Source organism: Rhizobium cauense, assembly GCF_019511525.1.
GTDB lineage: Bacteria > Pseudomonadota > Alphaproteobacteria > Rhizobiales > Rhizobiaceae > Rhizobium > Rhizobium cauense.
Genome location: NZ_JAEUAT010000005.1, coordinates 1 through 57,671 on the forward strand (window position 1 = coordinate 1; position 57,671 = coordinate 57,671).

51 protein-coding genes (1 of these 51 running past the window's edge) are annotated in these 57,671 nt (G+C 58.4%); 26 read left to right on the forward strand and 25 right to left on the reverse strand.

Translation table 11 applies throughout. The features are described from left to right. Window positions 1–127: 127 nt before the first annotated feature. Complete coding sequence (locus JNB88_RS10715; protein WP_220355460.1) at window positions 128–1,738, reverse strand: phosphoenolpyruvate carboxykinase; 1,611 nt, start codon at window positions 1,736–1,738, stop codon at window positions 128–130. A gap of 343 nt (window positions 1,739–2,081) precedes the next feature. Here JNB88_RS10715 and JNB88_RS10720 point away from each other — a divergent pair, with 343 nt between their 5' ends. The 12 genes from JNB88_RS10720 to trxA all read left to right on the forward strand — a co-directional run bounded on the left by JNB88_RS10720 (window position 2,082) and on the right by trxA (window position 19,728). Further along, a complete protein-coding gene (locus JNB88_RS10720) occupies window positions 2,082–2,813 on the forward strand; it encodes a response regulator transcription factor (RefSeq protein WP_016556884.1) in 732 nt (243 codons plus the stop codon). Window positions 2,814–2,892: 79 nt separating this feature from the next. After that, window positions 2,893–4,683, forward strand: coding sequence for a stimulus-sensing domain-containing protein (locus tag JNB88_RS10725; protein ID WP_037131512.1), 1,791 nt, complete (start codon window positions 2,893–2,895; stop codon window positions 4,681–4,683). Beyond that, complete coding sequence (locus tag JNB88_RS10730; protein ID WP_220355461.1) at window positions 4,680–5,132, forward strand: HPr kinase/phosphorylase; 453 nt, start codon at window positions 4,680–4,682, stop codon at window positions 5,130–5,132. Before JNB88_RS10725 ends, JNB88_RS10730 begins: the two co-directional genes overlap by 4 nt. A gap of 154 nt (window positions 5,133–5,286) precedes the next feature. Continuing rightward, the gene (locus tag JNB88_RS10735) at window positions 5,287–5,688 is read left to right on the forward strand and encodes a PTS sugar transporter subunit IIA (protein WP_220355462.1); all 402 of its coding nucleotides are present in this window, start codon (window positions 5,287–5,289) and stop codon (window positions 5,686–5,688) included. Window positions 5,689–5,704: 16 nt separating this feature from the next. Further along, entirely contained in the window at window positions 5,705–5,980 is a 276-nt protein-coding gene (locus JNB88_RS10740) for an HPr family phosphocarrier protein (RefSeq protein ID WP_016556881.1), read from the forward strand. Between the two features lie 166 nt (window positions 5,981–6,146). Beyond that, window positions 6,147–7,547: an adenosylhomocysteinase gene (gene ahcY, locus JNB88_RS10745; protein ID WP_037131525.1), complete on the forward strand. Its 1,401-nt coding sequence runs from the start codon at window positions 6,147–6,149 to the stop codon at window positions 7,545–7,547. Window positions 7,548–7,751: 204 nt separating this feature from the next. After that, complete coding sequence (locus JNB88_RS10750) at window positions 7,752–10,334, forward strand: PAS domain-containing sensor histidine kinase (RefSeq protein WP_220355463.1); 2,583 nt, start codon at window positions 7,752–7,754, stop codon at window positions 10,332–10,334. Next, complete coding sequence (tsaE, locus tag JNB88_RS10755; RefSeq protein WP_220355464.1) at window positions 10,334–11,848, forward strand: tRNA (adenosine(37)-N6)-threonylcarbamoyltransferase complex ATPase subunit type 1 TsaE; 1,515 nt, start codon at window positions 10,334–10,336, stop codon at window positions 11,846–11,848. Before JNB88_RS10750 ends, tsaE begins: the two co-directional genes overlap by 1 nt. A gap of 13 nt (window positions 11,849–11,861) precedes the next feature. Next, window positions 11,862–12,593, forward strand: coding sequence for a nucleotidyltransferase family protein (locus JNB88_RS10760; RefSeq protein ID WP_220355465.1), 732 nt, complete (start codon window positions 11,862–11,864; stop codon window positions 12,591–12,593). A gap of 3 nt (window positions 12,594–12,596) precedes the next feature. Further along, window positions 12,597–15,791, forward strand: a complete 3,195-nt coding sequence (addB, locus tag JNB88_RS10765; RefSeq protein ID WP_220355466.1) for a double-strand break repair protein AddB — start codon at window positions 12,597–12,599, stop codon at window positions 15,789–15,791. Then, the gene (gene addA, locus JNB88_RS10770; RefSeq protein ID WP_220355467.1) at window positions 15,784–19,335 is read left to right on the forward strand and encodes a double-strand break repair helicase AddA; all 3,552 of its coding nucleotides are present in this window, start codon (window positions 15,784–15,786) and stop codon (window positions 19,333–19,335) included. Before addB ends, addA begins: the two co-directional genes overlap by 8 nt. A gap of 72 nt (window positions 19,336–19,407) precedes the next feature. After that, window positions 19,408–19,728 (forward strand): thioredoxin, encoded by a 321-nt coding sequence (gene trxA, locus JNB88_RS10775; protein WP_007528746.1) that lies wholly within the window; start codon window positions 19,408–19,410, stop codon window positions 19,726–19,728. A 51-nt stretch (window positions 19,729–19,779) separates the two neighbouring features. Here trxA and JNB88_RS10780 read toward each other — a convergent pair whose 3' ends face one another. The 10 genes from JNB88_RS10780 to JNB88_RS10825 all read right to left on the reverse strand — a co-directional run bounded on the left by JNB88_RS10780 (window position 19,780) and on the right by JNB88_RS10825 (window position 29,715). Then, window positions 19,780–21,132, reverse strand: coding sequence for a bifunctional folylpolyglutamate synthase/dihydrofolate synthase (locus JNB88_RS10780; RefSeq protein ID WP_220355468.1), 1,353 nt, complete (start codon window positions 21,130–21,132; stop codon window positions 19,780–19,782). 21 nt (window positions 21,133–21,153) lie between these two features. Next, complete coding sequence (accD, locus tag JNB88_RS10785) at window positions 21,154–22,056, reverse strand: acetyl-CoA carboxylase, carboxyltransferase subunit beta (RefSeq protein WP_037131536.1); 903 nt, start codon at window positions 22,054–22,056, stop codon at window positions 21,154–21,156. A gap of 39 nt (window positions 22,057–22,095) precedes the next feature. Continuing rightward, window positions 22,096–22,935, reverse strand: a complete 840-nt coding sequence (gene trpA, locus JNB88_RS10790) for a tryptophan synthase subunit alpha (protein ID WP_220355469.1) — start codon at window positions 22,933–22,935, stop codon at window positions 22,096–22,098. A gap of 3 nt (window positions 22,936–22,938) precedes the next feature. After that, on the reverse strand, window positions 22,939–24,159 hold the full coding sequence (trpB, locus tag JNB88_RS10795) for a tryptophan synthase subunit beta (protein ID WP_220355470.1): 1,221 nt from the start codon (window positions 24,157–24,159) through the stop codon (window positions 22,939–22,941). Between the two features lie 2 nt (window positions 24,160–24,161). Continuing rightward, on the reverse strand, window positions 24,162–24,830 hold the full coding sequence (locus JNB88_RS10800; RefSeq protein WP_220355471.1) for a phosphoribosylanthranilate isomerase: 669 nt from the start codon (window positions 24,828–24,830) through the stop codon (window positions 24,162–24,164). A gap of 73 nt (window positions 24,831–24,903) precedes the next feature. Continuing rightward, window positions 24,904–25,665, reverse strand: coding sequence for a M48 family metallopeptidase (locus JNB88_RS10805; RefSeq protein ID WP_220355472.1), 762 nt, complete (start codon window positions 25,663–25,665; stop codon window positions 24,904–24,906). Between the two features lie 93 nt (window positions 25,666–25,758). Next, complete coding sequence (locus tag JNB88_RS10810; protein ID WP_220355473.1) at window positions 25,759–26,193, reverse strand: DUF2852 domain-containing protein; 435 nt, start codon at window positions 26,191–26,193, stop codon at window positions 25,759–25,761. Window positions 26,194–26,339: 146 nt separating this feature from the next. After that, complete coding sequence (locus JNB88_RS10815) at window positions 26,340–27,617, reverse strand: polyhydroxyalkanoate depolymerase (RefSeq protein ID WP_220355474.1); 1,278 nt, start codon at window positions 27,615–27,617, stop codon at window positions 26,340–26,342. A 206-nt stretch (window positions 27,618–27,823) separates the two neighbouring features. Further along, window positions 27,824–28,666 carry a fumarylacetoacetate hydrolase family protein gene (locus tag JNB88_RS10820; protein WP_220355475.1) on the reverse strand — a complete coding sequence of 281 codons (843 nt, stop codon included), beginning with the start codon at window positions 28,664–28,666 and terminating at the stop codon, window positions 27,824–27,826. A gap of 95 nt (window positions 28,667–28,761) precedes the next feature. Beyond that, entirely contained in the window at window positions 28,762–29,715 is a 954-nt protein-coding gene (locus tag JNB88_RS10825; RefSeq protein ID WP_220355476.1) for a glutathione S-transferase family protein, read from the reverse strand. Between the two features lie 159 nt (window positions 29,716–29,874). On the opposite strand from JNB88_RS10825, the gene JNB88_RS10830 reads away from it, so the two are divergent. Beyond that, on the forward strand, window positions 29,875–30,159 hold the full coding sequence (locus tag JNB88_RS10830; protein ID WP_220355477.1) for a DUF2218 domain-containing protein: 285 nt from the start codon (window positions 29,875–29,877) through the stop codon (window positions 30,157–30,159). A 19-nt stretch (window positions 30,160–30,178) separates the two neighbouring features. Continuing rightward, window positions 30,179–30,772 (forward strand): nitroreductase family protein, encoded by a 594-nt coding sequence (locus JNB88_RS10835; protein ID WP_220355478.1) that lies wholly within the window; start codon window positions 30,179–30,181, stop codon window positions 30,770–30,772. A gap of 75 nt (window positions 30,773–30,847) precedes the next feature. On the opposite strand, the gene gyrB is transcribed toward JNB88_RS10835, so the two are convergent. From gyrB to JNB88_RS10860, 5 genes are all read right to left on the reverse strand, one after another. Continuing rightward, the gene (gene gyrB, locus JNB88_RS10840) at window positions 30,848–33,283 is read right to left on the reverse strand and encodes a DNA topoisomerase (ATP-hydrolyzing) subunit B (RefSeq protein WP_220355479.1); all 2,436 of its coding nucleotides are present in this window, start codon (window positions 33,281–33,283) and stop codon (window positions 30,848–30,850) included. Between the two features lie 134 nt (window positions 33,284–33,417). Next, window positions 33,418–33,795 carry a helix-turn-helix domain-containing protein gene (locus JNB88_RS10845; protein ID WP_220355480.1) on the reverse strand — a complete coding sequence of 126 codons (378 nt, stop codon included), beginning with the start codon at window positions 33,793–33,795 and terminating at the stop codon, window positions 33,418–33,420. Beyond that, entirely contained in the window at window positions 33,792–34,355 is a 564-nt protein-coding gene (locus JNB88_RS10850; protein ID WP_220355481.1) for a Smr/MutS family protein, read from the reverse strand. Before JNB88_RS10850 ends, JNB88_RS10845 begins: the two co-directional genes overlap by 4 nt. Beyond that, window positions 34,355–35,473: a murein transglycosylase A gene (gene mltA / locus JNB88_RS10855; RefSeq protein ID WP_220355482.1), complete on the reverse strand. Its 1,119-nt coding sequence runs from the start codon at window positions 35,471–35,473 to the stop codon at window positions 34,355–34,357. Before mltA ends, JNB88_RS10850 begins: the two co-directional genes overlap by 1 nt. Then, window positions 35,466–36,170, reverse strand: coding sequence for a Tim44/TimA family putative adaptor protein (locus JNB88_RS10860; protein ID WP_037131573.1), 705 nt, complete (start codon window positions 36,168–36,170; stop codon window positions 35,466–35,468). Before JNB88_RS10860 ends, mltA begins: the two co-directional genes overlap by 8 nt. Window positions 36,171–36,295: 125 nt before the next feature. On the opposite strand from JNB88_RS10860, the gene JNB88_RS10865 reads away from it, so the two are divergent. Together JNB88_RS10865 and secB are read left to right on the forward strand one after the other, a co-directional pair. Further along, complete coding sequence (locus tag JNB88_RS10865) at window positions 36,296–36,784, forward strand: FxsA family protein (RefSeq protein ID WP_220355483.1); 489 nt, start codon at window positions 36,296–36,298, stop codon at window positions 36,782–36,784. Between the two features lie 89 nt (window positions 36,785–36,873). Continuing rightward, complete coding sequence (secB, locus tag JNB88_RS10870) at window positions 36,874–37,356, forward strand: protein-export chaperone SecB (protein ID WP_016556856.1); 483 nt, start codon at window positions 36,874–36,876, stop codon at window positions 37,354–37,356. Window positions 37,357–37,413: 57 nt separating this feature from the next. On the opposite strand, the gene dnaQ is transcribed toward secB, so the two are convergent. Genes dnaQ through JNB88_RS10895 form a run of 5 tightly spaced genes read right to left on the reverse strand, consistent with a single transcriptional unit; the run spans window position 37,414 to window position 41,030 of the window. Then, entirely contained in the window at window positions 37,414–38,124 is a 711-nt protein-coding gene (dnaQ, locus tag JNB88_RS10875; protein ID WP_220355484.1) for a DNA polymerase III subunit epsilon, read from the reverse strand. Continuing rightward, window positions 38,117–38,728: a dephospho-CoA kinase gene (gene coaE, locus JNB88_RS10880; protein ID WP_220355485.1), complete on the reverse strand. Its 612-nt coding sequence runs from the start codon at window positions 38,726–38,728 to the stop codon at window positions 38,117–38,119. Before coaE ends, dnaQ begins: the two co-directional genes overlap by 8 nt. Beyond that, window positions 38,728–39,585: a shikimate dehydrogenase gene (locus JNB88_RS10885; RefSeq protein ID WP_220355486.1), complete on the reverse strand. Its 858-nt coding sequence runs from the start codon at window positions 39,583–39,585 to the stop codon at window positions 38,728–38,730. Before JNB88_RS10885 ends, coaE begins: the two co-directional genes overlap by 1 nt. Beyond that, window positions 39,578–40,177 (reverse strand): Maf-like protein, encoded by a 600-nt coding sequence (locus JNB88_RS10890; protein WP_220355487.1) that lies wholly within the window; start codon window positions 40,175–40,177, stop codon window positions 39,578–39,580. The genes JNB88_RS10885 and JNB88_RS10890 overlap by 8 nt, the downstream gene beginning before the upstream one ends. Before the next feature lie 31 nt (window positions 40,178–40,208). Then, window positions 40,209–41,030, reverse strand: coding sequence for a pyruvate, phosphate dikinase/phosphoenolpyruvate synthase regulator (locus JNB88_RS10895; protein ID WP_037131586.1), 822 nt, complete (start codon window positions 41,028–41,030; stop codon window positions 40,209–40,211). Between the two features lie 402 nt (window positions 41,031–41,432). Between JNB88_RS10895 and hemE the strand changes: the two genes are divergently transcribed. The 8 genes from hemE to JNB88_RS10935 all read left to right on the forward strand — a co-directional run bounded on the left by hemE (window position 41,433) and on the right by JNB88_RS10935 (window position 50,225). Continuing rightward, entirely contained in the window at window positions 41,433–42,470 is a 1,038-nt protein-coding gene (hemE, locus tag JNB88_RS10900) for a uroporphyrinogen decarboxylase (RefSeq protein ID WP_220355488.1), read from the forward strand. Beyond that, window positions 42,470–43,006 (forward strand): protoporphyrinogen oxidase HemJ, encoded by a 537-nt coding sequence (hemJ, locus tag JNB88_RS10905; protein ID WP_220355489.1) that lies wholly within the window; start codon window positions 42,470–42,472, stop codon window positions 43,004–43,006. The genes hemE and hemJ overlap by 1 nt, the downstream gene beginning before the upstream one ends. A 195-nt stretch (window positions 43,007–43,201) precedes the next feature. Then, the gene (rho, locus tag JNB88_RS10910) at window positions 43,202–44,467 is read left to right on the forward strand and encodes a transcription termination factor Rho (RefSeq protein ID WP_007528691.1); all 1,266 of its coding nucleotides are present in this window, start codon (window positions 43,202–43,204) and stop codon (window positions 44,465–44,467) included. A gap of 97 nt (window positions 44,468–44,564) precedes the next feature. Further along, the gene (gene mnmE / locus JNB88_RS10915) at window positions 44,565–45,878 is read left to right on the forward strand and encodes a tRNA uridine-5-carboxymethylaminomethyl(34) synthesis GTPase MnmE (protein WP_220355490.1); all 1,314 of its coding nucleotides are present in this window, start codon (window positions 44,565–44,567) and stop codon (window positions 45,876–45,878) included. Between the two features lie 106 nt (window positions 45,879–45,984). Then, on the forward strand, window positions 45,985–47,859 hold the full coding sequence (gene mnmG, locus JNB88_RS10920) for a tRNA uridine-5-carboxymethylaminomethyl(34) synthesis enzyme MnmG (RefSeq protein ID WP_220355491.1): 1,875 nt from the start codon (window positions 45,985–45,987) through the stop codon (window positions 47,857–47,859). 20 nt (window positions 47,860–47,879) lie between these two features. Then, on the forward strand, window positions 47,880–48,500 hold the full coding sequence (gene rsmG / locus JNB88_RS10925) for a 16S rRNA (guanine(527)-N(7))-methyltransferase RsmG (protein WP_220355492.1): 621 nt from the start codon (window positions 47,880–47,882) through the stop codon (window positions 48,498–48,500). A 17-nt stretch (window positions 48,501–48,517) separates the two neighbouring features. Further along, window positions 48,518–49,312 (forward strand): ParA family protein, encoded by a 795-nt coding sequence (locus tag JNB88_RS10930; RefSeq protein WP_220355493.1) that lies wholly within the window; start codon window positions 48,518–48,520, stop codon window positions 49,310–49,312. A 28-nt stretch (window positions 49,313–49,340) separates the two neighbouring features. Further along, entirely contained in the window at window positions 49,341–50,225 is an 885-nt protein-coding gene (locus tag JNB88_RS10935) for a ParB/RepB/Spo0J family partition protein (RefSeq protein ID WP_220355494.1), read from the forward strand. A gap of 9 nt (window positions 50,226–50,234) precedes the next feature. On the opposite strand, the gene holA is transcribed toward JNB88_RS10935, so the two are convergent. Genes holA through leuS form a run of 3 tightly spaced genes read right to left on the reverse strand, consistent with a single transcriptional unit; the run spans window position 50,235 to window position 54,422 of the window. Further along, a complete protein-coding gene (holA, locus tag JNB88_RS10940; protein WP_220355495.1) occupies window positions 50,235–51,269 on the reverse strand; it encodes a DNA polymerase III subunit delta in 1,035 nt (344 codons plus the stop codon). Between the two features lie 11 nt (window positions 51,270–51,280). Beyond that, entirely contained in the window at window positions 51,281–51,802 is a 522-nt protein-coding gene (gene lptE / locus JNB88_RS10945) for an LPS assembly lipoprotein LptE (protein WP_037131604.1), read from the reverse strand. Further along, window positions 51,792–54,422 carry a leucine--tRNA ligase gene (leuS, locus tag JNB88_RS10950; protein WP_220355496.1) on the reverse strand — a complete coding sequence of 877 codons (2,631 nt, stop codon included), beginning with the start codon at window positions 54,420–54,422 and terminating at the stop codon, window positions 51,792–51,794. Before leuS ends, lptE begins: the two co-directional genes overlap by 11 nt. 201 nt (window positions 54,423–54,623) lie before the next feature. Between leuS and JNB88_RS10955 the strand changes: the two genes are divergently transcribed. Both JNB88_RS10955 and JNB88_RS10960 read left to right on the forward strand, forming a co-directional pair. Further along, window positions 54,624–55,283 carry a YggS family pyridoxal phosphate-dependent enzyme gene (locus tag JNB88_RS10955; RefSeq protein ID WP_220355497.1) on the forward strand — a complete coding sequence of 220 codons (660 nt, stop codon included), beginning with the start codon at window positions 54,624–54,626 and terminating at the stop codon, window positions 55,281–55,283. A gap of 83 nt (window positions 55,284–55,366) precedes the next feature. Next, the gene (locus JNB88_RS10960; protein WP_220355498.1) at window positions 55,367–57,277 is read left to right on the forward strand and encodes a propionyl-CoA synthetase; all 1,911 of its coding nucleotides are present in this window, start codon (window positions 55,367–55,369) and stop codon (window positions 57,275–57,277) included. 60 nt (window positions 57,278–57,337) lie between these two features. Here JNB88_RS10960 and JNB88_RS10965 read toward each other — a convergent pair whose 3' ends face one another. Beyond that, window positions 57,338–57,671 carry the 3' end of a DUF1013 domain-containing protein gene (locus JNB88_RS10965; protein WP_037131616.1) on the reverse strand. 365 nt of this gene lie beyond the right edge of the window, so the window shows 334 of its 699 coding nt (coding positions 366–699); its start codon lies off the right edge, out of view; the stop codon is at window positions 57,338–57,340.

Here is a 57,671-nt window from a genome sequence, read left to right on the forward strand (position 1 = left end):
CATTGATATAGAGCGGGTCGCTGGCCATGCGATTTCTATCTCACATCGGCTGCCCCTTGGGAACAGACAAAGAAACCCGGCGGAGACCGCCGGGTTTCACGTGAATCATCAATCAGTTGTCGCTGATTTACTCGGCTGCGACGCGAAACCCCGGGGCCGCATCGCGCACCCCGCCGTCGACGTGGCTCTCGAACTTCGCGAAATTCTCGATGAACATCGCCACAAGCTTGCTTGCCTGTGCGTCATAGGCAACCGGATCCTGCCACGTCGAACGCGGATCAAGGATGGTCGTGTCAACGCCGGGCACGGTGACCGGAACCGCGAAGCCGAAGTTCGGGTCGACGCGGAAATCCGCCTTGCCGAGATCACCCGAGAGCGCTGCGGCGAGCAGCGTTCGGGTTGCCTTGATCGGCATGCGCTTGCCGGTGCCGTAAGCACCGCCGGTCCAGCCGGTGTTGACAAGCCAGCACTCGACACCGTGACGGCCGATAAGGTCCTTCAGGAGATTGCCGTATTCCGACGGATGCCGCGGCATGAAGGGCGCACCGAAGCAGGTCGAGAAGGTTGCTTCCGGCTCGGTTACGCCGCGCTCGGTGCCTGCCACCTTGGCGGTGTAGCCGGACAGGAAGTGGTACATGGCCTGGTCCGGCGTCAGCTTGGCGATCGGCGGCATGACGCCAAAAGCATCCGCTGTCAGCATGATGATCGTCTTCGGGTGGCTGGCAAGACCGGTCTTCGAGGCGTTCGGGATGAAGTCCAGCGGGTAGGCGCAACGCGTGTTTTCCGTCAGCGAGCCATCGTTGAAGTCAGGCTCGCGCTGATCGTTCAGGACGACGTTTTCGAGAACGGTGCCGAAGCGCTGCGTCGTGGCGTAGATTTCCGGCTCGGCTTCTGCCGACAGGCGGATGGTCTTGGCGTAGCAGCCGCCTTCGAAGTTGAAGATGCCGTCCTCGCCCCAGCCGTGCTCGTCATCGCCGATCAGCGTGCGGGCCGGATCGGCCGAAAGCGTCGTCTTGCCTGTGCCCGAAAGGCCGAAGAAGACCGCCGCATCACCATCAGGGCCGACATTGGCCGAGCAGTGCATCGGCATGACACCCTTCGCAGGAAGCAGGTAATTCAGCACGGTAAAGACCGACTTCTTCATCTCGCCGGCGTAGAAGGTGCCGGCAATCAGCACTTCGCCGTTCGTCAGGTCGCAGGCAATGACCGTTTCCGTGCGGCAGCTGTAGCGCTCCGGATCAGCCTTGAAGGTCGGTAGGTTGATGATCGTCAGCTTCGGAGCGAAGGTGTCGAGCGCGGCCCGTTCCGGACGGATCAGCAGGTTGCGAATGAAGAGCGAATGCCAGGCAAGCTCGGTGACAACGCGCGTCGGCAACGCATTGTTCTCATCGGCACCACCAACAAGATCCTGAACGAACAGGTCCTTGCCTGCGGCATGGGCGAGCATGTCCTTTTTCAGGAGCGCAAAGTGCTCCGGCGACATCGGCTTGTTGTTATCCCACCAGATCTGATCGTCGGTGTTGGCATCACGCACGACGAACTTGTCCCGCGGCGAGCGGCCAGTGTGCTGGCCGGTCAAGGCGCGCAAGGCACCATGAGCAGTCAGCTGAGCCTCACCCCGGCGAATCGATTCTTCATAGAGGGAGGCGGCATCGAAGTTGTAGCGAACGCTGTTTGCGCTCCCCAAACCGATCGTCGCCAGCTCTATCGCCGGGTTGTGGACTCCGAACAGCTCCATGGTCTTTTCCCTTCCCTGAGGCTTGCGCCGTTAAGAACTGAGGATGAGCGTACGGGTGGTCTTTTTAAAACGCAATAGAGAAAAGTCGATAAAATGTAGCAATATCAAACTATTAATCGATTTAAATTTCGGCGCCTTATTTTAAATCGTTTGAATTCCGAATCGCTGCGTAAACACCACATGCAATCTTTGGTTGCCATCAAAACTTTGCAACAATCCCGCCCTTTATCTTTGCCACAATTTGTTCCACCTTTATCCCCCATAAGCGCATCCGGTTCAGAGAGGCCGCCTGGGGGACCTTCAAAAATCCTGGAGACGCGCATAGATGACGGAGACGAATACCATGCCGACAATCGCGCTCGTTGATGACGACCGCAACATCCTCACCTCGGTATCGATTGCACTTGAGGCAGAAGGATATAAGGTCGAGACTTATACGGATGGCGCCTCGGCCCTCGACGGTCTTCTCGCCCGCCCGCCGCAGCTTGCCATCTTCGACATCAAGATGCCGCGCATGGACGGGATGGAACTCTTGCGTCGCCTGCGACAGAAATCCGACATCCCGGTTATCTTCCTCACATCAAAGGACGAGGAGATCGATGAGCTGTTCGGCCTGAAGATGGGTGCCGACGACTTCATAACCAAGCCGTTCTCGCAGCGCCTGCTGGTCGAGCGCGTGCGCGCAGTGTTGCGCCGCGCATCGAGCCGCGAAGCCGCCGCCGCAGCCGGTGGTGCTGCACCAAAGCCGGGCACCGCTCAGCAGCTCGCCCGCTCGCTGGAGCGCGGTCAGTTGGTCATGGACCAGGAGCGCCACACCTGCACGTGGAAGGGCGAGCCCGTGACGTTGACGGTGACCGAATTCCTAATCCTGCATTCGCTGGCCCAACGTCCGGGTGTCGTCAAGAGCCGTGACGCCCTGATGGACGCTGCTTATGATGAGCAGGTTTATGTCGACGACCGGACCATCGACAGCCACATCAAGCGGCTTCGCAAGAAATTCAAGATGGTCGATACCGACTTTGATATGATTGAAACGCTCTACGGAGTGGGGTACCGCTTCCGCGAAGCAGCCTGACGCCAAAGCGGCGCGGCATCTGAGAATTGTAGAGAGCTGCTGATCGCGAAAGCGTTCCGCTCTCCGAAAGGGCCTGTGGTTGGCACAGTTGGTGCAGGAAAGAGATCTGGATGAGGCGGAAGGCGTGAGCAGCCGCCGCGTCAGGGGACGACGTTGGTCGCACCCCTTCACGATCATCCGCCGCATCTTCGGCAACGCCGTCTTTTCAAGCCTGACGCGCCGGATCCTGTTTTTCAATCTCGCCGCACTCGTCGTTCTTGTCGGCGGCATTCTCTATCTCAATCAGTTCCGCGAGGGGCTGATCGACGCCCGCGTCGAAAGCCTGCTCACGCAGGGTGAAATCATCGCAGGTGCAGTCTCGGCTTCTGCGTCTGTTGATACCAACTCGATTACCATCGATCCGGAAAAACTGCTCGAACTGCAAGCCGGCCAAAGCATCACACCGGTCCCGAACGACGAGGATCTTGAGTTCCCGATCGACCCCGAAAAAGTCGCTCCGGTTCTGCGACGCCTGATTTCACCGACCAGAACCCGCGCGCGTATTTTTGACGCCGACGCCAATCTGCTGCTCGACTCCCGCCACCTCTATTCACGCGGCCAGGTCTTGCGTTTCGATCTGCCGCCGGTCGATGACGAAGAGCAGACCTGGAGCCAGTGGTTCACGACGATCTTCAACAAGGTCCTGCAACCTGGAAACCTGCCGCTCTACAAGGAAGCACCGGGCGGCGACGGCTCCATCTATCCGGAGGTCATGAACGCCCTGACCGGCGTGCGTGGTGCAGTGGTCCGTACGACCGAAAAGGGTGAACTGATCGTTTCCGTTGCCGTTCCGATCCAGCGCTTCCGCGCTGTCCTCGGCGTGCTCCTGCTATCAACGCAGGCGGGCGACATCGACAACATCGTCCACGCCGAGCGGTTGGGCATCATGCGCGTTTTCGGGGTGGCGACACTTGTCAACGTTCTGCTGTCGCTCGTTTTATCCTCGACAATCGCCAATCCTCTGCGACGTCTATCCGCCGCCGCCATCCGCGTGCGCCGCGGCGCAAAGGAGCGCGAAGAAATCCCGGACTTCTCCGCTCGTCAGGACGAAATTGGTAACCTTTCCATTGCGTTGCGCGAAATGACAACCGCACTCTATGATCGCATCGACGCGATCGAGAGCTTTGCGGCCGATGTCAGTCATGAGTTGAAGAACCCGCTTACGTCGCTGCGCAGTGCAGTCGAAACACTGCCCCTCGCCAAGACGGATGAATCCAAGAAGCGCTTGCTCGATGTTATCCAGCATGACGTTCGCCGGCTGGACCGGCTGATCAGCGATATTTCCGATGCCTCACGTCTTGATGCCGAGCTTGCACGCGTCGATGCGGGCTCTGTCGACCTCGAAATCCTGCTCCGCGACCTCATCGACGTGTCGCGCCAGATCCGCAACAAGAAGAAGGAAGTGCAGATCGAATTCGCGATCGAACGCAAGCCCGGCGTAAAGACGCGGTTTGCCGTCAACGGACACGACCTGCGCATCGGCCAAATTGTCACAAACCTGATCGAGAATGCCCGCTCTTTCGTTCCGGAGCACGACGGCAAGATCACCGTGCGGCTGGTCAGGACCCGCTCCCGCTGTATCGTCTACGTCGAGGACAACGGTCCCGGCATCCTCGTCGAGAATATCGATCGCATCTTCGAGCGTTTCTATACTGACCGTCCGGAATCCGAAGGCTTCGGGCAGAATTCGGGCCTCGGTCTGTCAATCAGCCGTCAGATCGCCGAGGCACACGGCGGTTCGCTGCGGGCGGAAAACATCATCGATCCTGAGACTGAAAAGCTCCTCGGAGCGCGCTTCATCCTGGCCCTTCCCGCTGATACGAACGTATGACGGATACACCTTCGAACATCCACGCAACAGCAATCGTTGTCGGCAGGACCGGCCTCCTTTTCATGGGGCCCTCAGGATGGGGGAAGTCAATGTTGGCCTTTGCCTGCCTGACCGAAGCACAGCGCATGGGCATTTCATCGACGCTTGTTGCCGATGATCAAGTGCTGATTTCCGGGCAGAACGGAGCGGTGCTCGCGACGTGTCCTCCCTCGATTGCCGGTCTCATCGAGTTACGGGGTACCGGCATCGTCCAACTCCCGCATGCGGCAAGCGCCGTGATGCACTATGCCATCCTTCCGGGAAGCGCATCAGGCGAACAAAGGCTCCCGCCAGAAAGCGAGCGGACGTTTGTCGCCGGGAGCCTCGATCTGCCGGTCATTCGGTTGCTGGCTAACACTCCCATGCCCCTTGCGGTACTGACTGCAAAAGCGCCGGATATCGGACAATAATGCCCGCGAAATCAGCAAATCCGGCCCATAAAGTCGTATTTTTGTCTTGCACTTCGGCTTTTCATCGCCAAGATGTGCCCCCACGGTGGACGCGATTGCTGCATTGCGATATTGGGCCCACCGTTTTGCATACGCCACTAGGAGCAGTAATATCATGATCGGACTTGTGCTTGTCACTCATGGCAAGCTGGCTGAAGAGTTTCGTCATGCGGTCGAACACGTCGTCGGTCCTCAGAAATTCATCGAAACGGTCTGTATCGGTCCCGAAGACGACATGGATCAGCGGCGGCAAGATATTCTGGAAGCAGTATCCCTCGCAGACGACGGCCATGGGGTCATCATCCTCACCGACATGTTCGGTGGAACCCCCTCCAACCTGGCAATATCCGTCATGAGCAGCGGCCACACCGAAGTCATCGCCGGCATGAACTTGCCGATGCTGATCAAGCTTGCGGGCGTGCGCGGCGAAAACAATATGGAAAAGGCACTCGTCGAGGCTTCCGAAGCCGGACGGAAGTATATCAACGTCGCGAGCCGCGTCCTCAGTGGCAAATAGTGAGCACACCGCGCCCATGACGGCACTCTCCCGAGAAATTCTGATCATCAACAAGCGCGGCCTGCACGCTCGTGCTTCTGCCAAATTCGTTCAGCTGGTCGAGAATTTCGATGCCGCGATCACCGTTTCGAAAGACGGGATGACGGTTGGCGGGACATCGATCATGGGACTGATGATGCTGGCGGCAAGCCCTGGCTCCAGCGTGCTTATTTCGGCCAGCGGCAACCAGGCCGCACAGGCGCTCGACGCGCTCGACGAGCTGATCCAGAACCGGTTCGGCGAAGAAATGTGAGCCCATTGCGGCTCATATAAACATATAAAGACTTCTTTATATCATTATTGCCTTCGTCATAGAAGCCTGCTAAACGGCCACCATAGCCGCGCAAGCCGCGTGGACGCTATCCGGCGCATGCACATGCGCTTTCGAGTTTGAGCCGCTTTTCAGCCTGGAGAACCCAATGAGCACTGAAAAAGATTATGTCGTCGCCGACATCGGCCTCGCGGACTTTGGCCGCAAGGAAATCACGATCGCAGAAACCGAGATGCCGGGCCTGATGGCCTGCCGCGCCGAATTCGGCGAAGCAAAGCCGCTGAAGGGCGCACGCATCACCGGCTCGCTGCACATGACCATCCAGACGGCCGTACTCATCGAAACGCTCGTCGCCCTTGGTGCCGAAGTTCGCTGGGCTTCGTGCAACATCTTCTCGACGCAGGATCATGCCGCAGCCGCAATCGCCGCTGCCGGCGTTCCGGTTTTCGCCATCAAGGGCGAGTCGTTGGAAGACTACTGGGTTTACACCGACAAGATCTTCCAGTGGGCCGATGGCGGCCTCTCCAACATGATCCTCGATGATGGTGGCGACGCCACGATGTACATCCTCCTCGGCGCGCGCGCTGAAGCCGGCGAGGACGTGCTGTCCAACCCACATTCCGAAGAAGAAGAAATTCTCTTCGCACAGATAAAGAAGCGTCTGGCCGCATCGCCGGGCTGGTTCACGAAGCAGCGTGATGCCATCAAGGGTGTAACTGAAGAAACCACGACGGGCGTCAACCGCCTGTACCAGCTGAGCCAGAAGGGCCTCCTGCCCTTCCCGGCGATCAACGTCAACGACTCGGTGACCAAGTCGAAGTTCGACAACAAGTACGGCTGCAAGGAATCGCTGGTCGACGGCATCCGCCGCGGCACCGACGTAATGATGGCCGGCAAGGTCGCCGTCGTTTGCGGATATGGTGACGTTGGCAAGGGCTCGGCCGCTTCGCTGCAGGGCGCAGGCGCCCGCGTCAAGGTAACCGAAGTCGACCCGATCTGCGCGCTCCAGGCAGCGATGGACGGTTTTGAAGTCGTCACCCTCGAGGACGTCGTGTCTTCGGCTGATATCTTCATCACCACAACGGGCAACAAGGACGTCATCCGCATCGACCACATGCGTCAGATGAAGGATATGGCGATCGTCGGCAACATCGGCCACTTCGACAACGAGATCGAAGTTGCGGCGCTGCGTAACCTGAAGTGGACCAACATTAAGCCGCAGGTCGACCTGATCGAGTTCCCGAAGGGCAACCGCATCATCCTTCTCTCGGAAGGCCGCCTGCTCAACCTCGGCAATGCGACGGGCCATCCGTCCTTCGTCATGTCTGCCTCGTTCACCAACCAGACGTTGGCGCAGATCGAGCTCTTTACCAAGCCCGGCCAGTACCAGAATCAGGTCTACATCCTGCCGAAGCACCTCGACGAAAAGGTTGCACGCCTGCATCTCGACAAGCTCGGCGTGAAGCTGACGCAGCTTTCGGCAGAACAGGCAGCCTATATCGGCGTTACACCGCAAGGCCCGTACAAGGCGGACCACTATAGATATTGATCGCTAAATCAATATCCACAACATCTAGAGGGGCGCCACATTGACAAATGTGGCGCCCTTATTTTTTGGCACACACCTTTCCGCCGATTCCCTTCCGAAGTATTGTTTTAACACTCGATTCGTGGCCACGGACGTGTCCGTTTGCTTCGAAAATGGGATGTCTTGTCGTGATGCGGCACATTAAAGGACGGAGACATACCGCGCATGTCGGAAATGATGCACAGCCTGGTCGAACAGGCGGAGGACGGCGCTTACGCTGACTCCTGCCCGCTCCATTCAGGCGAACGGAAACCTGTCGGCAGATCAAAAGTTGCCGCCGAGAAGCCAGGAATTTTGGCTCGTGTGGCGCGCATCTTTGCTGCTGGCACTGCGATCGCATCGATTGCGCCGCCGGTTTTCGCGCAGGTCGAAGCCGAGGCCGTGGCGTCGGCGCATCTCTTCACATCGTCGCAGGTTGTCAGCCTTTCCGTCGTTATCGGCGTCATCTCCGCCGCATTGCTCTCAACTCTCTGGGTCGTTCGCCAGCGCGGCAACCTCGAAAGCGAGAGCCGTGAAATCCGCTCGGCGCTCTCTGACGCGCAACAGCGCATCTCGCAGTATCAGGCGCTGATTGCGGACAAGAATCGCCGGATCGTCATCTGGGATGGCAATGAGCGCCCCGAGCTCATCGGTCAGCTGCCGGCGGAGACCGGTGCGCCGCAGGACAGCGAATTCCTTGCCTTCGGCCTGTGGCTCAAGTCACGCTCGGCATCCGAACTCGAGCGCGCGATCGACCGCCTGCGCGGGTCGGCCCACAGCTTCGACATGGTTGTTGAAACACACCGCGAGGAAATACTCGAAGCACAGGGCCGGGTTTCCGGCGGCCGCGCATTCGTCCGCTTCGTGGCGCTGAACAATCTTCGAGCCGAGCTTGCCGAGCTCAAGATCGAGCGCGACAGGCTGCTCTCTTCGATCTCGGCGTTTCAGAGCATGCTCGATGCGATCGATCTTCCTGTATGGCAGCGTGATACCGAAGGTCGGCTGACTTGGGTCAATCATGCCTATGGCGAAGCTGTCGAAGCAGCCACGCCGAAGCAAGCGATTGATGAAGGCCGGGAATTCCTGACCACAGTCGCTCGCGAACGCATCCGCGCCACCGCCACTCCCGAGTCACCCTTTCATGACAAGATCTCGACTGTCGTACGCGGCAACCGCACCTTCTTCGATGTTGTCGATGTAAAAGTCCCGAGTGGTTCCGCCGGCATAGCCGTCGATGTTTCAGGCATTGAAGCTGTTCGCGCAGAGCTGGAACGGACGCTGAAAAGCCACGCCGAGACACTCGATCATCTTGCGACCCCGGTGGCGATCTTCGATGGCGACCGCAGGCTACAGTTCTACAATCAGGCGTTTGTCTCCCTCTGGGAGCTCGATATCGCTTTCCTTGAAAGCCGACCGGACAATGCCGAACTGCTGGAGCGTTTGCGCGCTGCAAAGAAGTTGCCCGATCAGTTGAACTGGAAATCCTGGAAGGAGACAGCGCTCTCGGTCTACCGCGCGCTCGATACCCAGTCCGACCTCTGGCACTTGCCGAACGGCCAGACGCTGCGAGTCTTCGCAACGGCGCATCCGCAAGGAGGCGCAACCTGGGTGTTCGAGAACCTGACCGAACAGGTCGACCTCGAGACTCGCTACAACACGCTCCTAAAGGTGCAGGGCGAAACGATCGATCACCTCTCCGAAGGCGTTGCCGTCTTCGGGCCTGACGGCCGCATTCGCCTCTCGAATCCCGCCTTCCGCGCACTGTGGGGAATTACGGAGGCCGAAGCGAAATCCGGCACGCATATCCGCGCCCTTGGCGAGGCATGCTCCCAGTCATATGATCGCCCGGACGGATGGAAGACCTTCGCCGAGTTGATCACCAGCTTCGACGATGAGCGCCGCTCCAGTCAGGGAACGCTCGAGCTGTTTTCCGGTCTCGTGCTAGACTATGCCGTGATTCCGCTGCCCAATGCCCAGACGATGCTGACATTCGTCAATATGACCGACAGCGTCCGTGCCGAGCGCGCCCTGACGGAAAAGAACGAGGCGCTGCGCAAGGCAGACGAACTCAAAAACGACTTCGTCCAGCATGTTTCCTATGAGCTGCGTTCTCCGCTCACCAACATCATCGGCTTTACTGATCTGCTGCGTACGCCGGGACTCGGACCGCTGAACGACCGGCAGGCGGAATACATCGATCACATCTCGACCTCTTCGTCCGTTTTGCTGACACTGGTCAACGATATCCTCGACCTTGCCACGGTCGATGCCGGCATCATGCACTTGAACTACTCATCGATCGATCTCGGCGACCTGCTTGACGACGTATCGATGCAGATTGCCGACAGGCTACAAGAAAGTGGCGTGACGCTGGCAATTACCGCTCCGGCACACCTTGGCTCGATTGTAGCCGACCCGCAAAGGCTAAAGCAGATCCTCGTGAAGCTGCTTTCGAATGCTGCCAACTTCTCTCCGGAGGGATCATCGATCTCGCTCGAATGCCAGCGCGAGGGGACGGACTTTGTCTTCTCCGTCAGTGATCGGGGCCCCGGCATCTCGCAGGATATGATCGCCAATGTGTTTGACCGCTTCGCCACAGGTGCGAAAAGCGGCAAGAGAGGTGGCGCAGGACTTGGGCTCTCGATCGTTGACAGCTTCGTCAGTCTTCACCACGGGACAGTCACAATTGACAGTCAGCCGGGCAAGGGCACGATCGTGACCTGCCGGATTCCTTCGATCGATCTCCCGACATCTGTCGCAGCCGAATGATGGCGGGGTTTCCTGTCATTTCCCTCTCCCTGAAGGATGAAGCGGAAACAATCCGCTTCGGGGAGGATCTGGCGCTGGCGTTGAAGCCAGGAGACTGCCTTGCCCTTTCGGGCGACCTCGGCGCCGGGAAATCGTCACTTGCCCGCGCATTCCTGCGGGCGATGGCGGATGACGACGAGCTTGAGGTACCAAGTCCCACCTTCACCCTGGTGCAGGCCTATGACTTGCGCATGCCCGTCGCGCACTTCGATCTCTACCGTCTGAGCGATCCGGCCGAACTGACTGAACTCGGCTTCGATGAGGCGCTCCAAGACGGCATCTGCCTCGTGGAGTGGCCTGAGATGGCTGCCGACGAACTGCCAGTCGACCGGATCGCGCTCAGGCTCGAGCACGAGGGTTCAGGTCGACGGCTGACCATTGTGGCACCGGACAAGCAAGCTGCCCGAATCCGTCGCGTCTTGGCGATCCGCGATTTCCTGGATGCAGCGGGCTATCCCCTTGCGAAACGTCGTTTCCTGACAGGCGACGCCTCGCTTCGAGCCTACGAAGCCATCTATGCCGGAGGCGGGAAGCGACGCGTGTTGATGGATTGGCCGCCCCTGCCTGAAGGGCCGCCAGTGCTGGATGGCAAACCATATCCGAAGGTCGCGCATATCGCCGAAAATGCCTATCCGTTCGTCGCTGTTGCGAATGTGCTTCGACAAGGCGGCTTTGCCGCACCAGAGGTCTACAAGGTCGACTACGACCAAGGCATTCTGCTTTTGGAGGATCTTGGCACCGAAGGCGTTCTCGACGCACAAGGTCAACCTATCGCCGACCGTTACCGGGCGAGCGTCGCGTGCCTGGCGCATCTCCACTCGCTAACGATCCCACAGGACATCCGTGTCACGGATAGCCATGTCCACCACATCCCGGATTTCGACCGCACGGCTATGAAGATGGAAGTGCGCCTCGTTCTCGACTGGCATTTGCCCTGGAGGCGTGGAGGCAATGCTGCCAGCGATGAAGAGCGTCATGAATACCTCGCCATCTGGGACAAGCTGATCGACGAATTGGAAACATCCGAAAGGAACCTTCTCCTTCGTGACTTTCATTCGCCGAACATTATCTGGCGAGAGAATGAGACCGGCATTGCTCGAGTCGGACTGATCGATTTTCAGGATGCGATGATCGGCCCCACCGCCTATGATCTCGCTTCGCTGGCCCAGGACGCGCGCGTCACCATCGCGCCGGATCTGTTCCAGCAATTGATGGACGATTATCTATCGCTGCGACAAGCGCAGGGTGGATTTGATGAGGCGCGCTTCCTGAAGAGCTGGGCAATCATGTCGGCGCAACGCAATTGCAAGCTTGCTGGTCTCTGGGTTCGCCTGATGCAGCGAGACGGAAAGCCCGGCTATATGAAGCATATGCCGCGCACGCTGTCGTATCTTTCCGTAGCTTTGGCACACGAAACGCTTGCCCCCTTGCGCGACTGGTTTGTAAGGGCTGGAATAGTACCCAGCGAATCATAGTTTCTCGGATCAAATGAGCATCAAACAAGCCATGGTTCTCGCTGCAGGTCTCGGAACCCGCATGCGACCGATTACCGACACCATCCCCAAGCCGCTCGTGAAGATCGACGGCAAGGCGATGATCGATTACGCGCTGGACTCGCTTGCCGAAGCCGGTGTGGAAAAAGTGGTGGTCAATGTTCACCACCACGCCGACCAGATGCTGTCCCATCTGGCTTCGTACACTAACCTCGAAATCATTGTCTCCGACGAACGAGACAGGCTGATGAACAACGGCGGCGGCCTCGCCAAAGGCCTGAAGCTGCTTGCTCCAGGCAAGGTTTTCGTCACGAATGCCGATCTCTTCTGGATCGCAGAACGCCCCGGCGTTCCAAGCAACCTGACACGCTTAGCCGGATTCTTCCAACCTCAAAGCATGGATATGGCGATGCTTTGCGTGCGGTTGGAAGACACGACCGGACATAATGGAAAGAACGACTTCAACATGGCCGGCGACGGACGCTTGACGCGCTTTGCGGATTCCGCGCCTGGTCCCGTCGTTTACGCCGGCGCCATTGCGATGGACACGTCGTTCCTCGATGACGCGCCGGACGATCCATTCAACCTCAACCTATATTTCGACAAGGCGATCTCTCGAGGACGGCTCTACGGTACCGTGCTCGAAGGACACTGGCTTACGGTCGGCACGCCGGAGGCAATTGACGAAGCGGAGGAAACGATCCGGCGCTACCGGACGTTTGCATGACGGATGGCCGAGCAGCACCGGCCAAGGATCCTGACTATCGCCGCGGGACTCCCTTTCCTTAAGACCCTTGCGGAAAGCCTCTGTGATGGCAGGCTGACCTCGCGTTTCCGGTATGACCCTGACGATCCTCTGTCACTTGCAAAGGTCACCATCTATCTGCCGACCAGACGCGCCGTACGCGTCCTCCGTTCCGAGTTCGTTGACCTTCTTGGTGGGCGATCGGCAATCTTGCCGGTCATCCGTCCGCTTGGCGAAACCGATGACGACAGTGGCTATTTTGATGAAGCCGTGCCGGCGGCACTGGATCTGGCGCAGCCACTCTCGAATACTGCCCGTCTGCTGGAACTCGCTCGCCTCATTCTGGCCTGGCGAAACAAACTGCCGGAAATCGTTCGCAGCATCCACTCCGATTCACCGCTTGTCGCCCCTGCGAGCCCCGCAGATGCAATCTGGCTTGCGCGCAATCTTGCGGAATTGATTGACGACATCGAGACTGAGGATCGCGATTGGACCGAGCTGTCCCACCTGAACGCAAAAGACTATGCGCTCTGGTGGCAGCTGACAGCCGAGTTTCTGCAAATCGCCAGCGCCTTCTGGCCGGAGCGGTTGAACGAGCTTGGAAAATCATCTCCGGCAAGGCACCGCAACGCTATCCTTCGCGCCGAAGCAAATCGCCTGGCGACAATTCCGCCAACGGGACCCATTATCATTGCGGGATCGACCGGCTCGGTGCCAGCCACCGCCGACCTGATCGCGGCCGTAGCCGATCTACGCGAAGGCGTTATCGTACTGCCGGGCCTCGACCTCGGCATGCCGGACGATCATTGGCGAATGGTCGCGCCGGATGATCGGAAAGATCATCGCACCGATCCGGCAAGCCGCAGCCATTCGCAGTACGGTCTGGCGCAACTTTTGAAGCGACTGAACCTGACCCGCGAGGACGTTCTGTTGCTTGCGGAGCCGACTGAGGAATTGCGGTGGCGCAACGAAATCCTGTCGCACGCCCTCTCACCGGCTGAAGCCACCAGCGATTGGGGCGCGTGGAAGGCAGGGTTGTCCGACGCTGCCATGTCCTCGGCATTCGCCGATGTCTCGCTGATCGAGGCAGGCAATGAGCGAGAGGAAGCCACGGCCATCGCCATCGCTCTCCGCTTAGCGCTTGAACGCCCAGGCAAGGACGGAGAGAGCCGAGCGGCACTGATCACCCCCGATCGAAATCTGGCGCGCCGCGTGACCACTGAACTGTCTCGCTTCGGTATCATCGCAGACGACTCCGCCGGCACACCGCTCTCTGCGACACCGCAGGGAACATTGCTGCAATTGCTGCTCGAGGCTACGCTTCGCCCAGGCGATCCCGTCGCCATCGTGGGCTTGCTCAAGCACCCGCTGGCACACTTCGGCTTGGAGAACGGTGCGCTTGCCGAAGCGGCAACGGCACTCGAACTGCTGGCGCTTCGGGGTGGCGTCGCCGACGTCGACATTACGGCACTGGAACCACTTCTTGAGCAACAGTTGTCCGAGCAAGCCCTGGATCGCCACGCGCCGCAATGGCGCAAGGCGCTCCCTACAGACGCGGTCGACCGCGCGCGTAACCTTGCCCGCCGCGTCGCGGAAGCAACCGAACCGCTTGCATCCGCGCTTGTTCGCAGCCTGCCCAGAGAGCGCGGCCTGACGACCAGCTTTGCGCTTTCCGATTGGGCGCAACGCACCGGGCGCGCGCTGGAGGCAGTCGCCGGCGACGAGCGTGGCGACCTTGCCGGGCTCTGGTCCGGCGAGGCTGGTGACACGCTGGCTTCAATGCTCGGCGAAGTCATCGAAACCGAAGGGCAGATGGACGCCGACGGTCCGCAGTGGATCGACATCGTCGCAGCACTCTTGGCGGGACAAGCCGCGAAACCGCGGGCACTAAGCCATCCGCGCCTCTTCATCTTCGGTACGTTGGAAGCACGCCTACAGAGTGTCGATACTCTCATCCTGGGCGGGTTGAACGAAGGATCATGGCCGGGACAAACGTCCAATAACCCCTTCGTTTCCCGCACGATGAAAACGGAGATTGGGCTGGAGCCGCCCGAGCGACGGATCGGCCAGCTGGCTCACGATTTTGAAATGGCCAATGGCACGCGCCACCTCATCTATTCACGGGCGCTCCGACAAGGTTCGACGCCAACGGTTGCGTCGCGCTGGCTGCAGCGGTTGCTTGCATTCGGCGGAAGGGACTTCGAAGCCGAACTCAAAGGCCGCGGCGACAGCTTCGTGCATTGGGCAAACCTGATCGACCAAGGTGATCACCAGGCACCCACACAGCGCCCCAGTCCAACTCCACCACTAGAGATACAGCCTAAATCATACTCTTTCAGCGAGGTCGGACGCTTGCGCCGCGACCCCTATGCGATCTATGCGCGGCGCGTTCTGCGGCTCGACCCCGTCGCTCCATTCAACCGGGACCCTGGCGCTACGGAACGGGGAACGCTCTATCACAAGATCATCGACCGTTTCGTGCGGGAAGGCCACATTGCCGGAACGCCGGCTGCAGAAGCGTCGATGGAGACCATTCTGACCGAGCTCTTCGATACTGAGCAGCTCCCCGCGCACATCGATGCCGTTTGGCGTCCCCGCTTTCGGGAGGTGGCCCGCGCGTTTCTCGATTGGGAAGCGCGCCGACAGCCGGGTATTCGGAAAACCCTGACAGAGGTGCGCGGCGGCGTTGAGTTGGAGACCATCAATATCAGGCTGAGCGGCGTCGCCGACCGGATCGACATCATGGGAATGGGCACCGCCGACATTATCGATTACAAGACCGGGCACAATCCTTCGCCGGCTCAGGCTCGTGCGCTGCTCGATCCTCAGCTGGCGCTGGAGGCGGCTGCGCTCCACGCCGGCGCCTTCCGGGATGCCGGCAGTCTCGTTCCGCAGGATCTTCTCTATGTGCGTTTGCGTCCAGGAGATCGTTTCCGGGCCGATACCGTCAACAACGAGACCTCGGCCCGGACCGACAAGGCGAAGTCGGCCATGGATCTTGCCGCGGACTCGATCGATCAACTCGTAAAATTCGTCTCGCTTTTGCAGTCGGGCGAAAAGGGTTTCACCTCGCGACTCGTGCCGGCACAGCAGTTCGACTTCGGTGGCGACTACGATCACCTCGCCCGCGTTTCCGAATGGTCGGCGGCGGAAACCGATGAGGCAGCTGGCGATGAATGACGAACCGACATTGCCCGAGGACGATGATCCGATCGCCTGGACGAGTTGGACAACCATCCAGCAATCGATCGCATCCGATCCGCAACGCTCAGCCTGGGTTTCGGCCAATGCCGGCTCAGGAAAAACCCACGTCCTGACGCAGCGGGTCATTCGGCTGCTGCTTGCGGGAGCACGGCCCTCAGCAATCCTCTGCCTGACTTACACGAAGGCGGCGGCATCGGAAATGTCGAACCGTGTCTTTGAGCGGCTCGCTGAATGGGCTGTTTTGTCGGATGACGAGCTTGACGAGCGTATTACCCGGATCGAGGGCAAGGCGCCGGATGCGCTGAAGCGTGCCGAAGCCAGGAGGCTTTTTGCGAAAGCGCTCGAGACGCCGGGCGGCCTGAAGATCCAGACCATCCACGCCTTCTGCGAGGCGCTGCTGCATCAGTTTCCACTGGAGGCCAATGTGGCCGGGCACTTCTCCGTGCTCGACGATCGGGCAGCCGCAACTCTTCTGGCGGATGCGCGCAGGTCCCTACTCACTGCGACCACGCCGGAGGATGACCCCGCACTGGCGGAGGCCTTCAGCTACGTCCTAAATCTTGGCGATGAGTCAGGACTGGAAAACCTGCTGGAAGAGATCATCGCCAATCGCAATGCAATTCGGGCCTTCACGAGAGAAGCAGAAAGCAAAGGTGGCCTCGACGCTGTGCTTCGCAAGAAGCTTCGGCTTTCGGGCAATGACACGACAGCTGGAATCGCGACAGAATATTGGCCGCTTCCTGGACTGAGCGGCAGCGCGTTTGACCTTTATCTGGACGTCGCTGATCGCAAGGGAGGTGCGAAGGCGCACGATGTTGCTGCTAGCTTGCGGACGGTGGCGCGCGAACGCGACTCCGCGCGGCGCGCTTCGCTGCTAGAGACAATCTTCCTGACCCGCACAGGAGAACCAAAGACGGATTCGCAGTTTTTGGTGAAGGCGATGCTGAGCGAAGCACCCGAGCTCATCGAGGCCGTAGCAAGGGCGCGAACGCATGTCGTGCAGTGCCGGGATCGATTGAAAACAGCGCGCATGTACGAGGCAACGCGCGCGGCACTCGTTCTCGCAGACCGTCTAAACAAGGACTACGACGATCTCAAGAAGCAGCGTAGCCAACTCGATTTCGAGGACCTGATAACGCGGACTGCCGAGCTCTTGAACAAGAGCGATGTTGGCCCGTGGATCCACTACAAGCTTGACCAGGGCATCGACCATATCCTTGTCGACGAGGCGCAGGACACAAGCCCCATCCAATGGAGCGTTATTCAGTCACTGGCCGCGGACTTCTTTTCCGGCGAAAGCGCCCGCAATACAGTGCGAACCCTCTTTGCCGTTGGCGACGAAAAGCAATCTATCTATTCGTTCCAGGGTGCCCGCCCTGAACGTTTCTCAGAGGAAAGCCAGCAGACGCGCAGGCGCGTCTCGCAGAGCGGGCTTGCCTTCTCCACGGTACGGCTTCCGCTGTCGTTCCGATCAACCTCCGATGTCCTCGCCGCCGTCGACCATATCTTCACGCCAGCCGAGAATGCCCGTGGGCTTAGCGCTACGGGCGAGCCTGTGGTTCACCGTTCCAACCGTATCGGACACCCCGGCGCCGTCGACCTTTGGGAGATGGTCGCACCCGAGGTCGCCACAAAGGCGGAAGATTGGACGGCTCCTTTTGATGCCACACCAGAGAGTGCGCCGGCATCCGTTCTCGCGCGCCGCATTGCTCACACGATCGGCAATCTCGTCAGCAAGGAGACCATCGTCGAGAAGGGCAGGGAGCGGCCGATCGAGGCCGGCGATATTCTGGTCCTGGTGCGTAAGCGCGATGCCTTCGTCAACGCATTGACACGTGCGCTGAAGCGACGCGGTGACATACCGGTTGCCGGTGCTGACCGCCTTCGCCTGACAAGCCACATCGCCGTGCAGGACCTCGTGGCTCTCGGCCGCTTCCTCTTGTTGCCCGAGGACGACCTCTCCTTGGCGGCGCTCATGAAGAGCCCGCTTCTCGATCTGAACGAAGACGACGTATTTTCAGTTGCTGCCCTTCGTTCGGACGGCGAGAGCGCCTGGGCGCACATGCAGAAGTTCGCCGTCGACGGCAGCGCGCGGTTCGAAATGGCCGTCGCGCGTCTCAGGCTTTTCCTCGATGAATCGAAGAGCCTGCCGGTTCACGATTTCTATGCGCGCGTCCTGGGATGCCATGGCGGGCGACGACAGTTCCTTGCTCGTCTTGGAACTGAGGTCAGCGATATCCTCGATGAATTCCTGACGTTCGCACTCGACCACGAAAACTCGGGTCTACCGGGTCTGCAGTCCTTCATTTCGACGCTCGAGATCGAAGCACCAGAGGTGAAGCGCGAGCAGGACAAGGGCCGTAACGAAGTCCGGATCATGACAGTCCATGCATCGAAAGGTCTCGAGGCCCCGATCGTGTTCCTTGTCGACGGCGGATCCAAGGCCTTCACGCACTCGCATATGCCGAAACTCAGACTGCTGGAGCAGGAACATGGCGAACCACCCATGCCAGCCTGGGTTCCGCTCGGCGACCTCAGCAACTCCCTCACGCAGGCCGATGCGACACGCATTCAATCGCTGGCGGAGCAGGAATACCGCAGGCTGCTCTACGTCGCGATGACGCGCGCTGCCGATCGCTTGATCGTTTGCGGATACAGAGGCATCCGCCCCAACACCGATACATGGCATGCGATGATTTCGGCGGCGATGACGGACAGCCATCCGCATGTATCCGCAGCCACTTTCTCCGGTCCTGACGGCAACTGGTCCGGCATCGAATGGCGAGTTCCGCGGGTCACGCGAAGCTTTGAGCGGATCGAGCGTGTCGAACAGACCATGAGACAGGACTCTATCCCAGCCGGTCTCGACAGGCCGTTGCCGCAACGCAGGCAGTTGCCTCGCCCGCTGAGCCCATCCGGCGTCGGAACGATCGTCGATGATGGTGCGGACGACCTGCTGGTCGCTTCCCCGCTCTTTACCGAGAAAGGAAAGCCGGACCGCTCGCTGCAAAAGGGGCGGCTTCTCCACCGCATGCTCCAGACGCTGCCTGATGTGCCGCGTCTTGAGCAAGGGGATGCGGCCATGCGTTACGCCAAGCGAGCCGCATCGTTCTGGTCCGAATCCGAACGACAGCAACTGGTCGATTCGGTTATGAAACTATTGCGTGACCCGGGCCTGGAAGGCGTGTTCTCGACCCATGCACAAGCGGAAGTCTCGGTCATGGGCACGCTGACGATCGGCGAAGTGGACCACGCAGTCTCGGGTCGCGTCGACAGAATGGCGGTCTTCGACGATCACGTCGTCGTGCTCGACTACAAGACCAATCGCGTCCCGCCACAGACGACAGAGGCGATCCCTTTTGCCCACAAGGCGCAGCTTGCCATCTATCGCGAGATCCTGGCGCCGCTCTATCCGGGCAAGCGCGTCGATTGCGTGCTGGTCTACACGGAAAACGGTTCCGTTCACACGCTGACGCCGGATGCCTTGGCGTCGGCGCTTGCGCAACTCGAGACAAAGTGAAATACCGGGCATTGAAATTCCCGCACCGCACGCTCACATGTGCTTCAACAGGAATCCGTAAAGGAGCAGCCTATGGCTACCGTAAAAGTCGATATCAACAACTTCCAGTCGGAAGTTCTGGAATCCGCAGAACCCGTCGTCGTCGATTTCTGGGCTGAATGGTGCGGCCCGTGCAAGATGATCGCCCCCAGCCTCGAAGAACTCGCTGTCGAGTTTCAGGGCAAGGTGAAGGTCGCCAAACTCAATATCGATGAAAACCCGGAACTTGCCGCCCAGTTCGGCGTCCGTTCCATTCCGACGCTTGCCATGTTCAAGGCCGGCGAAGTTGCCGACATCAAGGTTGGCGCTGCCCCGAAGACCGCTCTTTCGAGCTGGATCTCCAGCGCTGCTTAAGCATTGCATATAAGCTGATAAGAAGAAGCCCGGCATTTGACCGGGCTTTTTTCATTTGGGCGGTGTGCCGTTGTCGGCAAGAACATCGCCGACGAGATAAAGAGAGCCGCCAATCAGGATGCGCGGCGGATGAGCCTGTTCGAAGGCCCCCTCCTTGATTGCCTCCAATGCGTCGCCGACGGTTGACATCGGTTCGGCGACTAGGCCGGCATCATAGGCAGCATTTGCCAGGATGACTGGATCGATCATGGCGTCGCTGCCGCGGATCGGCACGCAATAGACCTTCTCAGCCAAGCCCTTGAAAGCCTTGAAGTAACCTACAGGATCCTTGGTATTGATCATGCCGATGATCAGGAAGAGCGGCCGCGGCTGCTTTTCCTCGAAGTTCGCCATCGCTTCCGCAATAACCTCGCCGGCGCCAGGATTGTGGCCGCCATCGACCCAGATTTCCGCTTTTGCCGGCGCGCTGGCCATCAGGTTGCCGTCGCTCAGACGCTGAAGACGCCCCGGCCACTCGACCGACAGCAGCGCCTTTTCCATCATGGTTTCGGTGACCGTAAAGCCGGCAGCCTTGACGGCGCGGATGGCGGCGGCGGCATTGGCATACTGGTGACGTCCCGGAAGCCGCGGCAGCGGAAGATCAGCAAGACCAAACTCGTCCTGATAGACGAGACGCCCGTATTCCTCGTGCGCCATATAGTCCTGGCCAAAGACAGCCGTCGGGCAATTCAGCCGTTCGGCGGTCGACATCAGCACGTCGAGCGCAGCGTCGTATTCCTGCTTGCCGATCACGACAGGATGTCCGCGCTTCATGATGCCGGCCTTCTCGGCCGCGATCAGTTCGACACGATCGCCGAGATAGGGCTGATGGTCGAGGGAGATCGGCATGATGACCGAGACAGCTGGATCGGAGATGACGTTCGTCGCATCAAACCGACCGCCAAGGCCAACCTCGATAATGGCGGCATCGGCCGGATGCTCTGAAAACAGAATGAAGGTAACTGCCGTCAGAATCTCGAAAACAGTGATTTTCTGCCCGTCGTTGGCAGCCGCCACGCGCCGCACAGCCTCGGCGAAGACGGCATCATCCACTAGCTGCCCGCGTCCACCCTTGACGCCGATCCGGTAACGTTCGTGCCAGTTGACGAGATGCGGAGAGGTATGGACGTGGGCGCTATAGCCGCCGGCCTCCAGCAAGGCACGGCAAAAGGCCGTCACCGAGCCTTTGCCGTTCGTACCAGCCACGTGAATGACGGGCGGCAACTTTGTCTGCGGATCACCGAGGATGGAAAGCAACCGAGTGATGCGATCCAAGGACAGGTCGAAGCCCTTGGGATGCAATCCCATGAGCTTGTCGATTTCCTGCGCTGCTTCGCTCACTGCGGCTTGGCCCCTTGGTATCATCGCGCGACCCGCCTAGTTGGATCAGGCGCTCGCGGCTATCGCAAGCGTCCCGCTTTCCTTGTTGAGGTTTGCTGCAGGCTTCTTGGTCAGGATCTTCAGGACGCGCGCCAGCGTATCCGGAATATCATGGCGCTTGACGACCATATCGACCATGCCGTGCTCCAGCAGGTATTCCGACGTCTGGAAGCCCTCCGGCAGCTTTTCACGGATAGTCTGTTCGATGACGCGCTTGCCGGCAAAGCAGATTTCGGCTCCGGGCTCAGCCAGATGCAGGTCGCCAAGCATCGCGTACGAGGCCGTGACACCGCCCGTGGTCGGGTTCGTCAGCACAACGATATAAGGCAATCCGGCTTCCTTCAGCATGTCAACCGCAACGGTCGTGCGGGGCAGCTGCATGAGCGAGAGGATACCTTCCTGCATGCGGGCACCGCCCGATGCCGGGAACATGACCAGCGGGCATTTTTCGGCGATCGCGCGCTCGAATGCCTTCACGATTGCCTCGCCGGCTGCGATACCAAGCGAGCCGCCCATGAAGTTGAACTCGTGAACAACGGCCACGAGCTTCAGGCCGCGAACCTTGCCGACGCCGGCAACGATCGTGTCTTCCTGTTCGGTCTTGATGCGGCTGTCCTTCAGGCGATCCATGTACTTCTTGGAATCGCGAAACTTCAGCGGATCCTGCGCGACTTTCGGCTGGACGAGCGCTTCATAGGCGCCGTCATCGAAAAGATCGGCAAGCCGTGCCTTCGCCGGCATCTTCATGTGATAGCCGGAGGCCGGAATGACCCACTTGTTGTCTTCCAAATCCTTATGGAAGACCATCTCACCCGTTTCCGGGCACTTGATCCAGAGGTTCTCCGGCACTTCGCGGCGGCCCAGCATGGAATTGATGCGGGGGCGAACGTAGTTGGTGATCCAGTTCAAGTCGAAAACTCCTGATTGACTCTTGCCAATGTGGGGAAACTATTCGGCAGCAACAAGGCGCGCCGAACGTGTACCCGTTGACAGTCCACGAACAAGTGTGGCCACGGCCTGGACGGTGTCGGCGGTTGCCTTCCCATCCTTGGTGAGGCTCGTTGCCACCTGATTGACGATTGCGGTGCCGACAACGACGCCATCGGCCGAGTTGCCGATGACCTTCGCATGGTCGGCGGTCTTGACGCCGAAGCCGACGCAGACCGGCAGATCGGTATGCTGTTTGATACGCGCCACGGCGCCCGCAACCAGCGAGGTATCCGGCAGGGCCGAACCGGTGATACCGTTCATCGAAACATAATAAACGAAGCCGGAGGTGTTCTTCAGAACAGTCGGCAGACGCTTGTCGTCGGTGGTCGGGGTTGCCAGGCGAATGAAATTGATGCCCTTGCGCAGCGCCGGGATGCAGAGTTCGTCATCCATTTCGGGTGGAAGATCGACAACGATGAGGCCATCGATACCGGCCGCCAGCGCGTCATCAAGGAACTTCTCGACGCCGTGGACGTAGATCGGGTTGTAGTAGCCCATCAGCACGATCGGCGTGGCGTCGTCGGTCTTGCGGAAATCGGCCGCCAGCTGCAGCGTCTTCTTCAGGGTCTGGCCGGCCTTCAGCGCGCGCTGTCCGGCGAGCTGAATCGTCGGCCCGTCGGCCATCGGATCGGAAAACGGCATACCGAGTTCGATGACATCGGAGCCCGCTTCGGGCAGGGCCTTCATGATCCCGAGCGAGGTTTCGTAATCCGGGTCACCGCCCATGAAATAGGTGACGAGTGCCGGCCGGCCTTCGACCTTCAGGTCGGCGAAGCGCTTATCCATACGTGCGGTCATGACTTACTCACCCATTCCCAGAATCTTGCCGACAGTGAAGATGTCCTTGTCGCCGCGGCCGGAGAGGTTCATCAGGATGATTTCGTCCTTGCCCATCTTCGGCGCGCGCTTGATGACTTCGGCGAGAGCGTGCGAAGGCTCCAGCGCCGGAATGATGCCCTCGAGGCGGGTTAGCGTCTGGAAGGCTTCAAGCGCCTCGTGGTCCATGATCGGGACATATTCAACGCGACCGATGTCATTCAGGTAGGAATGTTCAGGGCCGATGCCAGGGTAGTCGAGACCGGCCGAAATCGAGTGGCCTTCCTTGATCTGGCCGTCACCGTCCTGCAGCAGGTAGGTGCGGTTGCCATGCAAGACGCCGGGCGAACCCGCGGTGATCGAAGCGCAGTGCTCGTCGCCATTGAGGCCCTTGCCGCCGGCTTCGACGCCGACGATCTTGACGCCCTCGTCGTCAAGGAACGGATGGAAGATGCCGATCGCATTCGAACCGCCCCCGACGGCAGCAATGACGAGATCCGGGAGACGTCCTTCAGCCTCCAGGATCTGCTCACGAGCTTCCGTACCGATGACCGCTTGGAAGTCGCGGACCATTTCCGGATAGGGATGCGGGCCGGCAGCGGTTCCGATCAGGTAATAGGTGTCGTCGACGTTGGTGACCCAGTCACGTAACGCCTCGTTCATGGCGTCCTTCAGCGTGCCGTGGCCGGCCGTCACCGGTTTTACCTCGGCGCCGAGCAGCTTCATGCGGAACACGTTCGGCGCCTGGCGCTCGACATCGGTAGCGCCCATGTAGACGACACAGGGAAAGCCGAAACGCGCGGCGACGGTTGCGGAGGCTACGCCATGCTGGCCGGCACCGGTTTCAGCGATGATCCGTTTCTTGCCCATGCGCTTGGCAAGCAGGATCTGGCCTATGCAGTTGTTGATCTTGTGCGAGCCGGTGTGGTTCAGCTCTTCGCGCTTGAAGTAAATCTTGGCGCCACCGAGTTCGGCCGTCAGACGCTCAGCGAAGTAGAGCGGGCTCGGGCGGCCGATATAGTGAGTACCAAGCTGCTTCAGCTCCGCCTGAAATTCCGGATCGTCCTTTGCCTTGTTCCACTCGTCCTGCAGGTCGAGGATCAAGGGCATCAGAGTCTCGGCGACGAAACGGCCGCCGTAAATGCCGAAACGGCCGTCTTCATCAGGGCCGGAACGGAAGGAATTCGGTTTTGGCGTCTGGTTCACTCTCAACTCCCTGAGGCCGTTTCGAGCTCACAGGCCCGCTCGACCGCATCGAAAAACTCATCAATCATTGCCAGGCTTTTGACGCCCGGTGTGCTCTCGACCCCGGAGGACACGTCAATCCCCGGCGCCTTGGTGATGCCGAGCGCCTCGGCAATGTTAGATTTATTCAAGCCACCGGAAAGCATGTAATCCACATTGCCGTCAAGCCAGGTGAGCAGGCTCCAATCGAAGGAAACTCCGTTGCCACCGGGCAAATCGGATCCCTTCGGAGGCTTTGCGTCAAAAAGGAAACGATCGGCAATACCGATATAGGCCTCGACCCGCTTCAAATCGTCAGCCGTCCGCACGGAGAAGGCCTTCATGACAGGCAACCCGTAGACCGCTTTTATGGTCAACACCCGCTCCGGGCTTTCGTCGCCGTGCAACTGGAGAATATCGGGCTTCAACAGTGCCACGATCTCGTCGAGATCGTCGTTGCTTGGATTGACGGTAACAGCAACGATCTTGGCTTTGCCACGAGCTGGTTCCGCAAGCTTGCCGGCGATATCGGGCTCGACATAGCGCGGGCTTTTTTCGAAGAAGATGAAGCCGATATGGGTCGCGCCGCGCGCAAGGGCACGATCGATTGTTTCAGCCGTCTTCAGCCCGCAGATTTTGATATCCGGTTTCATGGCAGCGGAGTGACACGAAAAGCGCTTGGAGTCGAGCCAAATCGCGACAAAACCTGAATTTGCGGGGCTTTGGTCAGTCGAAATCGATGGCGTGAAGCTGGCTGCCATGACGCTTTAGCCAGGCCTTTGCCTCTTCCATATGGGGGCAGAGCTTCCTGCAGAGCGCCCAGAAACGCGGTCCGTGGTTCATCTCCCTGAGATGGGCGACTTCATGGGCCGCCAGATAGTCGACGACGGATGGCGGCGCCATGGCGATGCGCCAGGAAAAGCTCAAATTCCCCTCGGACGAACAGGATCCCCAACGGCTGCGGGTATCCTTCATGGAAATCGACCTGATCGGCGTGTTGATCGAGCGGGCATGCAGCGTTGCCAGCCGCTCAAGATCCGCCCGGGCTTCCTTCTTCAGGAAGGTCGAGATACGCCGTCCCAGATGTTCGGGCATACCGCTGACCTTCAAGACTGGCTTGCCATCAACAACAATTGCTTCCGTCAGCCCGCGAAGGCTGCCCGTGTGTTGGATGCGATGCAACACACCGCGAAAGAGGATAGTGCCGCCGTCATGCAAGCCGGAGTCCGTTGAGAACTTCGCAAGCTTGGTGAGCAGCCAACCCTGGTGACGGTCCAGAAATGCATTCACCTCGCGCTGCGCCAATCCGCTCGGGATTGTCATCTTCAGAGCCCGGCCACCGGGTTCGATGCGCAAAGTGATGCGGGTTGCCCGTTCATGCTGCTTGATCGTCAATGGCATCAGGCGGCCAGCTACATCAAGCGTCCGGGTCTCGGGCGGAGCCGGCTTTCGAACGCTACGACGTGGCTTTGCGAGGAGCGGGAACATGGGCATTTTCTATATGATTCGCGCGAATTCTCTGCAAAGAAAAGCCGGCATCGATGATGCCGGTTCAAATTTTAGTGCTGAACGGTGTGGACGTTACGGGGTCTGGTATTCTGCTACCGGCCCGTTGCTATCGCGCTTGGCATTCTTGCGATCACGCATGAAGCGATCGAACTCTTCCTGATCCTTGGCACGGCGCAGCTCGCGCATGTAGGAATCAAATTCCTCGCGCATTTCATCAAGCTTTCGTCGCTCTTCTTCCAGGCGGTCGAGCTCGGCCTTGCGCCAGTCATCGAAGGCAACATTGCCTGTCGAGAAGTGCGGGCGATAGTGACCATGCGAACGTCGGCAGCCGGCAAAGAATCCATCCGCGGCGCTGTTGGCGTCGCGCTTGAAACCCCGCAGGCGCTCCCCGAAAATGATGTAGGCAAGCATGGCGAGACCCAGAGGCCAGAAAACCACGAAGCCGAGGATCATCAGGGCAATGGTAGCCGGAGTCCAATCCGGGCGAAGCAATGCTGACTGGTTCATCGTGCGGTGTCCTCGCATTTTTCCGCGCTCGGCGAGATACCGAACGCTGGAATCGATGTGGTTACACAGCCAGCCCGCTTCAAGACGAAGCGCTTCCAAATCGGACAACACCTTGAAATGCAATCCCTAATTCAGATTTTTCTAATTCAGTCGGACTTTCCGCCCTTGATAACTCGCTTTACCGCAGGCTTCCCGGAACGGGCATGCTCCTTGACGAAGTTGACAATTCGCGGCGCGATCTCACGACGGAACCGGGATCCATTGAAGACGCCATAATGACCGACATCGGGCTGCAGATAATGCATACGCATGTTTTCGGGGATGTTGACGCAGATTGTCTGGGCAGCCTTGGTCTGACCGACACCAGAGATATCGTCGTTCTCGCCCTCTACGGTCAATAGCGCAACATTGCGGATCGCGGCGGGATCGACAAGCTTGCCGCGGTGGACCAGCTCTCCCTTTGGCAGCGAATGCTTGATGAAAACCTGGTCGACCGTCTGAAGGTAGAATTCGGCCGTCAGATCCATAACGGCGAGGTATTCGTCGTAGAAATCGCGGTGTTTCTCGGCCGGCTCACCATCGTTCTTCACCAGATGCATGAAGAATTCCTTGTGAGCGATCACATGCCGATCGAGGTTCATCGACATGAAGCCCGAGAGCTGCAGGAAGCCTGGATAGACCGGTCGCATGAAGCCTGGCTGTGGCCAAGGCACATTCATGATCACATTATCGGCAAACCACTCCAGCGGCCGTTCCTTCGCAAGCTGATTTACGGCGGTCGGATTGATACGCGTATCGATCGGTCCGCCCATCAACGTCATCGACGAGGGCGAGAATGGATCGTTTTCGGCTTCCATCACCGCAGCCGCGGCCAGAACCGGCACGGAGGGCTGACAGACAGCGATGACATGTGTATCCGGCCCCAGAAAGCGGAGCATCTCGATCACATAGTCGACATAGTCGTCGAAATCGAAGGTGCCCTCCGTCATCGGCACCATGCGGGCGTCAATCCAATCGGTGATGTAAATGTCCGCACTTGGCAACAACGCTTCGACGGTACCGCGCAGCAGCGTCGCATAGTGGCCTGACATCGGCGCGACGATGAGAATGCGCGGGTCCGGTCCATGACCGTTGGGGACGTTGCGTGCAAAATGGAGCAGATTGCAGAAAGCGCGTGACCAGACGATCTCTTCTCTCACTGCAACCCTTCGGTCGCCGATGACGGTGTCGCTCAGGTCGAAAGATGGCTTGCCGTAACGACGCGTCGTGCGCTCGAACATCTCGAGGCTCGCGGCCATCGTGCGCCCCCAGGGCGTCTGCGAAATCGGATTGAGCGGATTGGCATAGACCATACGCATGATATCGGCGAAAGCACGATAGGGCGCCAATGCGGCATGGTTCAATTCATAAAGTTGATAAAACATGAGATGCGCCACCTTTCTCTGATCTGGAAGACGATGCCGATTGAAAGGGCATCGGACTCTTTCCAACGACGTGCTGGCACCTCAACGCAGATTAGCAGGTTTTTGTTGCGCAGCAACATTGCCATTCGCACCGCAAAAAAGAAATGCCGGGGATTTGGCCCCGGCATCATCGTGCGCTTGAATGCTTAATGATCGCAAAATGGAGGTTAGCGATCAGCCAGGAACGTCTGTTTCTGCGTGCCGAGGCCCTCGATACCGAGCTCCACCACGTCGCCAGCCCTGAGGAACCGCGGCGGTTTCATACCCATACCGACGCCGGGAGGCGTACCGGTCGAAATCACGTCGCCGGGATGCAGCGACATGAACTGGCTAAGGTAGGAAACCACATAGGCCACACCGTAAACCATCGTCTTCGAAGAGCCGTTTTGCATGGTTTCGCCATTGACCTTCAACCACATGCCAAGGTTCTGCGGATCAGCGATTTCGTCCTTGGTAACCAGCCACGGGCCGATCGGACCAAACGTGTCGCAGGACTTGCCCTTGGTCCACTGACCCGCGCGCTCCGTCTGGAAGGCACGCTCGGAGACGTCATGGGAAACGCAGTAGCCGGCAACATAATCGAGCGCATCGGCTTCGCTGACATACTTCGCAGTCTTCCCGATGACAACGCCGAGTTCCACTTCCCAGTCGGTCTTCTCGGAACCGCGGGGGATCAGCACGTTGTCGTTCGGCCCAACGATTGCGGACGTCGCTTTCATGAAAATGACCGGTTCCGGCGGAACGGTGGCACCGGTTTCAGCTGCGTGGTCGGAAAAATTGAGGCCAATGCAAATGAACTTTCCGGTGCCGGCGACGCAGGCGCCGATACGGCCCGGCTCAAGTTCCGGCAAACCCTTCGGGTCAAGCGCCTTGAGCTTCGACAGGCCTTCCGGCGAAATCGCTTCACCGCCGATGTCTGAAATGTGGGCAGAAAGGTCACGGATCTTGCCGTCGGCATCGAGCATGGCTGGTTTCTCGCGGCCAGCCTCTCCAACACGCATAAGCTTCATAATATTTCCTCCTCAGCGAGATCGAAGTCTTGATCACCTATGAACGAAATATTCACGGGTGTCATTACGGCTTTACGCCGATGCGGTACGCCGCCTCAGAAAATTTCTGCCAGATCTGGACCAACCGGCACGATCCGCGTCGGGTTGAGGGTTTCGATAGAGTAGTAGCCGCGCTTTATGTGGTCGAAATTCACAGTTTCGGCAACACCCGGCCAAGCGAGCATACGTCCGCAGAAATGGCGGAGATTGACGTAGTCCGAAAGACGCCGCAAATTGCATTTGAACAGTCCGTGATAGGCGACATCGAAGCGCACCAGCGTGACAAAAAGCCGGATATCGCTTTCGGTAGGATGGTCTGCGAACAAGAACGGCCGATCACCAAGTTTGCTCTGCACCCAGTCAAGGCACTGGAAGACATCGGTAAACGCCTCCTCATATGCAAGCTGCGTCGTGGCGAACCCCGCCCGGTAGACGCCGTTGTTCAGAGTCGGATAGATCCGCTCATTAAAATCGTCTATCGCTGCACGCCGTTCCACGGGATAGAGGTCGATCGGGTTCTGGGCAAGGTCTCCAAACCCCTCGTTCATCATACGCAGGATGTCAGATGATTCATTGTTGACGATCGTATTCTGCTGCTTGTCCCAAAGTACCGGTACCGTCGCACGGCCGGTGAAATCGGGGGCAGCCTTGGTGTAGATCTCGTGCATGTATGTCGCGCCGTGGATATGATCCTGCGTAGCGCCCGGATAGTCGCCAAACCGCCAACCCTGCTTCGTAAGCGCTGGTTCGACCACGGAAACCGAGATGGCCGATTCGAGCCCCTTCAGCTGTCTACCGATCAGTGTTCGAGAGGCCCAGGGGCAGATATAGGCGACGTAGAGATGATAGCGCCCTGCCTGGGCCCGGAATCCGCCTCGTCCAGTCGGCCCAGCCGCACCATCTGGGGTTACCCAATTGCGGAAGCTGGACGTCTGGCGAACAAAGCCACCCTTCTCGTCCTTCGCCTGTACCGGCTGCCAATCTTCCATCCACTTACCGTTTACGAGCAAGACGCTATCCTCTGCTTGTTCATGCCGGATCTACTTACCGTGCTTTCGCGCGCGTGGGAGGCCACATTTCTTGAAACAGACCGTGCACCGTTGGGCGCGATGCGGGCTGCTTGCCAAGACCATCGGATCGGGCCTAAGACGGGCAGGAAGGAGCTTAATATGCTTGTTTCAACGTCCACGGTAGCCACCGTGCATGCCAGCAAATACCTTCAGCAGCTCTGCAAGCATTGGAGCCACAAGTTTTCGGTGGAGTTTACCACCGAAACCGGTCGTATACCGTTCAGCGACGCAGCTGAGGTAGCATTTGTGGCTGATTCCGCCGCGCTTCATCTGACGCTGTCCGTCGCCGAGCGGTCGCAGCTCGAACGATATCAGGAAGTCGTCGCCGAGCACCTCAAACGATTTGCCTTCCGCGAAGAACTCCGCATCAACTGGAAAACCTGACAAAAAGCACCGGAAAACCATGACAACGAGCAATAACCGCGCATCCCCATATCCGATCGACCCCTTGTTCCTCGAGCGCTGGTCGCCGCGTGCCTTTACCGGCGAAGTGATCGAGGAATCGGAGCTACTGACTATTCTGGACGCCGCGCATTGGGCACCGTCGTCCGCCAACCAGCAGCCCTGGCGTTTCATCTATACGCTGAAGGGCTCTGAAGACTGGGACAGCTTCGTCGACCTACTCGTCGAATCCAATCAGGAATGGGCCAAGAATGCGTCGGCACTGATTTACGTTGTCTCCAAGAGTTTCAGCGGCGATTTCTCCGAGGGCAAGAAGAGCTACACGCACTCGTTCGACGCCGGCACGGCCTGGGGCTACCTCGCACTGCAGGCACGCCTTTCGGGCTTCTACGCGCATGGCATGGGCGGCATCAAGCACGAGCAGATACAGCAAGCCTTTTCCATTCCCGAAGGCTACCGGGTGGAAGCGGGCGTGGCGGTGGGTCGCCTTGCGGACAAGAGCGTGCTTTCGGAACGAAACCGGGAGCGGGAGTTTCCGAGCCAGCGCAAGCCGCTTTCCGATGTCGCCTTCAGAAGCAAATTCGTAGCGGACTGACGCTAAGAACAAAGCCCCGCGTTTTCGGCGCGGGGCTTTTCTTAAAGATGCGGCTGATAAATGTCGGTCAGCGCCTTAGATATCGAGGTTTGCAACGCTCAAGGCGTTGTCCTGGATGAACTCCCGGCGAGGCTCTACTTCGTCACCCATCAGGCGAGCGAAAAGACCATCTGCATCAGTTGCATCGGAAACCTTGACCTGCAACAGCGAACGAACGTTCGGATCGAGCGTCGTTTCCCACAGCTGCTCGGCATTCATCTCACCGAGGCCCTTGTACCGCTGCATCGTCAAGCCCTTGCGGCCACTTGCAAAAATCGCGTCAAGCAGCGCTCTCGGGCCGGAAATCTCGATATCGCCATCGCGTCGGGAGAGTGACGGGGGTGTCTGATAGATTTCCTTCAAGCGGACCGACAGCTGATCGAGAAGCCGCGCATCCTGCGAGCCGATCAGCGCCATGTCGAGCACGACGACTTCCTTCACGCCGCGTACCATACGCTCAAGCTTGAGGCCGCCTTCGGTTGTAAGGCTCCCTTCCCAACCGCGCTCGGTCTCTTCGGCAATCAGGTCAAGACGTCTGGCGACTTCACCGGCAAGCTGCTCTGCTCTCGAGCGGTCGCTGACGGCTTCAGCATTGAGAGCACCGGCAATTGCCGCCTGCTCGACGGCAGCGCGATTGTAGCGTGAGTGCAGATTATCGAGGAGCGCGCGGAGGCGCAGCGCATCGCCGATTACTTCGCCAAGGTCCTGGCCAGTCCGTACCTCGCCACTGCCGAGCTTCAAGGCAGCATCCTCGAGACCCTGGCCGATCAGGTAGTCCTCAAGGGCTTTCTCGTTCTTGACGTACTGGATCGATTTGCCGCGGGAGACCTTATAAAGCGGCGGCTGGGCGATGTAGAGATGGCCACGCTCGATCAGTTCCGGCATCTGGCGGAAGAAGAACGTCAACAGCAGCGTACGAATGTGGGCGCCGTCGACGTCAGCGTCGGTCATGATGATGATCTTGTGGTAGCGCAGCTTTTCCGCATTGAACTCGTCCTTGCCGATACCCGTGCCGAGTGCCGTGATCAGAGTGCCGATTTCCTGGCTCGACAGCATCTTGTCGAAGCGGGCACGTTCGACGTTCAGGATCTTACCGCGCAGCGGCAGGATCGCCTGGTTTTCGCGCGACCGGCCCTGCTTGGCCGAACCGCCTGCCGAGTCACCCTCGACGAGGAAGACTTCTGACTTGGCAGGATCGCGCTCAGAACAATCCGCGAGCTTTCCGGGCAGAGACGCAATGTCGAGGGCACCCTTGCGGCGGGTCAGTTCGCGCGCCTTGCGGGCCGCTTCGCGCGCGGCGGCGGCTTCGACCACCTTGCCGACAAGGACCTTGGCTTCCGTCGGGTGCTCTTCGAGCCAGGTGCTCAGTGCTTCGCTGACGAGATTCTCGACAACGGGACGAACTTCTGACGAAACCAGCTTGTCCTTGGTTTGCGACGAAAACTTCGGGTCGGGAACCTTGACGGAAAGGACAGCGGTCAGCCCCTCACGGCAATCTTCACCGGTCAGCGTCACCTTTTCCTTCTTCGTGATGCCCGACGTATCGGCATAGGAGGTGATCTGGCGGGTCAGCGCGGCGCGGAAGCCGGCCATGTGCGTGCCACCGTCTCGCTGCGGGATGTTGTTGGTGAAGCAAAGTGCGTTCTCGTGGTAGCTGTCATTCCACCACATCGCGACTTCGACGGTAATTCCGTCCTTCTCGCCACGGATTGCCACCGGTTTGTCAACGAGCGGCTTCTTGGCGCGATCGAGATAGGAAACGAAGGCTTCCAGGCCACCGTCATAGAGCATCTCTTCCTGCCTGACGTCCGAGTGACGCTTGTCGCTCAGGAGGATGCGGACACCCGAATTCAGGAATGCAAGCTCGCGTAGACGATGCTCCAGCGTGCCGTAGTCGAATTCCGTCATTGTGAAGGTTTCGGAACTCGGCATGAAGCTGACCTCGGTGCCGGTTTCATCGCCCGCGTCGCCGATGACCTTCAACGGAGCATCCGCTACGCCATGCGTAAAGCTCATCTCATGGATCTTGCCTTGGCGGCGGATTTTAAGCTTCAGCCAAACGGAGAGCGCGTTAACAACAGAAACGCCGACGCCGTGCAGACCGCCGGAAACCTTATAGGAATTCTGGTCGAACTTACCACCAGCATGCAGTTGGGTCATGATGACCTCAGCGGCCGAAACGCCCTCACCGCTATGGATATCCGTCGGGATGCCGCGACCGTTATCGGTGACGGTGACCGAACCATCCGGATTGAGTGTTACGGTCACGATATCGGCATGTCCGGCCAGCGCTTCGTCGATGGCGTTGTCGACGACTTCATAGACCATGTGGTGAAGGCCCGAACCATCGTCCGTGTCGCCGATATACATGCCCGGCCGCTTGCGTACCGCATCAAGGCCCTTCAGAACCTTGATCGAGTCTGCGCCATACTCGGTGCTAACGCCGTTTTCCGTCGCGGGTATATCGGTCATATTTTTCGAGAATTTCCCTGTTGTCGGGGCCGAGGCGAGACTTGCGAATCACCGACCTTTTTCACGCCAGAATATAGGGTTTTTGATCCAACTTCCCAATGCCAGCGCACCTAAACTCGCCATAAATCAGGGGATTATGACCGTTTTCCGTCCGCTTTTCTGCCGTTTTCGAGAATGCTTGCCAGTTCGCCAAGCGTCGTGCTGTCAAGATCACGTATACGGCCCGCCAGGAGGTTCGCAAATGCGGTATGTTCGGCCGACAATCCAGACGTATCGACGACCACGCGGGGGTCAGAAGAGCGGGCCAAAAGGAAGAGTTCTTCGGCCTCGTCCCAGATGATGTTGAAATAACCGGCGATCCGCTGGAGTAGATCGAACGTCGGCAGGCCACGCCGCCCGTGCTCGAGTGCCGAGAGGTAGGCTGGGGACACATTGAGGGCTGCAGCCATCTGCTTCTGCGAGACACCCTTGCGCTCCCGCAACTTGCGGACAGCCTCACCGAACGGAGTCACGATCTCTCTCCATGGCGACGCGACAGCCGGATATAGAGAGCGCCCTCGCCTCCGTGATGATGGGCTGCCGTTTCGTAGGACGAGATAAAATACCGAAACTCCGGCTTGGAGAACCACATCGGGACGGCGCGCTTCAGAGCGCCCTTGCTACCAAGCGAGCTCCCCTTGCCCGTGATCACGAGGACATGTCTCATCCCCCGTTCATGGGCCCGCATCAGAAATTCGAGAAGCAATACATGGGCTTCGCTCTGGACGAGCCCATGCAGATCGATACGGGCTTCCAGCGCAAGGCGGCCCTTGGCGATCTTGCGCTTAACCGGCCTTTCGAGCGGATGGTGAACGCCGGACCGCGCCTTGGGCGTCGCAGGGGTGACCGGCTCAACCTCACCTTCGGAAGGTCGCTTCGGGCTAGCCGCAGTCTGTTTTTCAACTTCAGCCTCTGTCAAAAACGCGTCGAGCTCTGCAAGTTCACCCGTCTTACCGGGCATCGGACGCGTACTCCGCGCGACCTTACCCCATAGTATCCTCTCCTCCGCGTTGAGCTTGCGATCTCGTGCCATCAGGCAAACCTCGCTGCGGCTGCATTGGGAAGCAGAATGACGAAGTCGGCGTCATGACGCACCGTTCCAGCAAGTTCTCCTGCCGGATCCCCCGATCCTGTGAAAACGTCACCCCTCGCCGGACCAACGATGGCGGAGCCGGTATCGAGAGCGAGCATCAAACGCGCGAACGGCTTGCCTCCATCGAGATGGACAAGATTTTCGGAGCGGATGAAAAACGGAAAGCCAAAGGTGTGAATGAGCCGATCGACAGCGAGCGAGCGTCCGGTAATCAACGGAACCTTTGCGGCGGCAACGGGGCCGGCGCCGAGATCTGCGTTCGGCACCTCCCGGAAGAAAATGTAGGAGCGGTTATGCCAAAGAATCTCATCCATCTGATGAGGATGGTCGCCGAGCCACCGGCGAATGGCCTGCATCGAAATCTCTGATCGGTCGATTTCGCCGCGTTCAATGAGCAACTTGCCGATCGCCGAGAAAGGATGTCCCGCCTTCGCTGCATAGGTGATGCGTCCAACGGCGCCATCGGGATAGCGCAAGCGCGCAGCACCCTGGACGTGGACGAAGAAGACGTCGACCTTTGACTTTGCCCAGGCAATCTCCAATCCTTTGCCCGCGAGGTATCCTTCATCAATCGCCTTCCGTTCCGGGTAGGCTTCAATGCCACCTTCGCTCAGCAGGCCAAAGGCATAGCTATCGGGCACACCCGCAGGACGATTGCGCTCATCAAGATCAACGAGATCATCGGGGCGGCGATAGAATGGAAAGCGATACTCGCTATTCTGAACGGCCGAGACCATGATCTCCGGCTCGTAAAACGCGGTAACGAAACCCGGCTCACCGTCGGTGCGACGTATTCTGAAAGGTCGACAGTGGGTCTCGAAGAAGGCACGGGCATCGGCTGCCGACGAGAGATCCTCGCGTTGCGCTGCTTCGAGCAACGGCAAAAGGTCGTGTGCCGTCAGGCCGAGCGAGCCGGTCCGATACGGCTTGATGTCAATGATCTGCCGTCGGCATGCTTCCATCGCTTCAAAAAGGCCGGAGGGATCATCATCCTTCCAGCCTTCCAGATTTTCGAAGTCTATTGCCTGAAGGGCAAAACCCGGAGTGTCTTCACTCATGTTCCGATTCGGTGGCCACGAGTTTCCAGTTGGGATCCCGGGACCGGGTATCACGCGCAAACGTCCACAGATCATTGACTTCGGCAACGTTCTCCGCGTCACCGTCGATCAGCTTATCGGCCTTGTCGTAAGTGGCCGAGATCAGCTGGCTGATGATGCGGACGGTAATCTGCACCTCCGTGCCTTTGATCTCGGCGCTGGCAATCTCCGCCTTATCGATACCAACGAAGGTTGATTTCACCTTCTCGTCTTTGGATTCCCGATCGTTGATGGCGGCCTCAAAACCGTCATAGACTTCACGCGACAGCAAATTCTTCAGCGTCTTTCGATCACCGTCGGCAAACGCCATCACGATCATTTCGTAGGCCATACGGGCGCCGTTGACGAATTCCTTCGGATTGAAGGATTGGTCCGCCTTATTGATTTCGCGTAGGGATTCGTTGAGTGACGTGCCAGCCGGAGCGAAAGCATCAATTGCCGCAAAGCGGTCTTCTTCCTCTCCAGATGCGTCACGACGCGGCAAGGTCACGACCTTCCCGGCATCGGGAGAATCTGGTCCAACAGCATCGCGCGGCGTATAAAGATCGCGCGGGGGCTTCTCATTTCCCGTACGACGACCGAGGACGCTGCGCAGCTGCAGAAAAATTAGCACCGCTGCCACGAGAAAAAACAATGTGATGAAGTCGTTTGAGCCCATATCCCGCCGCGATCGCTGTTAACATCCCTGATTTGTACTCCCATATAGTCCGCCTATACAGATGATTCAAATGGGTCGGCGAATGTGACCCGCTAACGGAGCTCGGCTTTGGCCGAAATAGGACGATGCCATTGAAAATTCTGCCCGGTTTCCTGCTGCTGCTTCCGCTCGCCGAGATTGCGGGTTTTGTCCTCGTCGGAAAAGCAATCGGACTCTGGCCGACACTCGCGCTTGTTATTCTGAGCTTCATGGTCGGTATCGCGTTGCTCAGGCGCCAGGGCGTTGGGATCTTGAGCCGCATGTCCGCCGAAGGACAGAATGGCATGATGCCGGGGCGCGAGATGCTTCGCCCGGCGATGTTTGTCATTGCCTCGCTATTGCTCATCATTCCCGGCTTCATTACCGATATCGTGGCGATCTTGATCTTCATTCCTGCTGTTCGGGACCTAGCCTGGAAATATGTCAGCCGGCGCTTCGTTGTTGTGGGATCAGCTCGTGGCTTCGATGGATCGAGCCGCACCAAGGATCCCAAGGTCGTAGACCTCGATGACGAGGACTTCCGACGTGAGCCGAATGACAATTCGCCGTGGTCCGGAAAACATCTCGGCGACTGATTCGGGCTGGCCAGCCGCTTGGCTCAGGGTTGTAACGCCATGTCCGAAATGATAGAGCGGCACCATCCAATGCCCTCGAGGAAAAGCCAATGGCCGACGAAAACAGCAATAACGGTGCAACGAGCCCGAGCCTTACCATCCTTGCCCAGTACACCAAGGATCTCTCCTTCGAAAATCCGGGTGCTCCGCGTTCGCTGCAGGCGCGTGACAAGGCTCCGGCCATCAATATCAATGTCAACGTCAACGCCAATCCGCTTTCCGACACGGACTTCGACGTCGTCCTGTCTCTGAACGCCGAAGCCAAGGATGGCGACAAGACGGTATTCCACACCGAGCTCGTCTACGGCGGCGTCTTCCGGATTGCCGGTTTCCCGCAGGAGCACATGCTGCCGGTTCTTTTCATCGAGTGCCCGCGCATGCTGTTCCCGTTCGCGCGTCAGATCATCGCCGACGTCACGCGCAACGGCGGCTTCCCGCCGCTGATGATCGACCCGATCGATTTCTCGCAGATGTTTGCACAGCGCGTTGCCGAAGAACAGGCACGGGCCAAGGTACAGGCGACCACGAACTAAGCGTTCGCGTATTGTCGATCGAGATAAAGCAAGATGCCCGGATCGTTCCGGGCATTTTCAGTTTGCGAGATCGTATTTCGCCCAGATACCCTTCTGGCCGAGTTTGCCGATCAGCGCATCATGGGCCTGTTGCTCGCCCTCGCTAAGGCGCGACGCAAGTGGTCGCGGCCGCTCAAGCGTTCCCATGATAATTTCTTCGACCATCGATTCCTGGCCGCCTGCCGTGGTCGCGGCTGTTCCAAGCCCCAGCGCGGCCTGGCGCCCGCCGATCATCTCGATGTAGACGTCGGCAAGGAGTTCGGAGTCTAGAAGGGCGCCGTGTTTCGTTCGATGCCCGTTGTCGATGCCGTAGCGGCGGCAAAGCGCGTCGAGCGAATTCGGTCCCATTGGATGCTTGCGTCGTGCCATTGACAGCGTATCGAGCACGCGGTCGGGCAAAATCGGCGGCAAATCGAGTCGAGCCAGCTCCGCGTTTATGAAGCCCATATCAAATGTGGCATTGTGCGCGATCCACTTCGCGTCGCCAAAGAAATCGACAATCTGCTGCGCAACATCGGCGAATGAAGGCTTGTCCTTAAGGAATTCGTCGGTGATGCCATGCACGGCGAGCGCGTCCGGATGCACTTTCTGGTCACCCGGATTTATGTAGATATGGATCGTGTTGCCGGTGGGGAAGTGATTGAAGAGTTCGATACCGCCGATCTCGATGATCCGGTCTACACGGTTATCCAGTCCCGTGGTTTCCGTATCGAATATGATTTCACGCATTCAGGAAGTCCCCGCTGGCAAGCCGCCGCTTCAGGTCTGAGACAATCTCCGCGACCCGCTTTCTCGCCGTTTCGATACTGTGTCCCGTATCGATCACATAGTCGGCCCTCGCACGCTTTTCCGCATCCGGCGTTTGACGCGCAAGAATCATGTTGAATTTTTCAACTGTCATACCCGGCCGCGCAAGTACGCGTTCCCGCTGTATCTGTGGATTACAGCTGACGACCACGATCACGTCGACCCGGCTCTCCGCCCCGGTCTCAAACAATAACGGTATGTCGAGCAGCACCATTTCCGAACCGCGCTGCCGCTCGCGTTCGATGAACTCCGCTTCCCGCTTTTTCACCAGCGGGTGGACTATGGCTTCAAGGCGCTTGAATCCTTCCGGACTCCCGGCCAACTGGCGACCAAGTTCCTGGCGATCAACCGCACCGTCCTTAGTTGTCCCAGGGAAAGCAGCTTCTACCAAAGGTGCCGCCTCGCCCGCGTACAGATCATGTACCACCGCATCAGAATCGTTCACAGGCACTCCCGACTCAGCGAAGAGCTTTGACATGGTCGATTTGCCCATCCCGATCGAGCCGGTCAGTCCAATACGCAACATCAGTGCTTGTCCATGTCCGCAATAATAAGGTTCCGCAGGGACCCATCGACGACCGGACGACGCCCGAACCATTTCTCAAAACCAGGTACTGCTTGGTGCAGCAGCATCCCAAGTCCATCAACGATGGGAAATCCCTGTTGCTCGGCTTGGGCGAGGAACGGTGTTTTCAGTGGGACATAGACAATATCGGTTACCACGGCGTTGGGCCGAAGCACTGAGAAGTCGATCCGCGGAGCATCCTCACCATCCATGCCAAGCGAGGTGGTATTGACGAAAAGTCCCGCGCCGCTCATGACATCCAATAAGGCAGGCATCGCATGAGCTCGTACCTTGGGGCCGAACCGATCGGCCAATTCCTGCGCGCGTGCGACGGTTCTGTTGACGAGATGGATCTCCTTGATGCCGCGGTCGCGCAGAGCCTGAATGATCGAGCGGCTGGCGCCACCCGCACCTAGGACCACCGCGGAATGAGCCTTGTCCCAACCGGAATGGCGCTCATCGAGATTTGCGGTAAAGCCTCGTCCGTCCGTATTCGTCGCCTTGAGTCTACCATCTTCGATCCAAAGCGTGTTGGATGCGCCGAGTTCCTCAGACAGTTCGTCGGGCTCGTCGGCAAGCTTGAACGCCATCTCTTTGTGCGGGATCGTGACATTGCCGCCGACGAAGCCGGCTTCACCATTCTTCAGAGAACGCACGAAGGCTGCAAAGTCCGAAGGCGCTACTTCATGAGCGCGATATGATCCCGGCAAACCAAGCGTCTTCAGCCAGTATCCGTGGATGAGAGGCGACCGCGAATGCGCGACGGGAAAGCCCGTGACGAATGCCCTCGGCCCTAGTGTTTCACGTGAATCATCCATCAATAGCACCCAATTCTCTCAACTTGTCCAACAGTGGCAGCATCGGCAATCCAAGGATTGTAAAGTAGTCACCATCCACTCTCGAAAACAATTGGAGTCCCTCCCCCTCGAGCTGATAGGCGCCGACGCTGCTAAGCGCCTTATCCCCGACGCGGCTCAGGTGTCGTTCGATGAAGTCTTTGCTCAACGGCCGCATCGTCAGCTCAGCGTGCGAGACGTGCTCCCAAACGATGTCGCTGTTGTAAGCAATGGCAATTGCACTGTTCAGGCGATGCGTCTTGCCAGCGAGCGCAAGCAGATGGCTCGCTGCAGCATCCATATCTTTCGGCTTGTGAAAGGTTTGTGCTCCCAAAGACATGGTCTGATCGGAGCCGATCACGAGGCAGCCAGGAAAGCGGTTGCTGACTTCCTTTGCCTTTGCCTTAGCAAGAACAAGGGCGACGGTATCTGGCGCCGCTCCGTCGCGTTCGAGCGGCGCTTCAACCGCACGCTCGTCAATGTGGGCGGCATGCGCTTCGAAAGCGAGGCCGGCATTTTGCATCAGCATCCGGCGAAATGGGCTGGAGGATGCGAGAACTAGCTTGGGTGACATGGGGCCTCGAACAGCTCTGATACGGCAGCGCTTAGCGCAGCTTCGGACGGAGGGCAACAATCGCTGCCGCCGTCTCTTCGATGGAACGGCGAGTCACGTCGATCAGCGGCCAGTTGTGTCTGGCACAAAGCGAGCGAGCATATTTCAATTCTTCCGAGATCGCCGCCCGATCCGTGTACTGCCCGCGGTCGAAACCTGGCGTGGCACCGAGGAGCCGGTTTTCTCGAACCTGAGAGATCCGGTCAGTCGTGGCGATCAGGCAGACGATGACCGGCTTGCTTGCCGCGAACAGGCTTTCTGGAAGTGGCACACCGTACACGATCGGGATGTTGGCTGTTTTGATGCCGCGATTGGCAAGGTAGATGCTGGTCGGCGTTTTCGAGGTTCGACTGATGCCAATGATCACGACATCGGCATCATTGTAATCATCAGGCATCTGGCCATCGTCGTGATCCATCGTGAAATTCAGTGCTTCAATGCGAGCGAAATAGCCGGCGTTCATCACATGCTGCGCCCCAACCCGGCGTCGCGACGGCGCGCCGAGATAGATCTGAAACGCGTTCATGACGGGTTCGAGCACATTCACGGATGCCACTCCCATCTCGGCGCAGCGTTGATCTATGAGGGTCGCAAGTTCGCGGTCGACGATGGTATAAAGGACGATGCCGGGTTGGCTGTCTATCGCCTGGAGAACCTGCAGCAGCTGCTTACGATTCCTGACTAGCGGATAAACATGCTCGATCGGTTGGGCGGACTTGAATTGAGCTGAGGCGGCACGGCCCGCTGAAATCAGCGTCTCGCCGGTCGAGTCAGAAATCAGATGCAGATGGAAGAAGTTCGTGCGGTTCTCCACGCTATTTTCCGCGACCTGTTGAAAAGACTGGATGACGGAGAGCTAAGGGACGCGGCCGGGGTAAGGCAAGGGAAAACATGCCGACTTTTCCACAAATCGAATTCCGTGGGAGCAGTGTTGTCGTGCCTGTTGGTTCTGTGGATGACTCTTGGGGGTTCGACCGGTACTAGCATCTTTTCCACAGCTCCGTCGCAGTTTCCGAGCTGAGATCTAACTGAAATAATTATGTTTTTTCGGGTTATCCACGTTTCGCAAGGAATCGCAGGCTATTCCATTCTTCAGCGCTGTAGACGGCGCGACAAAACGCTCTAGCCGTGGATGAATTTTAATCCTTGATAGAAACAGACTCTAAGAAATAGAAACCTTTTAAAATATCTTTGTTTTTTTATAGGGAAGAACCGTGTGAGTGAAAATCGCCGGAAAGTCATGAGGGTCCTGGATGGCGAAGCGATCAGTCCGCCACCAATCTGGCTTATGAGACAGGCCGGACGATACCTCCCGGAGTACAGGGAAACGCGGGCGAAGGCTGGAAGTTTCCTTGATCTCTGTTACACGCCTTCGCACGCAGTGGAGGTCACCCTTCAGCCGATCCGTCGCTATGGCTTCGATGCGGCCATTCTCTTTTCAGATATTCTCGTCATTCCGGATGCGCTCAAGCGCAACGTTCGTTTCACCGAAGGTCACGGACCGGAGATGGATCCGATCGATGAAGCTGGTATCTCCCGGCTGAATACCGATGGTGTCGTCGACTATTTGAAGCCAGTTCTGGAGACCGTCGAGCGCCTCCGGCAAGACCTGCCTGTCGAGACGACACTCCTCGGCTTTTGCGGAGCTCCGTGGACGGTCGCGACCTATATGATTGCCGGGCACGGCACGCCGGATCAAGCCCCTGCCCGTCTCTTCGCCTATAAGCATCCAAAGGCGTTCGAGCGACTGCTCTCGGTGCTGGCCGAAGTATCGGCAGATTATCTCGTGGCGCAGATTGATGCGGGTGCGGACGCGGTGCAGATCTTCGATTCCTGGGCCGGTGTGCTTGGCGAGCGCGAGTTCGAGGCGTTTGCGGTAAAGCCGGTCGCGCGGATGATCGCGTCGATCAAGGCGAGACGGCCGGATGCGCGTGTGATCGCCTTTGCAAAGGGTGCGGGTTTCCTGCTGAAGGACTACCGGCGGAAGACAGATGCGGATGCGATCGGACTCGATTGGTCGGTGCCTTTGGATTTCGCAGCCGAACTGCAGAAGGACGGAGCCGTTCAAGGTAATCTCGACCCGATGCGCGTTGTTGCGGGTGGTACGGCGCTCACGCAGGGAATCGACGACATCCTGGAGAAGCTTGGGAATGGGCCGCTGATCTTCAATCTCGGACATGGAATCACCCCGCAAGCCGACCCCGAAAATGTTCGCGTGCTCGTGGAACAGGTTCGCAGCTGGGGCGCCAGGTGATGGAGAGGCAGACGGATGAGAGGCCCGGTGTGTATGCTCGCCGACGGGCCCACTTCGCAATCCTGTTTTTCGCTCTACTGGCTGTGGGACTGTTTCTTTGGAGTCCCGACGACCTCTACCTCTGGATCAAGGCGCTTCACATCATCGCGGTGATTTCGTGGATGGCGGGGCTGTTCTACATGCCGCGGCTATTTATCTACCACACGGATGCGGAGCCGGGTTCGACGCAATCGGAAACCTTCAAGGTGATGGAGCGTCGCTTGCTGAAGGTCATCATGAACCCAGCGATGATGCTGACCTGGATCCTCGGTCTCTACCTAGCCTGGTCCGTCTATGGCTTTCAGGGGGGATGGTTGCACGCAAAGATCGGTCTTGTTGCGCTTCTGACGGTAGTCCATGTTTTCTTCGCGCGAGCAGCGCGGGCTTTCGAGCGTGACGAGAATCGACGGTCGGCGCGCTACTGGCGCTTCATGAACGAGGCCCCGACCCTACTGATGATCGCTATTGTCATTCTGGTCGTGGTCAAGCCTTTCTGACGAGAAGGCTGGTCCGGTTAAATTTGCTTCATTTTAAGCAGCCCCCTTGCGGCGGTGAACCTTACTCGCTATTTTCCCCCCACCTCATCCTTGTGGCATGTATGTAAAGTTTGATCGTCTGCGATCTCTTCGCAGGACCGGTTACAGCCTCGACATCGCCTTCCCCCTTTAAAATACTAGAGTAATGGTCACTTCATGGCTGAAATGAAGCTTCAAGAACTTAAAAGTAAGTCCCCGACGGATCTGCTGGCATTCGCCGAATCGCTCGAGGTCGAAAATGCAAGCACGATGCGCAAACAGGAATTGATGTTTGCAATCCTGAAGGTGCTGGCGAGCCAGGATGTCGAGATTATCGGCGAAGGCGTTGTTGAAGTGCTTCAGGATGGCTTCGGCTTTCTGCGTTCCGCGAATGCGAACTATCTGCCGGGTCCGGACGATATCTATATCTCGCCCTCGCAGATCCGCCGCTTCTCGCTGAAGACGGGCGATACGGTTGAGGGTCCGATTCGCGGGCCGAAGGAAGGCGAGCGGTACTTCGCACTGCTCAAGGTCAATACGATCAATTTCGATGACCCGGAGAAGATCCGTCACAAGGTTCATTTCGACAACCTGACGCCGCTCTACCCGAATGAACGCTTCCGCATGGAGCTCGACGTTCCGACCTCTAAGGACCTGTCGCCGCGTGTGATCGATCTGGTCGCGCCGCTCGGCAAGGGCCAACGTGGACTGATCGTTGCGCCGCCTCGTACCGGTAAAACCGTGTTGCTGCAGAACATTGCGCATTCGATCACGGCGAACCATCCGGAGTGCTATCTGATCGTTCTCCTGATTGACGAGCGTCCCGAGGAAGTGACGGACATGCAGCGCTCGGTTCGCGGGGAAGTTATTTCCTCGACGTTCGACGAACCCGCAGTGCGCCACGTTCAGGTGGCCGAAATGGTTATCGAGAAGGCGAAGCGCCTGGTTGAACACGGCCGGGATGTTGTCATCCTGCTGGATTCGATCACCCGCCTCGGTCGCGCCTATAACACCGTTGTTCCTTCTTCCGGCAAGGTTCTCACCGGTGGTGTTGACGCCAATGCGCTGCAGCGCCCGAAGCGCTTCTTCGGTGCTGCGCGCAACATCGAGGAAGGCGGATCGCTGACGATCATCGCGACGGCGCTGATCGATACCGGAAGCCGCATGGACGAAGTTATCTTTGAAGAGTTCAAGGGAACCGGTAACTCCGAAATCGTTCTTGATCGCAAGGTGGCGGACAAGCGGATATTCCCGGCGATGGACATTCTGAAATCCGGCACACGTAAGGAAGACTTGCTTGTACCGCGCCAGGATCTTCAGAAGATCTTCGTACTCCGCCGTATCCTAGCGCCGATGGGTACGACCGACGCGATCGAGTTCCTGATCGACAAGCTGAAACAGACGAAGAACAATCCGGACTTCTTCGACTCGATGAACACCTAGTTGTTAGCCGGATTCCCGTGATTGAGCCGGTCACTTCTGTGGTGGCCGGCTTTGTCGTTCTCAGGGGATCACGTTGGCCTCGCATTGGAGAAGGAAGATGCTCCCTACCACGGACACGATCTTCGCCCTATCGAGTGGAGCCGTCCCAGCGGGTTTGGCGGTTGTCCGTGTTAGCGGAAGTGAGGTGCAGGATGTGCTTCGCGCCCTTGTCGGCGAGGTACCTGAGCCACGTCAGGCGGTACTGCGGTCGATTCGGACTCGTAATGACTTAGTCATTGACACCGGCCTCGTGCTCTTCTTTCATGCACCGCATTCCTTTACCGGAGAAGATGTTGCTGAACTGCACCTCCATGGTGGACGTGCGGTGGTCGATGCGTTGCAGCGAGAGCTTGCTTGTTTTCCGAATCTGCGAGCGGCGGCTCCGGGCGAATTCTCGAGACGAGCGTTTGAAAACGGCAAGTTGGACCTCATCGAGGTCGAGGGCCTGGCGGATCTCATCGCGGCTGAAACGGAAATGCAGCGGCGGTTGGCGGTCGAGCAAAGCTCCGGGGGGCTTTCTACAGTATACTACGGGTGGGCAAACCGGCTGACTCGCGCTCGAGCGCTGATCGAAGCCGAACTCGATTTTCCTGATGAGGAAGATGTCCCAGGATCAGTATCCGATCAGGTATGGGCGGATATGGTGAAGCTTGTGGATGAGATCGATATCCATCTTCAGCAGATTGAGGCCGGCGAGATTATACGCGACGGTTTCAAGGTCGTTATTGCGGGTAAGCCAAATGCCGGCAAGTCGAGCCTGATGAACGCCTTGGCCAAGCGCGACGTCGCGATCGTTACTGATATCGCGGGAACCACGAGGGATGTCCTTCAGGTCGATCTCAACTTGGACGGATATCTCGTCAAGCTCTACGACACGGCGGGCCTTCGTGACACCGAGGAGGTTGTCGAGCGCGAAGGCATTCGCCGGGCGGAGTGTATTATAGCCGAAGCAGATCTCTTGATCTATCTCGAGGATCTTTCCGACGGAGATACGGTTGGAGTTTTCCCGGATGGTGCGGTTCGTGTTGGCTCGAAGTCCGATCTGCCAAACCTGAGTTCTGCAAACTACGATCTCGCTATTTCGATCACTAACGGTGCGGGACTTGTTGAACTCCGTGCGTTGATCGTAGAGCGGTTGCGGATGAAGGTGCATCCGCAGTCAATGGCGATTCCGAGTAGAGCCAGGCATCGAGATTCACTGCTGGAGACTTTAAGGGCTCTGCGAGTATCCCTGTATGAGCCAGAACGCGGTCTCGATCTACGAGCGGAGGATCTCCGAGTTGCAAGTGACGCACTCGGACGCGTAACGGGACGCGTCGACGTCGAAAACCTTCTGGATGTGATCTTCGGCGAGTTCTGCATCGGAAAATGATTCACGTGAAACATTTGAGTTGCGCTTGCGCGCGTGGTTTCACGTGAAACGCCTTGACTCATCTAGCCACTTCGCTCATCACCTGACGATCTCAGGAGCCTGAACAATGAATACCTCTCGGTTTGATGTCATCGTAATTGGTGGCGGCCACGCGGGTTGCGAGGCAGCGTCGGCTGCTGCGCGTCTCGGAGCAAAGACCGCGCTGGTGACACACCGCCGCGACACCATCGGGATCATGTCCTGTAATCCAGCGATTGGTGGTCTCGGCAAAGGTCACCTCGTTCGAGAGATCGACGCGATGGATGGCGTCATGGGGCGGGTCGCCGATGCGGCTGGAATCCAGTTCCGAATGCTAAACAGGAAGAAGGGCCCGGCGGTTCGAGGTCCGCGTACCCAAGCAGATCGCAAGCTCTACCGGCAGGCCATGCTTGCGGAGATGGAAGGGATCGCGAACCTGACGATCGTTGAGGGTGACGCCTTCGATCTTTCTGTTGACGAGGGCCGCGTCACTGCCGTCGTTATGAAAGATAGCCGGATTCTTCCGTGCGCGTCGGTGGTGTTGACGACCGGAACATTCCTGCGTGGGCTCATCCATATCGGCGACCAAAAAATCCCAGCGGGTCGCGTCGGCGAGGAACCGTCTGTTGGTCTTTCCAAGACGTTGCTGAGCCTGGGCCTGCGTCTCGGCCGCTTGAAAACAGGTACGCCCGCGCGACTGGATGGCTCGACGATTGATTGGCAAAGCGTCGGCCGCCAAGGGGCAGATGAGAACCCAGTCCCCTTTTCGTTCCTGACGGACCGTATCACGAATCCGCAGATTGATTGCGGCGTTACGCGTACCACCGAGGCAACGCATCGCATCATCGTCGACAACCTGAAGCGATCGGCGATGTATTCAGGGCAGATCGAGGGTGTTGGCCCTCGCTACTGCCCGTCAATCGAGGACAAACTCGTCAAGTTCGGTGAGCGGGACGGCCACCAGGTCTTCCTCGAGCCCGAGGGTCTTGATGATACGACCGTCTACCCTAATGGTATCTCGACGTCCCTCCCCGCCGAGATTCAGGATGCGTTTATTCGTACGATCCCCGGCCTCGAGCGGGTCAAGATTTTGCAGCCTGGTTATGCGATCGAATACGATCACGTGGATCCGCGGGAGCTGAAGCCCTCACTTGAAGTCAAGAATATGCCCGGGCTATTTCTGGCCGGTCAGATCAACGGCACTACCGGCTATGAAGAAGCCGCTGCACAAGGTCTGGTGGCTGGGCTCAATGCCGCTCGCCTGGCGGGTGGCGGAGATGAGGTGCACTTCAGCCGAACCGATTCCTACATCGGTGTCATGATTGACGATCTGACGTCTCGTGGTGTCGCAGAGCCATACAGAATGTTCACTTCGCGCGCCGAGTACAGGCTGTCGCTGCGAGCGGACAATGCGGACGTGCGGTTGACGCCACTCGCCATCGCGATTGGGTCGGCGTCTGCTCAACGGAAAGATCGTTTCAATCGATATAGCGATGCGCTTGATGCAGGACGAGCACTGTTGTCGTCGATGGTGACGACTCCCAACGAGGCTAGCCGCTTCGGCTTCAAATTGAACCAGGATGGGCAGCGTCGCTCGGCATATGATCTTCTGTCCTGTCCCGATTTCAGCTTCGCAGACCTCCAGAAGCTTTGGCCGGGGCTCGTTGAGATAGATGACCGAGTCAGCGAGGCGCTTGAGATTGAAGCGAGCTATGCGGTGTACATGCAGCGGCAGTCAGCGGATATCGCTCAAGTCAAGAGGGATGAGGATAGACTCGTACCCGTCGATTTCGACTTCGATGTTCTGTCCGGCCTCTCCAATGAACTCAAGCAGAAGTTGAAACATGCACGCCCACATAGTATCGCGCAGGCGGCGAAGATCGACGGGATGACGCCGGCCGCACTTTCGCTATTGCTCGTCCACCTACGACGTGGTGTGGAAAGCATTGCGGCTTCTGCGTGATTGCAATGTTTGAGAGTCCCATGACCAATTTGAACGGCCGGCGTGTTTCACGTGAAACACAGGATCGCCTAGAACACTTTGTGGCACTTTTCCAGAAGTGGGCGAAGTCGATTAATCTGACGGCGCCATCGACACTGAACGACGCGTGGAGCCGCCATATCGTGGATTCTGCGCAGATATTTCAGCTTCAGCCCAAGCCGGGAATTTGGGTCGATCTAGGGAGTGGCGGTGGTTTTCCAGGCATCGTTACAGCGATTATGCTGGCCGAGCTCAATGAAGGGTGGGTCCATCTCGTTGAGAGCAATAACAAGAAGGCGGCATTCCTGCGGACGGCACTTCGTGAGACGGGCGGCAGAGGGTCCATTCATCCGGTAAGAATTGAGGAAGCTCCTGCGATCGTAGCAGCTTGTGATTTCATCTCGGCGCGCGCGCTTGCTGATCTCCCGAAACTGTTCGCTTTTGCCGAGCCATGGGCTCGTGAGAATGCTGCTCTTCGCGCCTACCTTCACAAAGGCCGGGATTACCGGACTGAGATTGAGAAAGCACGTGGAAGCTGGAGTTTCGATCTGGTAGAACATAGAAGCGCTGTCGAGCAGGATTCGGTTGTTCTGGAAATATTTAACCTCCAGCGCTTGGTTTAACAGATCGGGCATCAGCAATGGTTGGCGAACGAAATCGGATAATCACCATCGCAAATCAAAAAGGCGGCGTGGGAAAAACCACAACCGCCATTAACCTGGCGACGGCGTTGGCTGCGATCGGTGAGCGGGTGCTGATTGTTGACCTGGACCCGCAGGGCAACGCGAGTACAGGTCTTGGAATAGACCGGAAGCATCGTCGGCTATCTTCCTATGATCTACTTGTTGGCGATCATGGTATTGAAGAGGTGTCGCAGGAAACCGCTGTACCAAACCTCTTTATCGTGCCATCGACAATGGACCTGCTTGGAATCGAGATGGAGATCGCGAACCAGAGCGATCGCGTTTTCAAGCTGAAGAAGGCGTTGGCCCGAGAGGAAGCTTTTCGCTTCTCCTATATTCTCGTCGACTGCCCTCCTTCGTTCAATCTCCTGACCATGAATGCGATGGCAGCTGCTCACTCCGTGCTGGTGCCGCTTCAGTGCGAATTCTTCGCGCTTGAGGGGCTGAGCCAGCTCCTGGAGACGGTCGATCAGGTTCGAAAGACCGTCAATCCGCGGCTTGATATCCAGGGGATTGTGCTGACCATGTTCGATTCCCGTAACAATCTGGCGCAACAAGTTGTCAACGATGTCCGGACGCATCTCGGTGAGAAAGTCTACCATACGTTGATTCCTCGAAATGTTCGCGTATCGGAAGCGCCTTCCTATGGGAAGCCAGCAATTCTGTACGATCTGAAGTGCGCAGGAAGCCAAGCCTACCTCCAGTTGGCGTCGGAAGTCATCCAGCGCGAGCGCCAGCGCTTGGCCGCCTGAACGTGAATTGATAATAGAGAGTTACACCATGAACGACGACATCTCGAAGAGAAGGCTTGGGCGGGGTCTAGCTGCATTGATTGGCGAGATGGATCAACCTATCCCGGTTGATGCGGCAAAGCCGAGCGTTGGCGCCGATCGAATGGTGCCGATCGAATTTGTCAGCCGCAATCCTCGCAATCCTCGCCGTTTTTTTGACGATGGTGAGTTGCACGAACTCGCAAGTTCGATCAGGCAGCACGGGATCGTGCAACCGGTCGTCGTTCGCACCTTGGCGGACAATCAGTTTGAGATCATTGCCGGTGAAAGGCGCTGGCGCGCGGCGCAACTTGCAGGCCTGATCGAGATCCCCGTCATTGTGCGTGATGTCGATGACAAGACAGCTCTGGAAATCGCAATCGTCGAGAATGTTCAGCGCTCAGACCTCAATCCGCTAGAAGAGGCGCTCGGCTACGAACAGCTCATGGCGGAGTATGGCTATACCCAGAATGATCTCGGGGAAATTATTGGCAAGAGCCGCAGCCATGTCGCGAATTCGTTGCGGCTTCTCAAGCTCCCGGAACCCGTGCGGGACCTCTTGGCGGCTGGAAGCCTTTCAGCCGGACATGCGCGCGCGCTGGTGCCGACCTCCGACCCCACGGCCCTCGCCCGTACAATCGTGTCAAAGGGCATGTCGGTACGCGACGCCGAGCGCCTGGCGCAGCACGACATCAAAGCTCAGTCGGAGCCTAAGTCCGCAGTGCATCCAAAGGATCAAAAGGATTCCGACACGCTGGCTCTTGAACGTACGCTGTCGGATACACTCGGTTTGGATGTTACGATCAGCCACAGAGCGAGCGGCGGTCAGATCAGAATTTCGTATAAGTCATTGGAACAACTCGAAGAAGTCTGCAGGCTTCTGGAGCGTCGCTAAGAGAAAAGCCTATCGGCGAGCTGACTGAAGCGTCGTCGATAGAAGCGTTTGAAGCGCGATGCTGTCTTCAAGGCTCGCCCGCTTACGCGTTTGCAGGATAGCAGCCTGCAAGCGATTCGCTTCGCGGGCGACCGCATCGGATGACCAAGTGCGCAGTGCCTGCTCGATGATCGGCTTCCGCCGGAAGTGGAGATGACGGCCAAGTGTCTGCATGACCTGCGCGGCCGGCAAGCGTTTCTCTTCCATCTCCGTCTTCATGGCATCGAGCAGCTGGAACTGTCTTAGGCACGCCTGTATGACCAGAAACACAGCGGTCTTGGATGATATAATCTTCTGCATGGCATGCAGGAAGCTGCTAGGGTTTCCGCTGAGAACGGCATCAACGGCGTCATCCACGGAGATGGCGCTTGCGTCGCCGATGATCTCCGCGACATGATGCTCTTCGATCGTTGATTTGGTGCGGCAGTAGAGGGCGAGCTTTCGCACTTCGTTCCGAGAGGCGATGCGATCTCCGCCGATGAGATCCAGCAGAGCCTGCCGCGCTGCGGGTGTGATACCGAGGCCTTCGCTCGCGAGTTCGTTGTCAATCAGGCCGTTGAGTGCGCGTGTATCATCGGCATAGCACGGGATTGCCGCGACATTGCGGGCCGCCTCAGCGACCTTCCTAAGCAGCGAACCCTTTTTGAGATCGCCGGCTTCAATCACAACAAAGGTCGCGTTCGGCATATCATTGGAGAGGAGCTGAAGTGAATCGACGAGATACTTCTCGTTGGATGCCCCGCGGATCCAGATCAGCTTGTCTCCGCCGAAAAGGCCGATTGCGCCAGCCTCGTCAAGGAGGCGTCCCTGGTCCCGCTGCAGATCGCTGATATCGAGCTTTATCAACGAGAAGGGGTCATCGAGCGCAACACCAGTCTTTCTGGCAATCAGCGATGCCCGCTCGGAGACAAGTCCTCGATCCGGCCCGTAGATCACAAACAGCTGATAGTTCTTCGCGGTTCGCTCGAGAAAGCCTTCAAACTCGTGCGATCTGATCTCTGACACCCGTCCGCTCCTCAGCGGCCGAGCGCGGCCGCGATATCAGCACCAACAAACTCGGCCACCTGCCGCGCAGCACGGTTCTCCGCGTCGCGGATGGCGCGCTGCTTGGCGAACTCCTGGCCCGGAAAGTCAACCAGCGCGGTGGCGTAACGATTCCCGGCCTTGATGACGTGGCCGTCTTTTGTTGACTTCAGAGTATAGTCTACGCTGACGGTTGCACGTCCGGCCCGAGACTGATCCGAAGACTCGACGAGAAGCGTATCGATCACGTTCGAGCGAGCGCTGAGCTCCACCTTGTATTCTGGGTTTGCCGGCTCGCCTGCGCCGCGTGAAGCAAGGAAAATCAATCGGTTGCGGACCTCCTGCTCGATACGAGAGGCTGGCTCCGAGAAACCTACCGACGTAAGTTTTTCCGCGACACCGGAGCTCTCGGAGTAGAGCGGGTGAACCTGGCAAGATGCAAGAAATGCCGTGGAAGTCAGGATTGCGGCAAGGCCGGTGGCGCGCACCAGCTTGAAAGCGATATCAAACGACAATGTTCACAATCCTTTGCGGAACCACGATGATCTTCTTAGGCGTCTGACCGTTCAGAGCCTTCTTCACATCATCCAAAGCAAGCACACCCTCGGTTACGGCATTCTGATCTGCGTCGCGAGAAATTGTCAATTCGGCGCGCTTCTTGCCGTTGATCTGGACAGGCAAAATGACATCGTTTTCAACGACAAGGGCCTCGTCGTAGCGTGGCCAATTTGTCTCGGCCAGCAACCCGCCGTTACCGAGCGTTGCCCAGCATTCTTCAGCTAGATGCGGCGTCATGGGCGCTACCAGCTGGATGAGGATCTCGGCGGCATCGCGTACGGCGGCGCGATATGCCGGATCGCCGTCGCCGGCGGCCACACGGGTCAATGGTGATGCCAATGCGTTGACCAGTTCGTAGATTCGCGCGACGGCCTTGTTGAACCAGAGGCGATCATAATCATTCTGCACAGCCTTCAAGGTCTTGTGCGCTATCTGCGAGATCGCTTGAGCATCGCCATCCTTAGCCGGAGTCGGAACAACATCGCGAAGATTGTCGGCTGCTTCCGCAATCAATCGCCACAGCCGCTGCGTAAACCGGTGAGCGCCCTCTACCCCAGCCTCAGACCAGATGACGTCACGCTCGGGCGGCGAATCCGAAAGCACGAAGAAACGGGCGGTATCAGCGCCATAGGAGGCAATGATATCATCCGGATCGACCACGTTCTTTTTCGACTTCGACATCTTCTCGATCGATCCGATCGCTATTTCTTCACCGTTGGAAAGGTGGTAGGCGCGACGCTTTCCGTCCAGTTCCTCAATGCGAATGTCTGCCGGCGCGACCCACTCGCGGCTCATGCCTGTGCCGCGGCTATATGTTTCGTGCACAACCATGCCCTGGGTGAAGAGACCCTTGAAAGGCTCCTTAACATCCACATGGCCGGTCTCTCGCATTGCTCGCGTAAAGAAACGCGAATAGAGCAGATGCAGGATCGCGTGCTCGATACCGCCGATATACTGGTCGACCGGCAGCCAGCGATTGGCGGCATCAGGATCGGTCGGCTTGCCTTCCCAAGGCGCGGTAAAGCGCGTGAAGTACCAGCTCGAATCGACAAAGGTGTCCATCGTGTCGGTTTCACGCCGCGCGTCCTTGCCGCAGTGTGGGCAGGCAACATGCCGCCACGTCGGATGACGGTCGAGTGGATTGCCGGGCTGGTCGAAAGTTACATCCTCTGGCAGCTTTACCGGCAGGTCCCTTTTCGGAACCGGAACAACGCCGCAATCTTCGCAGTGGATCACCGGGATCGGGCAGCCCCAATAGCGCTGGCGTGAGATACCCCAGTCACGCAGACGGAAATTGACCTTGCGCTCGCCCTGCGGAGCGTTACCGAGTGTCATAGATGACAGACGATCAGCCACGAGTTCGAATGCTTCGCTTGTGCTCTTGCCGTCGAGGAATCGCGAATTGATCATGACGCCATCGCCGTCATAGGCCACATCGCCAACGCTAAAGGTCGCGACATCGCCATCTGCCGGCATGACGACCGGAACCACGGGCAAGCCATACTTCCGCGCGAAGTCCAGGTCACGCTGATCCCCGGAAGGGCAGCCGAAAATTGCGCCGGTCCCGTAGTCCATGAGAACGAAGTTCGCGACGTAGACAGGCAGTTCCCACGAAGGATCGAGCGGATGCTTGACGCGAATGCCAGTATCGATGCCCTTTTTCTCGGCCGTCTCAAGGGCAGCGAGTGAGGTGCCCGCACGGCGGCATTCTTCGCAAAACGCATCGATAGCCGGATTCTTCGCGGCAGCGTCCCTAGCCAGCGGATGGTCGGCTGCGATCGCCAGGAAAGAGGCGCCAAAAAGCGTGTCCGGGCGGGTCGTGTAGACCTCGATCTCGCTTTCTCCGGCCGGTGCCGTCCCCTCAACGATCTCCCAGCGCAGCATCATGCCCTCGGAGCGCCCGATCCAGTTCTTCTGCATCAGCCGGACCTTCTCCGGCCACTGATCAAGCGTCTCCAATGCCTCGAGCAGGTCCTGGCTGAAGTCGGTGATCTTGAAGAACCATTGTGTCAATTCGCGCTGCTCGACGAGTGCGCCCGAGCGCCAGCCGCGTCCGTCGATCACCTGCTCATTGGCGAGAACCGTGTTGTCGACCGGATCCCAATTCACCTTCGATTGCTTGCGATAAACGAGCCCCTTCTCGAGGAAATCCACGAAAAGGTGCTGCTGATGCTGGTAGTAGGCGACATCACAGGTCGCGAATTCACGGCTCCAGTCCAGCGATAGCCCCATCGCTTTCAACTGAGACTTCATCGACGCGATGTTCTGATAAGTCCAGGATGCGGGATGGACACCGCGTTCCATCGCTGCATTCTCGGCGGGCATGCCAAAAGCGTCCCAGCCCATCGGATGCAGCACGTTATAGCCGCGAGCGCGCTTGTAGCGGGCGACGACATCACCCATTGCGTAGTTTCGCACATGGCCCATGTGGATGCGGCCGGATGGATACGGAAACATTTCAAGGACATAGTACTTGTCGCGCGGATCGCTGTTGTCAGTCTCGAAGACCTTCGACTCGTTCCATTTCTGCTGCCAGCGAGGCTCGGCATCGCGCGGATTATAACGTTCGGTAGCCATGGTATTCGTATTTCCGAAAAATCAGGGGAAGTTGGTGGTGACCTTCACCATGAAACCACCGTAGCGTCAAGTTTTTACGGGTTCGGAAGGAGCCTGATCTCAGCCTGCCTGCCGCGATTTCTCACGCGCAGGGCCTTGGCAAGCACGGCCCAGGCGTCTAGTGCATTGCCATCTTTTCATAGGGTCATGTCGAGGCGAGTGATGGAACTTGAAGAGCGATTGAACGATGTCCGCTCACGCATCGCGGCAGCCGAACGGCTGGGCGGACGAACAGACGGTTCGGTTCAGCTTGTCGCCGTCTCAAAGACGTTCGATGCAGATGCGATACGTCCAGCACTGCAGGCTGGGCAGCGCATCTTCGGGGAAAACAGGGTTCAGGAAGGCCAAGGAAAATGGCCAGAGCTGAAATCGGAGACACCTGGGATCGAACTTCATCTCATTGGACCTCTACAGTCGAACAAGGCGGCAGAGGCAGTTGCATTGTTCGACGTGATCGAGACAGTCGATCGCGAGAAGATTGCCCGCGTGCTTGCTGACGAAATGAAGCGTCAGGCAAAGACCCCTCGCCTCTACGTCCAGGTAAATACGGGGCTTGAGCCGCAGAAGGCTGGGATCACGCCGAATGATACTGTGGCCTTTGTCGATTTCTGTCGCGACGAACTCGGCCTGACCATCGAAGGACTAATGTGTATCCCGCCGGCAGATGAAAATCCCGGTCCGCATTTCGCGTTGCTCGGAAAACTTGCCCAGGCCTCTGGGGTCGAGAAACTCTCGATGGGGATGTCGGGGGACTATGAAACGGCCATTGCCTTTGGCGCGACCAGCGTTCGCGTTGGCTCCGCGATTTTCGGCGTCCGCTGACACGCTGCTTTCGTCGGGCTTTCACTCCTCTGCTACCTCTCCTAGACTGCCAAAATGACTTGCAGTGTCCTGGGGAGGAGCAGATGCAGGGAGATTATCGGCAGTCCTATGCGAAGTGGGAGGGCGATCCGGAGGCCTTTTGGCGGGAGGCAGCGGCCGCGATCACCTGGTTCAAAGAGCCGGAGCTGACTTTCTCACGAGAGGGCGGCCCATATGGCCGTTGGTTTGCCGGGGGAGAAACCAATACCTGCTACAACTGTGTTGACCGCCACGTTCTGGCTGGTCGCGGTGGTGATACGGCGTTCATCTACGATAGCCCAATCAGCGGCGCGAAGGCTGCATTCAGCTATGGCGAAGTCCTTGCCGAAGTGAGCGCCATTGCCGTGACCCTGCGGCAACGGGGGATCGCAAAAGGCGACCGCGTCATCATCTACATGCCCATGGTGCCGCAGGCAGTCTTTTCAATGCTTGCCTGCGCGCGCATCGGGGCCGTCCATTCCGTTGTGTTTGGTGGTTTTGCCGCAAATGAACTCGCCGCCCGCATCGACGATTCGGAAGCGAAACTTATCATCACGGCAAGCTGCGGGCTCGAACCGGGGCGCGTGATTCCGTACAAGCCCCTGGTTGATCGTGCGATCGCCATCGCCAAAACAAAGCCGACCTCCTGTCTCGTCTTGCAGCGGCCGCAGCTTGTGGCTGACCTGATCGATGGTCGAGACGCGGATTTCGAAGCCGCTGTCGCAAAAAACCGTGGCGCAAACGTCGAATGCACGCCCGTCCGGGCAACGGATGAACTCTATATTCTCTACACATCCGGTACGACGGGCCAACCCAAGGGCGTCGTGCGCGATAATGGCGGCCATATGGTCGCCCTGAACTGGTCGATGGCCAACATCTTCGGCATCAAGCAGGGAGAAGTGTTTTGGGCCGCATCCGACATCGGATGGGTCGTCGGCCATTCCTACATCGTATACGCACCGCTGCTGGCTGGCGCCGCCAGCGTGATATTCGAAGGAAAGCCGGTTGGTGCGCCGGACGCCGGTGTCTTTTGGCGTATCGCTTCGGAACATGATGTCCGCGTTCTTTTCACCGCACCTACCGCCTTCCGGGCTATTCGCCGAGAAGACAGTGAAGGTGCTCACATCAAGGCGTATTCGATGCCGAACTTCCGTGGCCTGTTCCTGGCAGGTGAGCGGGCGGATCCGGAAACACTTAAGTGGGCTGAGCGCATGCTTGATGTTCCGGTCATCGATCACTGGTGGCAAACGGAAAGCGGATGGCCGATGGTGGCGAATCCGTTGGGTCTTGAGCTTCTTCCCGTCAAGCACGGCTCGCCATCCGTACCGATGCCTGGCTACGACATCCACGTCCTCGATGATGCCGGCCATCCGGTTGCGCCGGGTACCCTTGGGAATATTGTCGTGAAGCTTCCCCTGCCCCCTGGTTGCCTGCCCACACTATGGAATGCTGACGAGCGTTTTCGCTCGGCTTACCTGGCAGAGTTTCCCGGCTACTACAAAACAGCGGATGCCGGTTACATCGACGAAGACGGTTATCTCTTTATCATGGCGCGAACTGACGACATCATCAATTGTGCCGGTCACCGCCTATCAACCGGAGCAATGGAAGAGGTCTGCGCGACGCATCCGGATGTCGCTGAATGTGCGGTGGTCGGAATTGCCGACCAGTTGAAGGGGCAGGTCCCCTGCGGCTTCCTAGTCCTGAAGAAGAATGTTTCACGGGAAACATCGGTAATCGAGTCTGAGGTCGTGAATCTGATCCGCGATGCGATCGGCCCGGTCGCGGCCTTCAAGACCGCAATCATCGTCGAGCGCCTTCCAAAGACCCGCTCAGGCAAGATTCTTCGCGGCACGATGCAGAAGATTGCAGATGGCGTTCCATGGAAGATGCCTGCGACGATCGACGATCCTGATATTCTCGAGGAGATCGCGGCGGCTCTGCGCCAGCGTGGGTTTGGCTCGCTGCCTATGTAGATGCTGAAAACAGAAAGGCCCCGCTTGCGCAGGGCCTTATTCATCGGTTTCTCAAGACAATCAGTATTGATCGTCTTCGTCCTCGTCTTTCGGAGAAGACTTCAGGGACTTGAGCTTTGCGAAGACGGCATCGGCGTCGATTTCTTTTTCTTCCTCGCGCTCATGGCTCGTCAGCCGCTCGGTTTCATGTGCCGACTGCAAGGTTGCTCCAAGTTCGGCCGCGGTTGGCAGAGGACGACCCTTTGCCGCCTTTTCGACTTCCATGTCTAGGTCGATCTGGCTGCAAAGGCCAAGCGTGACCGGATCCATCGGCGTCAGATTTGCGGAGTTCCAGTGTGTACGCTCGCGGATCTGCTCGATCGTCGATTTCGTCGTGCCGACGAGGCGAGAAATC

Excerpts from the sequence above, each read along its gene's own strand:
- JNB88_RS10715 (WP_220355460.1), bottom strand. The coding sequence starts at position 1,738 with ATGGAGCTGTTCGGAGTCCACAACCCGGCGATAGAGCTGGCGACGATC.
- JNB88_RS10720 (WP_016556884.1), top strand. The coding sequence starts at position 2,082 with ATGCCGACAATCGCGCTCGTTGATGACGACCGCAACATCCTCACCTCG.
- JNB88_RS10730 (WP_220355461.1), top strand. The coding sequence starts at position 4,680 with ATGACGGATACACCTTCGAACATCCACGCAACAGCAATCGTTGTCGGC.
- JNB88_RS10735 (WP_220355462.1), top strand. The coding sequence starts at position 5,287 with ATGATCGGACTTGTGCTTGTCACTCATGGCAAGCTGGCTGAAGAGTTT.
- JNB88_RS10740 (WP_016556881.1), top strand. The coding sequence starts at position 5,705 with ATGACGGCACTCTCCCGAGAAATTCTGATCATCAACAAGCGCGGCCTG.
- ahcY (WP_037131525.1), top strand. The coding sequence starts at position 6,147 with ATGAGCACTGAAAAAGATTATGTCGTCGCCGACATCGGCCTCGCGGAC.
- JNB88_RS10750 (WP_220355463.1), top strand. The coding sequence starts at position 7,752 with ATGTCGGAAATGATGCACAGCCTGGTCGAACAGGCGGAGGACGGCGCT.
- tsaE (WP_220355464.1), top strand. The coding sequence starts at position 10,334 with ATGGCGGGGTTTCCTGTCATTTCCCTCTCCCTGAAGGATGAAGCGGAA.
- JNB88_RS10760 (WP_220355465.1), top strand. The coding sequence starts at position 11,862 with ATGAGCATCAAACAAGCCATGGTTCTCGCTGCAGGTCTCGGAACCCGC.
- addB (WP_220355466.1), top strand. The coding sequence starts at position 12,597 with ATGGCCGAGCAGCACCGGCCAAGGATCCTGACTATCGCCGCGGGACTC.
- addA (WP_220355467.1), top strand. The coding sequence starts at position 15,784 with ATGAATGACGAACCGACATTGCCCGAGGACGATGATCCGATCGCCTGG.
- trxA (WP_007528746.1), top strand. The coding sequence starts at position 19,408 with ATGGCTACCGTAAAAGTCGATATCAACAACTTCCAGTCGGAAGTTCTG.
- JNB88_RS10780 (WP_220355468.1), bottom strand. The coding sequence starts at position 21,132 with ATGATACCAAGGGGCCAAGCCGCAGTGAGCGAAGCAGCGCAGGAAATC.
- trpA (WP_220355469.1), bottom strand. The coding sequence starts at position 22,935 with ATGACCGCACGTATGGATAAGCGCTTCGCCGACCTGAAGGTCGAAGGC.
- JNB88_RS10800 (WP_220355471.1), bottom strand. The coding sequence starts at position 24,830 with ATGAAACCGGATATCAAAATCTGCGGGCTGAAGACGGCTGAAACAATC.
- JNB88_RS10805 (WP_220355472.1), bottom strand. The coding sequence starts at position 25,665 with ATGTTCCCGCTCCTCGCAAAGCCACGTCGTAGCGTTCGAAAGCCGGCT.
- JNB88_RS10810 (WP_220355473.1), bottom strand. The coding sequence starts at position 26,193 with ATGAACCAGTCAGCATTGCTTCGCCCGGATTGGACTCCGGCTACCATT.
- JNB88_RS10815 (WP_220355474.1), bottom strand. The coding sequence starts at position 27,617 with ATGTTTTATCAACTTTATGAATTGAACCATGCCGCATTGGCGCCCTAT.
- JNB88_RS10820 (WP_220355475.1), bottom strand. The coding sequence starts at position 28,666 with ATGAAGCTTATGCGTGTTGGAGAGGCTGGCCGCGAGAAACCAGCCATG.
- JNB88_RS10830 (WP_220355477.1), top strand. The coding sequence starts at position 29,875 with ATGCTTGTTTCAACGTCCACGGTAGCCACCGTGCATGCCAGCAAATAC.
- JNB88_RS10835 (WP_220355478.1), top strand. The coding sequence starts at position 30,179 with ATGACAACGAGCAATAACCGCGCATCCCCATATCCGATCGACCCCTTG.
- gyrB (WP_220355479.1), bottom strand. The coding sequence starts at position 33,283 with ATGACCGATATACCCGCGACGGAAAACGGCGTTAGCACCGAGTATGGC.
- JNB88_RS10850 (WP_220355481.1), bottom strand. The coding sequence starts at position 34,355 with ATGGCACGAGATCGCAAGCTCAACGCGGAGGAGAGGATACTATGGGGT.
- mltA (WP_220355482.1), bottom strand. The coding sequence starts at position 35,473 with ATGAGTGAAGACACTCCGGGTTTTGCCCTTCAGGCAATAGACTTCGAA.
- JNB88_RS10860 (WP_037131573.1), bottom strand. The coding sequence starts at position 36,170 with ATGGGCTCAAACGACTTCATCACATTGTTTTTTCTCGTGGCAGCGGTG.
- JNB88_RS10865 (WP_220355483.1), top strand. The coding sequence starts at position 36,296 with ATGCCATTGAAAATTCTGCCCGGTTTCCTGCTGCTGCTTCCGCTCGCC.
- secB (WP_016556856.1), top strand. The coding sequence starts at position 36,874 with ATGGCCGACGAAAACAGCAATAACGGTGCAACGAGCCCGAGCCTTACC.
- dnaQ (WP_220355484.1), bottom strand. The coding sequence starts at position 38,124 with ATGCGTGAAATCATATTCGATACGGAAACCACGGGACTGGATAACCGT.
- coaE (WP_220355485.1), bottom strand. The coding sequence starts at position 38,728 with ATGTTGCGTATTGGACTGACCGGCTCGATCGGGATGGGCAAATCGACC.
- JNB88_RS10885 (WP_220355486.1), bottom strand. The coding sequence starts at position 39,585 with ATGGATGATTCACGTGAAACACTAGGGCCGAGGGCATTCGTCACGGGC.
- JNB88_RS10890 (WP_220355487.1), bottom strand. The coding sequence starts at position 40,177 with ATGTCACCCAAGCTAGTTCTCGCATCCTCCAGCCCATTTCGCCGGATG.
- hemJ (WP_220355489.1), top strand. The coding sequence starts at position 42,470 with ATGGAGAGGCAGACGGATGAGAGGCCCGGTGTGTATGCTCGCCGACGG.
- rho (WP_007528691.1), top strand. The coding sequence starts at position 43,202 with ATGGCTGAAATGAAGCTTCAAGAACTTAAAAGTAAGTCCCCGACGGAT.
- mnmE (WP_220355490.1), top strand. The coding sequence starts at position 44,565 with ATGCTCCCTACCACGGACACGATCTTCGCCCTATCGAGTGGAGCCGTC.
- mnmG (WP_220355491.1), top strand. The coding sequence starts at position 45,985 with ATGAATACCTCTCGGTTTGATGTCATCGTAATTGGTGGCGGCCACGCG.
- rsmG (WP_220355492.1), top strand. The coding sequence starts at position 47,880 with ATGACCAATTTGAACGGCCGGCGTGTTTCACGTGAAACACAGGATCGC.
- JNB88_RS10930 (WP_220355493.1), top strand. The coding sequence starts at position 48,518 with ATGGTTGGCGAACGAAATCGGATAATCACCATCGCAAATCAAAAAGGC.
- JNB88_RS10935 (WP_220355494.1), top strand. The coding sequence starts at position 49,341 with ATGAACGACGACATCTCGAAGAGAAGGCTTGGGCGGGGTCTAGCTGCA.
- leuS (WP_220355496.1), bottom strand. The coding sequence starts at position 54,422 with ATGGCTACCGAACGTTATAATCCGCGCGATGCCGAGCCTCGCTGGCAG.
- JNB88_RS10955 (WP_220355497.1), top strand. The coding sequence starts at position 54,624 with ATGGAACTTGAAGAGCGATTGAACGATGTCCGCTCACGCATCGCGGCA.
- JNB88_RS10960 (WP_220355498.1), top strand. The coding sequence starts at position 55,367 with ATGCAGGGAGATTATCGGCAGTCCTATGCGAAGTGGGAGGGCGATCCG.